The sequence below is a fragment of the Burkholderia stagnalis genome, assembly GCF_039848545.1.
Lineage (GTDB): Bacteria > Pseudomonadota > Gammaproteobacteria > Burkholderiales > Burkholderiaceae > Burkholderia > Burkholderia stagnalis.
Genome location: NZ_CP156686.1, coordinates 2,734,447 through 2,790,105, shown reverse-complemented (window position 1 = coordinate 2,790,105; position 55,659 = coordinate 2,734,447). Strand labels below are relative to the sequence as shown.

Sequence of the window (55,659 nt, the reverse complement as noted above, 5' to 3'; positions counted from 1 at the left end):
CGGCGTCGTCGACGGGCAGAATGCCGGCGACGCGAACTACCGTCCGATGGCGCCCGACTTCGATTCGTCATACGCATTCAAGGCCGCGTGCGCGCTCGCGCTGCAAGGCACCGCGCAGCCGAGCGGCTACACGGAGCCGCTGCTGCACCAGTTCCGGCTCGCGTACAAGCAGCACCAACGCGCCGGCTGACCCCGTCGCACGCGGGCACTGCCCGCGTGCTTCGACCCCGAACGGGCGGCTGCGGCCGCCCGTTTTTTTGCGGCGGCGCGCCAATCCTTCGTGCCGCGCGCCGCGCCGCAAATTGATGTGCATCAACCGTGCTCGACAATGCTGGCGCATGCGGATGCGCACGCTATACTGCGTGCGATGCGCGCCGGATACGGAGAACGAAACGATTCCGGTTCGGAGCGCATCGGACGATCGCGGCGGCCGCCACATTCATCCGTGACGCACGCCGATCACCCGTCAATCGCTTGTGCATGACCGGGAGACACGCATCCGGATGGGCCCGCCCCTCATCCGACCTGAAAGGCCGTACCGGATCGCCGCGAATATCGTCATACGAACAAACGCATCGGCCTGTCGCACGCGGCGCCGATGCCTATCGATCTTCGGACCCATGGCAGACACCGACTACGCAGCGCCCAGCGAGCCCGGCCGCACGAGCCGGATTGCCGCGCACCTGCGCCGGTTGCTGATTCCGCACCTGATCTTCTACTCAGGGCTGCTGATCGCGTTGCTCCTGCTGCTGCTGTGCGGCATCGTGCTCTACCAGGCCCGCGTCGACGCGCGCGACCGTGCGCGCACCACGCTGCAGAACCTGGCACTGATGGCCTCCTGGGACATCGAACGCAACATCGAGATCTATTCACTGTCGCTGCAGGCGGTGGTCGACGGGCAGAACCAGGCCGACATCGTCCGCCTGCCGATGCCGCTGCGCCGCCAGATGCTGTTCGACCGCGCGACCGCGGCCCGCTATCTCGGCGGCATCTATGCGATGGACGCGCAGGGCAACATCGTGGTGGACGGCGCGAGCGACGTGCCGCGCCCCGACAATTTCGGCAACGAGCCCTACTTCACCGTGCATCGCGACCACCCGAACGTCGGCCTGTACATCAGCGACCCGTATCGGTCGCGGCTGCGCAACGGCTCGCCGAGCATCGCGCTCAGCCGCCGCATCTCGCGGCCCGACGGCTCGTTCGGCGGCATCGCGGTGATGTCGATCCGGCTCGAGTATTTCCAGGACCTGTTCTCGCGCCTCGCGCTCGGCGAGCGCGGCTCGATGTCGCTGATCGGCACGAACGGCCTGATGCTGATGCGCAAGCCGTTCGATCCGAAGATCATCGGCCGCGACATCAGCAAGGCCAGCACGTTCAAGCATTTCATGACCGCGCGCGAAGGCAGCTTCGCCGACACCGCGTCGATCGACGGCGTGCGCCGCCTGTACGTGTTCCGGCACCTGAACAACCTGCCGCTCATCATCATGGTCGCCGAGGCCGAATCGGACATCTACGCCGCGTGGTACGACCGTGCGATTCCGGTCGGCTCCGCGATGGCGCTGCTCGCGCTCGGCTTCGTCGGCCTGTCGCTGCTGCTCGACGTGCAGTTGCGCAAGCGCCATCGCGCGGAAACCGAGCTGCAGGCGCTTGCGCGCACCGACGGCCTCACCGGCCTCGACAACCGCCGCATGCTCGACGTCACGCTCGCGCGCGAATGGCGCCGCGCCGCGCGCTCGCAGCATGCGCTGTCGCTGCTGTTCGTCGACATCGACCATTTCAAGCGCTACAACGACACGCAGGGCCACCAGGCGGGCGATGACGCGCTCGCCGCGGTCGGGCGCTGCCTCGCCGGCTGCCTGCGCCGCCCGGGCGACTACGCGGCGCGCTACGGCGGCGAGGAATTCGTCGTGATCCTGCCGGACGTCGATTCGAGCGGCGCGGCGGCGATCGCCGAAACGATCCGCGCGAGCATCCACGACCTCGGCATCCGGCACGACGCGAGCGAATTCGGCCGCCTGACCGCGAGCATCGGCGTGACCACCTGCTTCCCGCAATGGGACGCCGGCGTCCAGGCCGCGCTGAAGCTCGCCGACGACGCGCTGTACCGGGCGAAGGAAAGCGGGCGCAACCAGGTGGTCGTGCAGGAAACGGTGGTGCGCTTCGAGCGGCAGCGGGCGTAGCCGGCGCGCGCGCGCAAAATCGCCGACAATACCGGCTCGCCGCGCCGGCGCGGGCCCGCGCGGCCGGCCCACACCATCATGAGACTCAAGGCAAAGATCTTCCTCCTGGCCATCGTGCCGTTCCTCGTCGCGATCGCCGGCATCGGCTTCGGGGTGCGTCAGCAGGCGACGTCGCTCGCGCGCACGCAGCACGCGACGATCCAGGCCGCCTACCTGTCGAGCAAGGAAGTCGAACTCAAGCATTACGTCGACCTCGCGACGAGCGCGATCATGCCGCTCTACGACGCGAGCGGCCGCAATGCGCGCGACGACGCGCTGCTGCGCACGCAAGCGCTCGCGATGCTGCAGAAAATGGACTTCGGCCGCGACGGCTATTTCTTCGTCTACGACCTGCATGGCAATTCGCTGATGCATCCGCGCGAGCCCGAGCGGGTCGGCCACAACTTCTGGTCGATGCGCGACGCGCAAGGCGGCATGACGATCCAGCAGCTGATCAACGCCGCGTCGCACGGCGGCGGCTACGTGCGCTACACCTGGCAGCGTCCGTCGACCGGGCTGCCCGCGCCGAAGCTCGGCTACGTCGTCGCGCTCGAGCGCTGGGGCTGGATGGTCGGCACCGGCATCTATCTCGACGACGTCGACAACGCGCTGCAGCGGATCGACGCGCGCGCGTCCGCGAACATCGAGCGCACGATGAGCTGGCTCACCGCGATCGCGCTGGCGGGCGCGGCGGCGATCGCCGTCTGCGCGCTGGTGCTGAACGTGAGCGAGTCACGCAGCGCGGACGCGAAGCTCAAGCAGCTCGCGCAGCGCGTCGTCGAATCGCAGGAACAGGAGCGCGCGCGGCTGTCGCGCGAGCTGCACGACGGCATCAGCCAGATGATGGTGTCGGCGAAGCTGATGCTCGAATCGGCGCTCGCGCGCTTCGAGCGCGGCGCGGCGCGCATGCCCGAGGCCGAGCAGGCGCTCGCGTCCGGCGTCGTGCGGCTCGGCGACACGCTGCGCGAAGTGCGGCGCATCTCGCACGCGCTGCGCCCGGCGATGCTCGACGATCTCGGCCTCGCGGCCGCGCTCGAGCAGCTGATCCGCGAGCACGGCGCGGAAAGCGGCATCGACATCGGCTACACGCAGGTCGCGCACAGCGGCGCGCGGCCGCTGCCCGCGGCCGTCAACACCGCGCTGTTCCGGATCGCGCAGGAAGCGCTCAGCAACATCGTGCATCATGCGCATGCGTCGCGCGCGGCCGTCACGCTCGACGTCGGCGCGCAATCCGTCACGCTGACCATCGCCGACAACGGCTGCGGCTTCGACGCTGAACGCTCGCAGGCCGACGCGCGCCGCGGCATCGGCCTGCGCAACATGCGCGAGCGCCTCGACGCGCTCGGCGGCATGCTGACGATCTCGTCGCAGGTCGGCCACACGATCGTGGCCGCGCGCGTGCCGCTGCGCAGCGCCGCCTGACCGCGCGCCCCATCACCGGAGACCTTTCGCCTTGACTGCCCCCGACACCGCCCGGCCCGCCGCCCGACTGCTGCTCGTCGACGATCATCCGCTCGTGCGCGACGGCTTGCGGATGCGGCTCGAAGCGGCCGAACTGTCCGTGGTCGGCGAAGCCGGCAACGCCGACGAGGCGCTCGCGCTCGCCGCATCGCTCGAACCCGATCTCGCGCTGATGGACGTCGGCATGACCGGGATGAACGGCATCGCGCTCGCCGGCGTGTTCCACGAGCGCTTTCCGGGCATCCGCGTGCTGATGCTGTCGATGCACGACAACGTCGAATACGTGACCCAGGCCGTGCGCGCGGGCGCGAGCGGCTATCTGCTGAAGGACTCGCCGGCCAGCGAGATCGTCCGCGCGATCGGCGCGGTGCTGGCCGGCCAGACGTTCTTCAGCGAAGGGCTCGCCGCCCGGATGATCCACGCCAGCGCGACCGCGTCGCCGCTCGATCGGCTGACGCCGCGCGAACGCGACATCCTCGATGCGCTGGCCGAGGGGCTGTCGAGCAAGCAGATCGCGCAGCAGACGGGGCTGTCGGTGCGCACCGTCGAGACCCACCGGCTCAACCTGAAGCGCAAGCTCGACATCGAAGGGCAGGCCGAGCTGATCAAGTTCGCGGTCGAGCATCGGCGGCACTGACGGCGGCGCACCAACGAAAAAGGGCGCCGAGGCGCCCTTCGTGCATCGCGAACCGCCGTTGCGGTCAGTTCGTGCGTGCGTTGTGCTTCTGCAGATAGGCGATCAGCCCGTCGATCCCGCCCGATGCGAGCTGGGTCTTGAACTGCCCCTGGTAAACCTGGATCAGCCACGCGCCCGACATGTCGATGTCGTAGATCTTCCAGTCGTTGCCGACCTTGCCGAGCCGGTAGCCGACCGACTGGCTGTCGCCCGGCGTCGTCACCGTCGACTGCACGAGCGCGTCGGCGCCCGACGCGCCGCCCGCCTTGAACGAGAACTTCGCGTCCTGGCTGCCGAGCTGCGCGAGCGACGCGGCATACGTGCGCGTCATCAGCAGCTTGAACTGCTTGTACAGCTCCTGCTGCTGTTGCGGGCTCGCCTGCTTCCACGCGTCGCCGACCGCGATGCGGGTCGTGCGCTCGAAGTTCGTCGCCGGCAGGAAGCGCGCCTCGACGACCTGCGTGACCTTCGCCATGTCGCCGCCGCGCGCGGCCGGGTCGGCCTTCATCGCGTTGACGGTGCCCTCGACCGCATTGCGGACGATGTCGACCGGCGCGCTCTGCGCGAAAGCGGAAATCGACACGGTGGCTGCGGCGAGAAAAGCAAACAGATGACGTTTCATACGGATATCGCACTCGGTAAGGAAAGACGGACGGCGCGGCGCGCCGCCCGGTCGACGCAAGTATAGCGGGCCTCGTGCCCGCCTGCCGCCCGGTGACCGACTGTTACCTTTGACGCCGATTGTCACAGGCCCGCCCGGCGCGGGCCGCCGATTCCGCCGCTGCGGGCAAATCTCCTTTCGGCCCCAAAACGCCCGGCGTCACGACCGACGCCGCGCCGCGCCGGTATACTTGGCTACTTTGCCTTTTCGAGCCCCACCCCACCGCCTCATGGTGACTTCTCTCATCGTCCGACTCGTCGCTTTGTCGGTGCGACGCCCGGTCTGGGTCGTCGTGCTGTCGCTCGTCATCGCCGCCGTCAGCGGCGTCTACGTGGCGCACCACTTCAAGATCAACACTGACATCAGCAAGCTCGTCGACGCCGATCCCAAATGGGCCGCGCTCGGCAAGGCCGTCGACCACGCATTCCCGCAACGCAACGGCACGATCCTCGCGGTCGTCGAAGCGCCCGCGCCCGAATTCGCGACTGCCGCCGCGCATGCGCTGACGGCGGCGCTGCAGAAGCAGGCCGAGGCCGGCCGCATCGGCCAGGTCGCCGAGCCGGGCGGCGGCCCGTTCTTCGAGCACAACGGGCTGCTGTTCCTGTCGCCGCAGGACGTGGCGAGCACCGCGTCGCAGCTCGCGAGCGCGCGGCCGCTCGTCAACGAGCTGGCGAAGAACCCGAGCCTGACCGGGCTCGCCACCACGCTGTCGACGACGCTCGGCCAGCCGCTGCTGACGGGCCAGGTGAAGCTGCCGGCGATGGCCAAGCTGCTGTCGCGCAGCGCCGCGACGATCGACGACGTGCTGGCCGGCAAGCCCGCCGCGTTCTCGTGGCGCGCGCTCGTCGACAACGACGCCGCGCGGCAGCCCGCGCGCGCGTTCGTCACGGTGCAGCCGGTGGTCGACTACGGCGCGCTGAAGGCCGGCGCGGAAGCGAGCCAGACGATCCGCGACACCGCGCGCGCGCTCGATCTCGACAAGCGTTACGGCGCAGTCGTGCGGCTGACCGGCGAACAGCCGCTCGCCGACGACGAATTCGCGTCGGTGCAGGACGGCGCGGCGCTCAACGGCGCCCTCACGCTGCTCGCCGTGCTCGTCATCCTGTGGCTCGCGCTGCGCTCGAAGCGAATGATCGGCTCGGTGATCGTCACGCTGTTCGTCGGCCTCGCCGTCACCGCCGCGCTCGGCCTGATGATGGTCGGCTCGCTGAACATGATCTCGGTCGCGTTCATGGTGCTGTTCGTCGGCCTCGGCGTCGATTTCTCGATCCAGTACGGCGTGAAGTATCGCGAGGAGCGCTTCCGCGACCCGCGCATCGACCACGCGCTGATCGGCGCCGCGCACTCGATGGGCATGCCGCTCGCGCTCGCGACCACGGCGGTCGCGGCGAGTTTCTTCTCGTTCATCCCCACCGCGTATCGCGGCGTGTCCGAGCTCGGCCTGATCGCGGGCGTCGGCATGTTCGTCGCGCTGCTGACCACCGTCACGACGCTGCCCGCGCTGCTGCGCCTGTTCGCGCCGCCGGGCGAATCGAAGGCGCCGGGCTTTCCGCTCCTCGCGCCGGTCGACGATTTCCTCGACCGGCACCGCAAGCCGATCCTGATCGGCACGCTCGCGGTCGTGATCGGCGCGCTGCCGCTGCTCAAGTTCCTGCATTTCGACTTCAACCCGCTGCACCTGAAGGATCCGCACAGCGAATCGATGGCGACGCTGCTCGCGCTGAAGGATTCGCCGGAGGCGTCGGTCAACGACGTCACGCTGCTCGCGCCGTCGCTCGCGCAGGCCGACGCCGCCGCGAAGCGCCTCGACGCGCTGCCCGAAGTCGGCCGCACGGTGACGCTGTCGACCTTCATCCCGGCCGATCAGCCTGCCAAGCGCGCGTCGATCGCCGCCGCTGCGAGCGAGCTGATGCCGGCGCTGACCCAGCCGGCCGCGCCGGATGCGACCGACGCGCAGCGCGTCGCCGCGCTCAAGCGCGTGTCGGCCCTGCTGGGCTATGCGGCCGAGGATCACCCGGGCCCGGGCGCGGCCGCCGCGCAGCACCTGTCGGCGTCGCTCGCGAAGCTCGCGGCTGCCGATGCCGCGGCGCGCGAGCGCGCCGAGCGCGCGTTCGGCGGCACGCTGCGCGTCGCGCTCGGCCAGCTCGCGGCGCTGCTCCAGCCGCAGGAGATCACGCGCGACACGCTGCCGCCGCCGCTCGTGCGCGACTGGGTCGCGCCGGACGGCCATGCGCTCGTGCAGATCTCGCCGAAGGTGCCGAAGGGCGTCGATCCGGGCGACGACACGATGCTGCGCCGCTTCGTGACGGCCGTGAAGGCCGCCGAGCCGAACGCGACCGGCGGGCCGATCTCGATTTTGCATTCGGCCGATACGATCATCAACGCGTTCCTGCATGCGGCGCTGTGGTCGATCGTGTCGATCACGATCCTGCTGTGGGTCACGCTGCGGCGCTTCGGCGACGTGCTGCGTACGCTGGTGCCGCTGCTCGTCTCCGGCGTCGTGACGCTCGAGCTGTGCGTCGTGCTCGGCATGCCGCTCAACTTCGCGAACATCATCGCGCTGCCGCTGATGCTCGGCGTCGGCGTCGCGTTCAAGGTGTACTTCGTGATGGCATGGCGCGCCGGGCAAACCGGCCTGCTGCACTCGAGCCTCACGCACGCGGTGCTGTTCAGCGCCGCGACGACGGCCACCGCGTTCGGCAGCCTGTGGCTGTCGCATCACCCGGGCACGTCGAGCATGGGCAAGCTGCTCGCGCTCGCGCTGACGTGCACGCTGATCGGTGCCGTGGTGTTCCAGCCGGTACTCATGGGCAAACCGCGCGCCAAGCGCGCGACGAACCAATCGCAAGGAATCAATGAATAAGGTGCGAATCATGGCGGCGACCGTCGCCGCCGGCGCAATGCTGAGCGGCTGCGCAACCGGCCCCAACCGCAATCCGTCCGACCCGCTCGAGCCGATGAACCGCGCGGTGTACAAGTTCAACGACACCGTCGACCAGAACATCGCGGTGCCGATCGCGAAGGGCTACCAGAAGATCACGCCGACGCCGGTGCGCACGGCCGTCAGCAACTTCTTCTCGAACCTCGGCGACCTCGGCAACTTCGCGAACAACCTGCTGCAGCTGCGCATCACCGATGCGACGCAGGACCTGATGCGGGTCGCGATGAACTCGCTGTTCGGCGTGGCCGGCCTGATCGACATCGCGACGCCCGCCGGGCTGCCGAAGCATCACCAGGATTTCGGCCTGACGATGGCGCGCTGGGGCATGCCGTCGGGCCCGTATCTCGTGCTGCCGGTGTTCGGGCCGAGCACGTTCCGCGACGGCGTCGGCCGCGCGGTCGACGTGCGCTTCAACCTGCTCAACTACATCGAGCCGGCCGCGCGCAACCCGATGTACGTGATGCAGTTCGTCAGCGCGCGTTCGGACCTGCTCGGCGCGACCGACCTGCTGAAGCAGGCGGCGCTCGACCCGTACTCGTTCGTGCGGGATGCCTACCTGCAGCAGCGCAAGTCGCTGACCTACAAGAGCGAAGCCGCGCCGAGCGCGCTGCCGAACTACGGCGATCCGGGCGAGTCGGGAGATTCGGGCGGTAGTGCCGCGCCGGGGCTGCCGAATTACGAGGATCCGGGCCAGTCGGGCGGGGCGCCCGCCAATGCGCCGGCGGCGCCGGGGCTGCCGCGGTATGACGATCCGGGCGCGGATGGCGCCGCGACGGGATCAGCCGCGTCAGCGAAACCGGCGAGCGCGCCGTCGGCCGCCCCGGATGCATCCGCACCGGCCGCCACCGGCACGCCGGCCAGCAGCCCGGCGGCGAACTGATCCCTCCGCCGCGCACGCGGCACGCGTCGAACAACCCGATCGGCCCGCGCCGGCCGGGTTTTTTCTTGGACAATCGGCATGCGGTTCGAACAGGTGGCCTAACGCCCCATGTCGGCATGACGCTCCGGATACCCCGTCGCGTGCCGCCCCGATAACAAGCAGGTGCGATCGATCGCACGCCAGGCCACATAAGAACCAGAAAGCATGATTCGAAACAAGCGAACCACGTTCATCGCCGCGACGACGCTCGCGTCCGTGCTTGCACTCTCCAGTTGCGCCCATCGCCCCAAGCCGCCGCGCGATCCGGCGAGCCACGCCGCGCGCCGCCCGGCAGTCGACGCGGCTGCGGCCAACCCCGACCGCGCCAGGCTGGTGTTCACGACGAGCGGCATGCCGATGGTCGTGTCGTACTCCATCAGCTCGGCGATACCGGCATGCGAGGGCTTCGAGCGTGTCGGCAACGTGTTCGACAGCGGACGTGCCGTGTTGCTGCCGTGGATCGCACGCATGACCGAAAAGACCCACAAGGCACTCATGCGCGCCGAAATTTCGCGCGAGCGATATGTGGAGCCCGGCGTGACGCTGCAAGTGCAGGGCGGCTCAGGCGTAACGGACGAACCCAACCCGCGCGACTGGTCCTGCGGCCCGATCGTGACGGCGTTCACCCCGGAAAAAGGGCGAACGTATTCGGTCAACTTCGACTTCCAGGGCACTGCGAGCTGCTCGCAACGGGTGACCGACATCACGGATCCCGCCCATCCCGTGCGGGTCGGACGGGGGCTTCAATGCAAGATCCCGCCATCGCGCATCGCGCTTGCCGGCGAGCAAAGGAATTTCCTGAAAACCGATCACGAACAGCGGCTCGCCGACGCGCTGCGGAATGCCGCTGCCGCCACATCGGCGGAAGACAAGGCGAACGCATTGCAACAGCAGGCGGCGGCGCTCGATTCGCTCGGCAGGTCCAACGAGGCGTTGACGGCGATCGATCAGGCCCTGCAGCTCGCCGGCCCTTCGGCGGACACGTCGATGACCGTGACCCGCGCGAAGATCCTGTTTTCGCTGAACAACCCGCAGGCCGCGCTCGATGCGCTCGCGCCGGGCATCGAGAATGCCCGCCGTTTCGCGAGCGGCAAGCCGGAACTCGAGCGACCGGTCGCGTTGAGCATCTTCTCGGAAGGATTCGTCACGGCCACGTTCGCGCATGCGCAGCTCGGACACTGGAAAGACGCCATCGGCACGCTGGCGGATGCCCATTCCCCGCTGGAAGGGCCGAGTTTCTATGCATATCGAAGCCTGGTCTACCGCTACCTGATGGCGCGCGCGCACGATCCGTTGCTGGCAAACGCGAGGCTCGAACGGGACGCGACGTACTATGCGACGCACGACAAGAGCCACTACGGTGCGCTGCTTCGCATGTGGCAAGGCGATGACACGATCCACGAGCTTTCCGCCGATATCGTCCGGATGGTCGGTACGGAAGCGCAGGAAGCCGACAGCGAAGTGCTCTTCTACCGGGGCGCGTACATGAAGTTCGTGAAGGGCGACGCCGCGATGGGGCGCGCAATGCTGCAGCAACTGGACAGTCTCGCGCCATATGGCAGCATCGAGTGGATCTCCGGCAAGCGCGTGCTGAACTGATGCGCGGATGATCGCGCCGGGCCCGCTCCCGCCTTGGCAAGGGCGGGGGCCGGGGCCCACCCGTATGATCGCCGCCCGATCGCTCAACCGATCCGCAGCGCCCCCGCGCGCCCGAACGCATGCCGCGCCTGGATCAGCGTCGTGCGCGCCGCGCGCGCATCGCCCGCGACCTGCAGCAGCGGGCCGAGCTGGGAAGGTTGCTTGAGGAGTTCGCGCAGGATCGGCAGGATCGCGGTGCTGCCGTCGTCGCGCAGCCCGGCCGTCGCCGCGCGCGGCAGCGTGCGCCACGCCGGATCGACGATCGCGCGGCACACCGCGAACGGCACGCCGCGCGCCGCTGCGAAGGCCGCCGCGATGTGCGACTCCATGTCGACGGCCAGCGCGCCCTTCGTGCGATACAGCGACGCCTTGTCCGCTTCGCTGACGACCGGCGCGCCGACGGCCGCCATCGTGCCGCGCGTCACGCGCGACCACACCGGCGTGTCGTGCAGCGCGGCGACGAGCCGCGTGCTCCAGCCCGCATCCGTCTGCACGCGGCCGAACGGCCCGTCGATCGCGTCGGCGATCACCAGTGCGCCGGGCGCGAGATCGGGCGCGAGCCCGCCCGCGGTGCCGAAGCTGACGATCCCCGCGCAGCCGCGCGCGGTCGCTTCGGTCAGCGCGCGCTCGAGACGATCGGCGCGCGCGGCGAACACCGCCTCGACGCCGTCGCCGCGCGCGATGCGCGCCTCGAACGCCATCCCCGTCACCGCGATGACGGGCAGCGTGCCGTTGTGCTTCGATGCCGTCACGCGTTACATCCCGACCGTCACGCGCGTCGCGTTGTCGCGCTTCAGGTTGCGGTAGCGCGCGAGCGCCCACAGCGGGAAGAACTTGCGATAGCCGTGGTAGCGCAGGTAGAACACGCGCGGGAAGCCGGTCGCCGTGAAGCGCGCCTCGTCCCACAGGCCATGTTCCTGCTGCTCGGCGATCAGGTAGTCGATGCCGCGCGCGACCGCCGGGTTGTTCACCTCGCCGGCCGCCATCAGGCCGAGCAGCGCCCAGGCCGTCTGCGACGCGGTGCTCGGCGCCTGCTCGTAGCCGCGATAGTCGAGCTTGTAGCTGTCGCCGTCCTCGCCCCAGCCGCCGTCCTTGTTCTGCACCGACAGCAGCCATTGCGCGCCGCGCTTCATGCGCGGATCCTCCGGCCCGAGGCCCGCCGCGTTCAGCGAGCACAGCGCCGTCCACGTGCCGTACACGAAGTTCATCCCCCAGCGGCCATACCAGCTGCCGTCCGGCTCCTGCTCCTTCAGCATGTAGTCGAGCGAGCGGCGCGCGGCTTCGCTGTTCGCGGCCGTCTCGCCGAGCTGCGACAGCATCGACAGGCAGCGGCCCGACACGTCCGCCGTCGGCGGATCGAGCAGCGCGCCGTGATCGGAGAACGGAATGTTGTTCAGGTAGTACTGCGTGTTTTCCGGTTCGAACGCGCCCCAGCCGCCGTCGCTGCTCTGCATGCCGACGACCCATTCGCGCGCGCGCGCGATCGAATCGCGATACATGTCCGAATGCCGCAGCTTCTCGACGCGATCCATCGCCATCACGACCACGGCCGTATCGTCGACGTCGGGGTAGTGGGGGTTCGCGTACTGGAATGCCCAGCCGCCCGGCCGCACGTTCGGGCGGCGCGAGATCCAGTCGCCGCGCACGTCGAGGATCTGCAGCGGACGCAGCCATTCGAGGCCGCGCACCACGGCGTCCTCCGCGCGCGGGTCGCCCGTCTCGAGCAGCGCATGCGACGCGAGCGACGTATCCCACACCGGCGACAGGCACGGCTGGCAGTACGCTTCGTCGTCATGCACGACGAGCAGCTTCTCGACCGACTCGCGCGCGATCGCGCGGTTCGGGTGATCTTCCGCGTAGCCGAGCGCGTCGTACATCATCACCGCGTTGGCCATTGCCGGATAGATCGCGCCGAGGCCGTCCTCGCCGTTCAGGCGCTCGTCGACGAATGCGACCGCCTGCCGGATCGCGCGTTCGCGCGTATAGCTCGGGAACAGCCCGTCGACCGCGCGCAGCGCGTGATCGACGACGCGGAAGAACGCGAACCAGCCCGCGCTCTGGTGCCCCTGGCGCGGCAGCAGGCCGGCGTTCACCGGCGGGTCGATGAACAGCTCGTCGATGCGCACGCCGCGCGGGTTCTTCGCGATCGGCCGCTTCGCGTTCAGCACGAGCAGCGGCACGATCACCGTGCGCGCCCAGTACGACACCTTCGACAGGTGGAACGGAAACCACTGCGGCAGCAGCATGATCTCGACCGGCATCATCGGCACCGCGCGCCACGGAATCGCGCCGTACAGCGCGAGCTGGATGCGCGTGAACACGTTCGACATCTCGGCGCCGCCCATCGCGTGGATCGCGCGGCGCGCACGCTGCATGTGCTCGGCGTTCTCGTCGTCGCCGATCACCTTCAGCGCGAAGTACGCCTTCACGCTCGCGCTGATGTTCGGCGCGCCGTCGGTGAACAGCGGCCAGCCGCCGTCCGGCTGCTGGATGCGGCGCAGGTAGCGGCCGATCTTCTGTTCGAGCTCGAGGTTCGGCGTCTCGCCGAGGTAATGGACGAGCAGGATGTACTCGGCCGGAATCGTCGAATCCGCTTCGAGTTCGTAGACCCAGTGCCCGTCGGGCTGCTGCGCGGCGAGCAACGCGTCGGTCGCGCGCTGCACGGCGGTATCGAGTTCGGCCGGCACCGTGCCGGCGGACAGGGTTGGCATATCGGTGAGATCGTTCATCGGTCCCTCTCTTATTGTGTCTGGAGCACGTCCGCGGCCTTCTGGCCGGAGCGGATCGCGCCCTCGATCGTGGCGGGCAGGCCGGTGGCAATCCAGTCGCCCGCCAGCACGAGATTGGTCCAGCGCGTACGCGCGGCCGGACGTTTCATTTCCTGCGGCGGCACCGCCGCAAAGCCCGCGCGCGGCTCGACGACGAGCTGCCACGCAGGCATGGCTTCCGCGTGCGCGCTGGTCACGCGCGCGACGTCCTGCCAGATGGTTCGCGCGAGCGTCTCGCGCGGCATGTCGAGCCAGCGATGCGCATCGTGGATCGTCGCCGCGAGCTGGCCTTCGGCGGCTCGCACCGCATCGACGGCGCCGTTGACGACTGTCGTATACGCGGGGCCGCCCGCCGGCGCGTCGGCCGCGAAATAGGCGGTGACGGTCGCGCTGTATGCATCCGGCGCGCTCAGGTCGGGCACGAGCGGCTGCGCGACGTCGGGCGGCACCGCCAGCACGAGCGCGTCGCCCGGCGCGAGATCGACCCGCTCGCCGTCGATCACCAGCGCGTCGACCGCATGGCCGTTCGCGCCGAACTCGAGCGCGTCGAGCCGCGAGCGCAGGCGGATCGTCGCGCCGCCGTGCTGCAGCATCCGCAGCGCCGGCTCGACGAACGCGCTGCCGAGCCCGTGGCGCGCGCCGAGCGGGCGGCATGCGGGCCCGCCCGCGGCGAACGTGTCGCACATAAGCGCACGCGCGAGCTCAGCGGTGGCATGACGCGGCTCGACGTTCAGCGCGCCGAGCAGATACGGCCGCAGCCAACGATCCCACAGCACGCCGTCGCAGCGCATCGTCTGTGCGAGCGAGCGGCCCGTGCGCGCACCCATTAGCGGCGCGAGCGACAGATAGTCCAGCGGCGTCGTGCCCGGCGCCCGCGACGCGGCGTCGAACAGCCACGACGGCCAGCGGCCGCTGCCGAAGCGCAGCGTCCAGCGCTGCTGCGACGCGAGGTCGACCACGGGGAATTCCGGCAGCGCCGGCCCCGCGAGCTGGTCGGTCGCGCCGATCGCCCGCAGATAGCGCTGCGTCGCCGCCTGTCCCGCGAACACCCGATGCAGCCCGCTGTCGACCGTCGCGTTCAGCGTACCGTCGAACCACGAGCGGCAGCGCCCGCCCGCCTGCGCGTGCGCATCGTGCAGCACGATGCGGCGCCCGCGACGTTGCAGCTCGACGGCGGCCGACAGCCCCGCGAGTCCTGCCCCGATCACGTGGACGGTTCTGGGCATCGGGCTCAGAACAGCGCGTAGCGCGCGGCGATCATCAGCATGCGCGCCTTCGGCTTGCGGATCGGCGCGCGCGGCGCGGCGAAGCCGCGTGCGACCGCCGCCTCGAGAATGCAGCGATAGGCGCCGGACATGATGCGCGGCGCCTTCACCTGCGCACGCGGGCACGTGTCCATCACCGCGTCCGCCTGGCGGAAATGCTCGAGCGCGCGCTCGACGAGCGTCGCGCACACGCGCGGCAGCGCCGCTTCGCGCGCGATCGTCGCCGGGTCGGTGATCGCGATGCCCTCGCGCGCGAGCAGTTCGCGCGGCAGGTAGCAGCGGTGGATCGCCGCGTCGTCGTCGATGTCGCGCAGGATGTTGGTCAGCTGCAGCGCGCGGCCGAGATGGTGCGACAGCGCGATCCCCTCGGCTTCCGGCATCCCGAAAATCCTCACCGACAGGCGGCCGGCCGCGCTCGCGACGCGGTCGCAGTACAGGTCGAGCGTCGGCTCGTCGGGCGCGCAGATGTCTTCGGCGGCATCCATCGCCATGCCGTCGATCATCGCGTGGAAATCGGCGCGCTGCAGGTTGAACGCGTGGATCTCGCGCGTGAGCGCGACGAGATGGCGCGGCGGCTTGCCGGCAAAGCACGCGTCGATGTCCGCGCGCCAGCGCGCGAGGCCCGCGGCGCGCTCGGCGCGCGGCAGGTCGCTGTCGGCGATGTCGTCGACCGCGCGGCAGAACGCGTACACCTGGAACATCGCGTCGCGTTGCGTCGCCGGCAGGATGCGCATCGCAAGATAAAAGGAACTGCCCGATGTGACGGCAGCGGCGTCGGTTTCTTGTTCGTCCACGACGGGATTGGAAACGGCCAAGACGAGCTCCACGGAGACGCCCACGCGGGGCGATTGAAGAAGCCATGCCCGGCTGGGATGGTAAGGGCGTCAAATGCGTGCGAGATGTGCGAACGTTCGACGCAGACAGGCACAAATTACCGGCCGGAAGCCGGAATTGGGCGAAAGTATAGCAATCTTTGAAGGTCGATGGCTGCGCATGGCCGCATCGCGTGGCCCCGCGCCCATGCGCGCGCCGGTGGGCCGCGAAGGCCCGCCGCGCATGGGCCGCGCGCCGCTAGCCGTAGACGATGTCGCGCTGCAGATCGAGCGCGATGAGCCCCATTTCGCGCGTCAGCTGGAGCATCGCGCGTCGCTCCAGGCGCGAGCCCATGAAGCTCGTCACGCGGCCGTCCGGCTCCGCGGTGAACTGGAACACCGCGCCGCCCGAGCCGAACCACGCGCCCGGCACGTCGTCGGATTCGTGCCAGTCGATCTGCGCGAACACGCGCGCGATGCCGGCGCGCACCGCGTCGCCCGCGCCGATCGGCGGCGCGACGTCGCCCAGGTCGTCGAGGGAATAGGGGCCGGGCTTGTCCGGTTTCCGGTAGAAGAGATAGTCGACGTTCATGGGGCGCGATCGGATCAAAGTGCAAAGTTAGCGCGATCTGCTGCGAATTTAAATCAGATCGGGACGAATTGTGGCCTGCGCGACACATCGGGGGACACATGGCTCCCGGCTGCGTCAGCTTGCGGCCGGCCACCGCCGCTTGGGCCCGCGCCCGTTCGTCTAAGATGACGCTTTATCCCAATAACGCATACCGACCTCATGGAGACGACCGTGACCGCCGCGTCCCCCGCATCCCCGCAGTCCGCCCACCCCGTATTCGTGCTCGTGCACGGCGCATGGCACGGCGCGTGGTGCTTCGAGCACGTGATGACCGCGCTGGCCGAGCGCGGCCACCTCGCGATCGCGCGCGACCTGCCCGCGCACGGGATCCACGCCCGCTTTCCCGCGTCGTACTTCAAGCGTCCGCTCGACCGGGAGGCGTTCGGCACCGAGCCGTCGCCGGTCGCGAACACGACGCTCGACGACTATGCGTCGCAGGTGATGCAGGCGATCGACGACGCGTATGCGCTCGGCCACGGCAAGGTCGTGCTGGTCGGGCACAGCATGGGCGGCATCGCGATCACGGCGGCCGCCGAGCGGATGCCCGAGAAGATCGCGAAGGTCGTCTACCTGGCGGCGTTCATGCCCGCGTCGGGCGTGCCGGGCCTCGACTACGTGCGCGCGCCGGAAAACCAGGGCGAGATGCTCGGCAAGCTGATGCTCGCGAGCCCGCGCGCCGCGGGCGCGCTGCGCATCGATCCGCGCAGCGACGACGACGCGTATCGCGAGACGGCAAGGCGCGCGCTGTGCGACGACGTCCCGCAGGCGGAATACGAGGCGATCGCGAACCTGATGAGCTGCGACGTGCCGGCCGCGCCGTTCGCGACGGCCGTGCCGACGACCCCCGCAGGCTGGGGCGCGATCGACCGCCACTACATCAAATGCCTGCAGGACCACGTGATCCTGCCCGCGCTGCAGCAGCGCTTCATCGACGAAGCCGACGCGTTCACGCCGGACAACCCGACGCACGTGCATCAGCTCGACAGCAGCCACTCGCCGTTCGTGTCGCAGCCGGCGGTGCTGGCCGGCGTGCTGGCGGACATCGCGAAGAGCTGAGGCCCGCGCTACGCGTACGCGACCGACCGGTCGCGGCCGAGCCGCTTCGCGCGATACAGCGCGGCGTCGGCCTCGTTGACGAGCACCTCGCAGGTCTGCGCGCCCGCATGCGCGCTCGCGCCGCCGACACTCGCCGTGACCGGCACGCGCACGCCCTCCGCGTCGACCGGCGCGCCGCCGATCGCGCAGCGCACCTTCTCCGCGACGAGCATCGCTTCGGCGAGATCGGTGCACGGCAGCAGCAGCGCGAACTCCTCGCCGCCGAAACGGCAGAACGTGTCCTGCGCGCGCACGATGCCCGCGACGCGCTGCGCCATCTCGCGCAGCACCGCGTCGCCCACCGCGTGGCCGAACCGGTCGTTGATCGTCTTGAAGTGGTCGAGATCGAACAGCAGCACCGACAGGTCGCCGCCGTAGCGCTGCCAGCGCGCGAATTCGTCGCGCAGCCGCGACTCGAAGAAGCGCCGGTTCGCGATGCCGGTGAGGCCATCGCAGTTCGCGTGCTCGCGCAGCTTCGCGACGGCTTCCTCGCGTTCGCGCTGCATCACGCTCACGTGCGTGACGTCCGAGATCGTCACGCACACGGCCTCGACCTCGCGCCCGCGCGTGAGCGGCATGAACGTGCAGTCCTGCTGCATGAAGTCGACGCCGCCGGTGATCGGCCGGTCGTGCTCGAAGCGGAACAGGTAGGGCCGCTGCTCCCATGAGCTGAACGCGAAGCTGCCGAGCTGAAACACGCTCTCGAGCTTGCGCGCGAGCCACGCGCGCGGCAGGTCCGGAAAGCAGTCGAACAGGTTGCGGCCGATCACGTCGTCGGCGGGGACGCCGCTGTGGTCCTGCATGAAGCGGTTCCACATCAGCACGTTCATCGCGCGGTCGAGCACGAACAGGCCGAAGCCGACCCGTTCGATCACGAGGTCGCTCAGCGAAGCGGGGCGGGCAGTCATAGTGCGGACAGCAACGCGTCGAGCGCGTCGCCCATCAAACGAATCGAGTCTTCGGCCATCAGCATCACGAAATGGGCGCGGAAGCCGTCGTCCTCGAGGCCGAAATTCACTTCCAGCAGCAGCGCGACGCTCCACGCGAGCACCGTGGGCTGGAACACGTCGTCGAACGACACGTTCGCCCCCAGCAGCCCCGGCGGAAAGAACACCGGCGTGCGGCCGAGCTCGTCGAGGATCGATGCGACGCATGCGCCCATCAGCACGTTCGCGACGTCGAACACGAGTTCGTCCTGGCTCGACGTGTCGCCGCGCGCGCCGGCAGTATCGTCGTCATCGTGTGCGCGGGCGCCCGGCGCACCGTCGCCGAAGGTGTGATCGACGAGCGACGCGAGCCGGGTGACGCTCGACGTGCGGCAAAGCACGAGCGCCTCGCCCTTGATGTCGGAACGGAAACCCTGGCGCACGGCCGTCACGTTCTCGTGAATGCCCGTCATGTCGCGCAGCGCGTTGCCGGCATCGGCCGCCTGCACGACGCGCACGCGCGGCACCGACAGCTCGATGAAGCGGCCGAGCAGCGACGCGAGCCGTGCAGCGGCACGGCCCATCGCGAGGTTGGCGATTTCCTGCAACGCGTCGCGTTGCTCCGCCGTGAACACCGAGTCAGGCATACAACCCATACTCCTTGAGAATGGGCAGCAACGCCTCCGACGTCACGGGCTTCGCGACGAACGCGATCGCACCCAGCTCGCGCACGCGCTCGCGCGCCTGCGGCTGGATATCAGCGGATACCACGATCACGAACGTGTTCAGATCTTCGTGGCGCAGTGTTTCGAGAACCTGGTAGCCGTTCATGTCCGGCATCGTCAGGTCGAGAAACATCACGGAAGCCTTGCCGTCACGATAGAGCGCAAGTGCCTCGCGGCCGTTCGCCGCATACGCGATGTCGACGTCCCAGTCCCCCGGTAAGGCCTTTGTCAGCAGCTTGCGAGCGAGCAGCGAATCGTCGGCAATCACAATCGGCAAAGGCATGGCGGCGGAGCGGAATACGGAATGGTCTCTCTCGCGTTAACGACCGTGCGCCGCGTTTCTTTAGGCGCCGAGTGAACGGACGCAAGCTTGCGCCGCCGGGCGGCCACGCAGCGCACGCCGCGGCAAACTTGCACGCGACGGGCTGCGCGCCGGCATCGGCGCGCGCGTATCTGTCATGGAAAGCAAGGCGCGATTCTGTGAGTAAAACCGGGGCGGTGCAACTCGTCATTTTTGCTTTTTCAAACAAAATCGATCCGATCGCGCCCCATTCGGAAAACAGCCGCGACCATTTTTGCGATAAGCACGCAAATTTTTTCCTTGTGTACGTTTGCGCTGCCGGATTCGTCGCGTTTTCAATCTGACAACTTCCTTGGTCGGATTCGTCTGGATTATGCGGGTGCGCGGCGCGGAACGCGGATGCAACTCGTTTATGATGGCAGGCACCTCCAGCCTGCGCTTCGCCCTTTCCCATCCATGACGTCCGACCGGCCTGCCGATTCCCGCGACCCCGCATCCGCCGACGACTGGCAGGACGACGGGACCTACGCGTCCGGCGCGCCCGAGCACGATTTCGCCGTGCGGCGCGTGACGCTGATCGTGCTGCTGATCGCCGCGATCGTGCTGCCGTGCATCTACGTGTCGGTCATGGCGTACAACGACCTGAATGCACGCGAAGCCGCCGCGAGCGACGTGACGATGCGCACCGTGCGCGTGGCGGAGGAACACGCGCTCAAGGTGTTCGACCTCAGCGAGACGCTCGACGCGCGCATCGTCGATCTCGTGCAGGACATGGACGACGCGTCGGTGCGCAAGGACGAATCCGACATCCACGACGCGCTCAACACGATCGGCGGCGGCTACCCGCAGGTCGCGGCCGTGTCGATCTTCGGCGCGAGCGGGATGCTGCTCGCGAACAGCCTCTACTTTCCCGCGCCGTATGCGTCGATCGCGAACCGCGACGACTTCGTCGGCATTCGCGACGGCAAGGTGATCGAACACATCTCGCGCCTGATGATGGGGCCGCTGAAACTCGAGAACATCCCCGTGTTCAACACGGGGGTCGCGCGTCGCCACAGCGACGGCTCGTTCGCCGGGATGGTGTCGATCGCGCTGAAGTCGTCGTATTTCAATGCGTTCTACCGCGACCTGCTCGGCGGCGCGAAGACGCCGATGACGATGTCGCTCACGCGCACCGACGGCGCCGTGCTCGCGTCGTACCCGCCGCTGCCGGCCGCCGCGCAGGGCGATCACCCGCTTCCGCTGACCGGCGAGCGCAGCGGGCGCACGGGCCTCGCGCGCGTGGGCCACGGCGCGGGCAGCGAGATCGTCGCGTACCGGCAGGTGGGCAGCTATCCGGTCTACGTATCGTGCGCCTACCGCACGTCGGCGATCTGGCGTGAATGGTACGAACACCTGAGCGTGCTGTTCGCGTCGATGTTCGTGCCGTCGTTCGCGCTGTGGTGCGTGATCTGGCTGTCGCTCAAGCGGCTGAAGGCGGAAGAGCAGGCATGGGACCGCTGGCAGGCGGAAGCGTCGATGCGGCGCTCGATCGAATCGGCCTACCGCCAGTCGCGCAAGATGCAGGCGCTCGGCAACCTCGTCGGCAGCGTCGCGCACGACTTCAACAACCTGCTGATGATCATCTCGAGCAACGTGCAGATCGCGCGGCACCGCGGCGTGCAGCACCTCGACACCGAACTCGGCGCGATCGAGCGGGCGCTGAAGAACGGGCAGTCGCTGACGCGCCAGCTGCTCGGCGTCGCGCGCAAGCAGCCGCTGCACAGCGAGACGATCGACGTCGGGCAATGGCTCGGCACCTGCCGCGAACTGATGAAGACGTCGCTCGGCTCGAAGTCGTCGCTGATCGCGGCGGTCGAGCCCGGCGTGTGGCCGATTCGCGTGGACACCGCGGAGCTCGAACTCGCGGTCATCAACCTCGCGGTCAACGCGCGCGACGCGATGCCGACCGGCGGCCGCTTCACGGTCGGCGTGCGCAACGTGACGCTGCGCCGCGAGGACGGCTTTCCGCTGATCGGCGATTTCGTGCAGATCTCGCTCGACGACACCGGCTCGGGGATGGCGCCCGAGGTGCTCGCGCGCGCGTTCGAGCCGCTGTTCACGACGAAGGCGCAGGGGATGGGCACGGGGCTCGGGCTGCCGCAGGTGTTCGCGTTCTGCGAGCGCTCGGGCGGCCTCGCGACGATCGACAGCGCCGTGGGCGCCGGCACGTCGGTGCGGCTCTATCTGCCGCGGGCGAGCGCGCAGGACCTGGTCGTCGCGCGTGCGCCGGCCCCGGTCGCGCCGGCGCACGGCGCCCGGCCGCTGGCTGGCCTGCACGTGTTGCTCGTCGAGGACAACAGCGAAGTCGCCGCGGGCACGGAAGCGCTGATCACGCTGCTGGGGCACCGCGTGACCTACGCGGCGACCGCCGACGACGCGCTGCGGCTCATCGAAGGCGCGCCGGCGGGAGACGGCTTCGATCTCGTGATTTCGGACATTCACATGCCCGGCCAGATGAACGGCATCGATCTCGCCGAGACGCTCGGGCGGCGGCCGGACAAACTGCCCGTCATCCTGGTGACGGGTTATGCGGAGGAGCTCGACCGCACGCGCGGGGTCAACGTGCGCGTGCTGTCGAAGCCGTTCGATATCGCGCTGCTCGACGAGATCCTGCTGGGCATTCGCGACGCGCGGGATGCACGCGATGTGCGGCACGCGCCGTGAGCGAATGCCGCTGCGGCCGGCGATATCGTCGGGTTCAGGCCGCCTTGTTCAGGCGCACCCACGCGGCGTAACGATCGACGAACCCTTGCAGGAACTTGCGCGTGTCTTCGTTGACGATCTTGCCGTCGTCGTCGATGCGGGTCGGGTCGTGCTTGATGAACATTTCCGGCTGGCCGAGCGTCGCGACGTCGAGATACGCGAGCACGTTGCGCAGATGCTGCTGCGACAGCGCCGTGCCGGTCGCGCCCGGCGACGTGCCGAGCACCGCGCCCGGCTTGCCCGCCCACGAATTGGCGCCCCACGGGCGCGAGCCCCAGTCGAGCGCGTTTTTCAGCACGCCCGGAATCGACCGGTTGTATTCCGGCGTGACGAACAGCAGCGCGTCGGCCGCTTCGATCGACTGCTTGAAACGCTTGGCGACTTCCGGGAAATCCGCGTCGTAATCCTGGGAGTAGAGCGGCAGTTCGCCGATCTCGACGAACTCGAACGAGAGATCGGCCGGCGCAAGCGAAATCACTGCGTGCGCGAGCGCACGGTTCCAGGATCCGCGGCGCAGGCTGCCGACGACGACCGCAACACGATATGCCATGACTGTCTCCTTCCGATGGGTGGGGAATCGATACGATTGCTTCGGGACAGGCAGCAAAGGTCTGTTTATAGGCAGGCCAGCCCGTGAACCGTCCCACGGGGCCATCCGGCCGACTTTCCACAAGGTTTTCCACAGAAATTGTGGATAACTTTGCCGGAATGCCCCGCCGTTACACATGCCCGGTCGCGCGATGGCGGGTGCGCGACGCGAGCCTGTCGGCAAGCATAGCGCAGCGCATGGCCGCGTTCGTGAAAATCGTGGCAGAACGTGCGTTGCGGGCCGGCGCCCCGCCCAGTAAGCTGCTGGCACCGTGGCTCGCGCGACCGGCAGCGAGTGCGGCGCCTACCGGAGAGATGCCTGACGATGCCGCCTGTGTATGACGATCCCGCGTATCTTGCGCAGTTGCGGCACGACCTGCTGCGTTTCGCGCGCCTGCAGCTGCGCGACGCCGATGCGGCCGAGGACGCGGTGCAGGAAGCGCTGACGGCCGCCTGGACGCACGCGTCGGAGTTCGCCGGTTTGTCCGCGCACAAGACCTGGGTGTTCGGCATCCTGCGCAACAAGCTGATCGACGTGCTGCGCGCGCGGCAGCGGATGGTGAGCCTGTCCGCGCTCGACGCCGAACTCGACGGCGAATCCGTGCTCGACCGTGAACTCTTCAAGGAAAACGGCCACTGGGCCGCGCACGCGAAACCGCGGCCATGGCCGCGGCCGGAAACGCTGCTGCAGCAGCAGCAATTCTGGATGCTGTTCGAAACCTGCCTGGACCATCTGCCGGAGCAGATCGGGCGCGTGTTCATGATGCGCGAGTTTCTCGATGTCGAGATCGACGACATCTGCACCGAATTGACGTTGACGACGAACCATTGCAGCGTGCTGCTGTACCGCGCGCGTACGCGCCTGCGCACCTGCCTGAGCGAAAAGGGGCTGACGACCGAAGATGCTACCGGGGAAATGTAAGGATGTGACGCGCCTGCTGTCGGATGCGCTCGACCGGCATCTGACGGTGCACGAGCGTGTGCAGGTGCGCGTGCATCTGCCGACCTGCAGCGGCTGCAGGCAGTACCGCGAACAGATTGCGTTGCTGCGGGCGGCGGCAAAGGCCGCGGGCGGGCGGGGGGATGGCGGGTGATGACAGGCCGAAGTGCGGGTGCGGCCGATCGGGTCGCACCTCCGCCGCACATCGATCATCCGGCGCAATAATAAAAATACGCGGAATTCGGCTTATTCGAACAACCCACGCACCGCTTCCGGCGGGCGGCCGATCGCGGCCTTGTTCTTGTATACGACGATGGGGCGCTGCAGCAGGATCGGATGAGCGGCAATCGCCTCGTAGGCTTGCGCGTCGGTCAAATCCTCGCGGGCCAGGCCGAGGGTCTTGTACGGCTCTTCGTTGTCGCGAAGCATGTCACGCACCGGGCGCGCGAGCTGGCGATGCAGCGCCTCCAGTTCCCGAACCGTCGGCGGCGTCTTCAGGTATTCGACGATATTCACGGGCGCGCCGCTCGGATTCAGCGACTCGATAAGCGTCAGCGTCTCGCGAGACTTCGAGCATCGGGGGTTGTGGTAGATCGTGATCATCGTTCCGGCCTGCGTAGTTGGGTCTCGTATTGTAGCCAGTCCGGGCGGGGGATTGAGCCGGCATGAGGGCAGGGTCGAGGTTGTTGCGATTGCTCGTGAAGGCAGCGTGTGGTTGGGCTGGCTTCGTCGCCGGATAGGCTCTGCAATGAAGCTCGTCGGCTACTCGTGACGCTCGCTGCGCAGTTCGGTTTATGCGCATAAATTCGCATCAGAGTCGAGAGCGTCTGAGTCAATGAATCGATCATCCGGGGCGAGTGCCTCCGGCGGAAGGGCGCTCGTCGACGTCACCTCACGGTGCTGCGCAGTAGCCTGAAGGACTGGCACGCTGCAATTGACGTACCGACAACAAGCAGGTTTATGCGCATAAATCGCGTGAGCGTTGGCGTACTCAATGGGGTGCATTGGGTGCTCAGGTTTCAGTAGCGGCAGGCGCTTCGCGTCGGCCCTTGGTGGCTGCGCCCGCGGCTCGAACGGTTGACGCCACGCGACCGAAGCGTCGCGCCCCACGTTCATTCACGCGCCTTTGTGTCGGCAGATTGGCGGCGTGACAGGCGCCCGTGCCCGGTAGTGGAGTGTGCTTCGGGCATCGGCACCTCTTGCGGCATCGTCGCCGACGCCACGCTCCACGCTCCACGCTCCACGCTCCACGCTCCACGCTCCACGCTCCACGCTCCACGCTCCACGCTCCACGCTCCACGCTCCACGCTTCGCGCTTCGCGCTTCGCGCTGAACCGCTGGCAGTTTATGCGCATAAGGCCTGTCCTCATGAGTGCCGTATCGGCCGACCGAACGTAATCGCATCTGGCTGGGTACGCGCATCGGCTACTGATGTGGGCCCCGAATCGTGAGGTGAATGATCATCTCGCGCGACCGCAGCATCGAACATCCGGTGGTTTATGCGCATAAGCCCCATCGCGCCGCGCATGCCATTACCTCTGCACGCGGACCATGCGCCGGCAAGCCTGCCGCTCTGCAGGACCTCCTGCGAATTGCCGCCACGTCTCCGGCGCGCGATCGCCAATGCATCGACCGGTTTATGCGCATAAACACCTCGAGGCTGGGCACTTCATCGCACCGTAGATCTTTCGCCACCGCCAACGAAGCGCATCGCCTGATCACGAGCAAGCCGACTCCTTGCACCGGCCATGCGGACACGTACCGAACTCTTGCAAGCATCGTCGTGCGCGTGCTCGGCCCGTCATGCGCCATCGACCGTTGCGAGCCGATTCCTTGTACCGGTCATGCGCATACGGATCACACCGAACTCTTGCAATCGTTGCCGCGTGCTCGCTCGGCTCGCGCACCATCGACCGTCACCACACTCCCGTTTATGCGCATAAACCGCCCGTCCAAACGGCCAACGCGTAGTTGACGAACAACAATTTCATTGAAATATAAATATCGTCCGGTAGAATTCCAACGACCAAAAACAGGAGTGAAAATTGGCCGCGGAAATCATTGCAGTCACTCAACAAAAAGGCGGCGTCGGCAAGAGCACGATCGCCATGCACCTTGGCGCTGCATTTCACGAAAAAGGGAAGCGCGTCCTCGTCGTCGACGCCGACGGTCAAAACACACTGATCCACTGGTCCAGCGCCTCGGGCGACAGCGAAACCGGCATCCCCTTCCCGGTCGTGAACCTCGCCGAAGCGGGTGGCCAGATCCACCGCGAGATCAAGAAGTTCATCAACGACTACGACGTGATCGTCGTGGACTGCCCGCCGTCGATCACCGAGAAAGTGTCCGGCGTCGTCCTGCTGGCCGCATCGATCGCGGTCATTCCAACGTCGTCGTCGCCCGCCGATTACTGGTCGAGCGTCGGGCTGGTCAAGCTGATCCAGCAAGCGCAGGTCATGAACGAAGATCTTCGCGCCGTATTCCTGCTGAACAAGACCGAAGAAAAGCGCATGCTGACCCGCGAGCTGAAGCGGGCCCTCGAAGAGCTCGGCTTCCCGCTGCTCAAGACGCAAATTCCGACGCGGGAAGCGTACAAGCAGGCGATGGCGCTCGGTCAAACCGTCCTGCAGATGAACGATCGCGGCGCGAAGCTCGCCGCCGCGGAAATACGCGCATGCGCCGACGAGATCGTCGCGATGCTGCCCTGACTTTATGCGCACAAAGGACTCGCATGAAACCTTCCCAATTCGCCAAAGGATTCCAAGCGCGACCGGATATGACGACGAGTGAAAAGCGCACGGCCCTCGATCGGCTGAACGCGATCGACGGCCTCGTCAAATCGGAAACGCCTGCACCCGCCACCGCCAAACCCGCGAAGAAAGACACCGTCGCCTCGCCGGCGCCGGACTTCACGCTCGACCCGTCGACCGACGAGTCGCCGCACTATCGTGCGTGGCGCCTCGAGAATCGCTATGCGCCCGGCCAGGTGATCGAGCTGTCGCTGAAGACCATCAAGCACAGCCCGTTCAACCCGCGGCACTTCTATCTGAAGTCGTCGATTGCCGAACTCGCGGTCAACCTTGCGAAGCAAGGCCAGCAGCAGGCGATTCACGTGATCCCCGACTATGACAATCCGGGCACGTATTTCGTCAGCGACGGCGGCCGCCGCGTGCGCGCACTGAAGGAGGCGAACAAGGAGACGGTGAAGGCGATCGTGATCGATCTGCCGATCGGCATCCAGAGCTACAAGCTCGGCTACGACCTCAACGTCCAGCGCGATTCACAGACCGTGTTCGACAACGCCGTCGTGTGGCGACGCTTCCTCGACGACAAGCACTTCCAGAGTCAAAAGGAACTGGCCGAACATCTCGGCCTCGACGAATCGACGATCGCGGTCGCACTGTCGATCGGCAAGCTGCCGGAATCGATCATGCAGGAAATGGTCGCGCGCCCCGATCGCTTCGGTTCGAACATGGCCTATCAGGTCGGGCGCTATCACAGCGCACGCGGCACGGATGCGACGCTGCGGCTGATCAACAAGATCGTCTCGGACGACCTGAGCACGCGCCAGGTGTCCGACATCGTGAAAGGCCGGGCCGCGGCCCAGGAATCCCCGAAGCCCGCCAGCCGCCAGCGCTATGCGCAACGGCTCGAGATCAAGCTCGGCGGCACGTCGGTCGGCGATCTGAAGTCCTATGGGGACGACCGCATCGAGCTGCGTTTGCGCGGGCTGCCGAAGGAAAAGCGTGACGCGATCCTCGAGCAACTCGAGCGGATGCTGCTGTCGGATCAAGCGTGATGAGCAGTGGGCGCTCGGCGATGCCGGCGCCCCCGCAGCAGGACAGGCGGCTCAGGCCGCCCGGGATTGATTCAGCGTAAAGGCGAGCAAGTCGCCGTCGGTCGGCTCGCCCCAGGTCTTCTGGGCCAGCCAGTCGAAGAAGGCCGTCTCGGCCAGCTTGGAATCGAGGCCGCGTTTGCGCCAATCGTCGCGCATGTGCGAGCCCATCGTCGGCAGTGCCTCCGATTCGAACGATTCGCGCGCCACTTCGCGCTCCGCGTCGCCCTGCTCGTCGTACAGCGCCTTCGCTTCCTTGCGCCGATACGCCGCGTATTCGCTCAGCAGACGCGCCTTCAGATCGTCCGGCTGGGCCGCTGGCGCCTTGCCCGACGTCGCACTGCCAGGCAGCGCCTCGACGGCTTCCACCGGCGGCGCATAGCCCTTCTTCAGCGCATCCTTGAACAATGCCGCGGCGCTTCGCACCGGCGGCAGCGTCGTGCTGCGCATCCGCTGCTCCGTCATCTGCAGCGCAGCGCGAATGCGGTTCTCTTCGCTGTCCGCGTACAGCGTCTGCGCTTCCTTCAACGGAATGCCGATCTTCACCATCCGGTCGACCAGCGTGCTGTCGAACACGTTCGGGTGCTCGTCGAGCGCCAGCATCGGCTGCTTGCGCTCGGTCACGCGGAACTGGATCTCCGCGACCCGCCGCCCCTCGCGATGCTCGATCAGCTCAACGAAGATATTGGTGACCGCGTTGACTTCCGCGATCGCGGGGCGCAGGTAGTCGCGTTTGAAGTACTTGTATTCGCGTTTCGCCTCGTCGCCGGCTTCGGTGTCCGGCGTGCCCGACAGGATGGGCCGCCACCATTCCCACGGCTCACGCATCGTCAGGTGGCTCGGGTTCGTCAGGTAACGCACGCAGATCTCGTACAGCGCGAGGCCCGCGCTGCTGCGCAGCTGGCTCTGGAACTGCAGGCTGAGGCGAGCGTACTGGACCGGGTCCAGCAGCTTCTTCTTGATCTTCGGCGCGAACGAGAATTCGACCCACACGCGGCGCGTGGCCGGATCTTCGAGAATTTCCGCGTCCGCGATCAACGTCGAGATCCCCCACTTGCGGCCGGGCTTCTGGCTCGACGTGCCCGTGCTCCATTCGACCTGCACCGACACCATGCGGCGCAGGTGTTCCTTCACGAGCGCGGTGTCGTTCGAATCGAATGCGGAGTTGGCGACGATGTCCGACAACAGCGCGCGATAGGTATCGCCCGAGTCGTCGGCCTGCTGCGCGACGGCCAGCAGGACGTTGAACAGCTTGCGGGTCAGGAGGGTGATCTTGCCGCTTTTCGGCTGAATGGCGATCGCCTCGACGGCCTTTCGCAATTCGGCTGAACTGGCACTCACCACATCCACATCGGTTTTCTTGGCGCGCTTCGTGGCCATGCGTCGGGTCGGAGGAGAAGTTTTCCGGAAGGATAGCGCCTGCGGTGAAGTGCGTCCAGAACGACATGCTCACCATAGCCGGTGAAGCGGGCTCACGAAATGGCGCTCACCCCAACCCGCTCCCGCAAAGGCTCACCGGTCCAGAATCGCCGTGCAGCGGACTCACCTTTACGCGCCGCGGGAGACGCGGATTCACAGTTTTTTGCCTGTGCATACTCCGGGCGCCAAGCCTTCCCGTATCGGCTCACCTGTGATCCTGTCGCAAATTTACGACTGGGATTCTGTGACCGCTGCACAGTGCCTCGATCCCATGCGCAACCGGCCTGTATGCATGTACAGGCGCGGGCGGCCGAGGAATTTGCATCAGGCTCGGCATCCGGAAAGACGCGGTAACCCAAGGCTCGCACAGCCCGTTTCCGCGCCACCGGCACGTGTTTCAGCAGCGTCGGGGGCACGTGTCGACAGCCGGGGCGCGCATTGTACAGTGCGCCATTGACGTACGCTCCCGAAAAATCTCACCTTCGCGCTGTGCGATTCCAACGATCGGACATCGACGGATCCCCGACGCGCGCGGGATCCGCCCGTTTGCACCTCCTGTAAACCCTCACCTTATCGACAGAAGCGCCGCGAAAACAAACGGAGAAGGCGCTCCCGAAAAGCCTCACCGTAACCTCCGCGGTTTCAAAAATCCCAATGTCCTCCGATACTTAAGCGCGAAATGCGAATGCACCGGCCTGTGGCGCACTCCCCGAAAAACCTCACCTTTCGCGTGCAGGCATTCGTACGACAATCGCGTGTCAGGTCCTGAAAAACCTCACCTGTGCCGAAAAAAGGCTTGCACAGACAGTCTCACCATCCAGTATTGGCGGGCTTTTCAGCCGAAGTGGATACCCACTCCCCCCCGTAAAACCTCACCTGTGACCATTTTGCGGGCAAATTATGTTCCCGAAAACGCTCACCTGTGGCGGCACAGCCCGCTTGTCCGGCAGGTCCCGAAAAGCCTCACCTGAAGCTGTTCGAGCCAGGATTGCCGCCATTTCGCTCCCGAAAAGCCTCACCTTTTGGGGTCCACAGGGCTGGAAACGCCCTTTTGTGGTGCAAAATCCCTTCTGTGTCCCGGAAATCCTCACATCAAATCGGCCTGGAGTCCCGTGGAATCTCACCTTTCACCAAAACTGCCTAAAAGAAGGGCAGAATCGACGGCAAATAGCGGTCCCGAAAAGCTTCACCTATGTCTGCACAGGCAGAAAACTGTGCATTCAGGCACAGCGGGCGTTCCGCGGCTGTGAGGCCCCGAAAACCCTCACCTTTGGAAAATCGACCTATTCACTGTGATCCCGAATCCGCTCACGACCTTTCCCGCAAGGGCTCACGCAGCTCCCCGAACCCCATCACGTCGGCTCCCGCAGAAGGTCACCTTGGTTCCTGTAAAGCTTCACCTTGTCGGCCGGAAACCCTTGGTACATAAGGCTGTGCCGTGGCGTTAACGTTTTTAACTAAGGGTTCAAGGGTGTTTACTTCTATTACTCTCAATACGTCCCGGGCGGAGTTTTCCACAGACACCCCTACCCCAACACCGATCTTCTCCTCGACACAGATCGGACACCGATCGCCATGTGAAACAACCCCTGTTTTTTGTGACCTGCTTGAAAACATCGCTGGAACAATCACTTAGCTCGGTTTCTTAGCTTTGTTTCACGGAATCGGTGACCTGCTTCAGCTATGAAGGACCACAGCACGACTTTCTGTGACTGTCGACGCGAATTCGCAACGTCCCCCAAAAATTGGTATCGAATAGTACGTATTTCGTTATGATTGCGACATTCGAACGCCTGAGAAAAACACCATGACCCTCGACGAAATGCGTCAAGTCATCCGGGATGAACTGGAATCGTTGCGAGCCGGCGGCGCCCGCCGGCAGGAATTGTCGCTGCATGCCTGCAAGCGGTTGTTTTTCGATCTGGGCATCCGTCCATCCGCGGCGAATGTCCGCGATCTCACCCAGACCGGCAGCGCGAGCGACATTCCGAAGGACATCGACCACTTCTGGGAACGGATCCGCTCCGCATCGAAAGTTCGTCTGGAAGGCGCCGCGATTCCGAAAGCCGTCGAGGAAAAAGCCGGTGCGCTGCTGGGCGCCCTCTATGAAGAAGCGCTGAAAGTTGCCCGCGACAGTCTCGACATCGACCGCGAGCAGGTGCGCACCGATGTCGCACAAGCCGAGCAGGCATTGCGCGACGCACACATTCGTCAGGAAACGCTCGAAACGGCCCTCGCGCGCAGCGAAGCCCGCAACGAACAACTTCAGGCGCGGGTGACCGAACTCGAAGTGCAGCTGGCCTCGCAGGCGACACACGGTTCGGCAAACGAAGCGACGCTGCTCACCTCAGTCAGCCGTCTGGAAAAGGAATTGGTCGCGGCGACCGGCCGGGTAGACGTAGAACAGACACAGAACGCCGCGTTGCGCGACCGCATCGATACGCTGCAAGCCGAGTTGCAGCAACGCACCGAGCATTACGCGCAACAAATCAAGGATGCGGTGGCCGAAGCCGAACGGCGCGTCAAGCCGATGCTGGTCGAGCTGGACTCGTTGCGCAGCATGGCGTCGACCTATCAGTCCGGGTTGCGCGACGTGCAACGCAAGGAATTCGACTTCCTGCAACAACTGAGTGCCGCCAAGGCTCGCGCGGACCGCCTCGAAGAGCAGCTTCGCAGTCAGAGCGACGAACTGGACGCCACGACGCGTGAAAGGAACACATTGCGCGCGAATCGCGGGGTGAATCCGGAAATCGCCGGCTTGATCCGGCGCCTGGCCGATAGCGGCAAGCTTGATGCCGATGCGTTTTCCGTGATCGGCACTGCGCTGGACCAGGATATTCCGGTTCCGAGCCAATGTCCGCACTGCGACGGCGAACCCGAGCTGTCGCATACCGGTGAAGGTTTCGAAGTGTCGTGCCCGGAGTGCGAACACGCGTCGGGATCCTGGCCGTCCCGCTTCGAGGCAGTCGCCCGTTTCGCGCAAAACTGACCGGAATCGTTGCCTATCCGGCCACAGGTGAGGAGATTCGGGAAGCCAAAGGTGAGATTTTGCGGGGGCGTCGAAAGGGTGAGCCCCCGCCGCGCAAGGCACTCACGTATTGCAGGACGCGCGCCGCGCGATCACGAACCGTGAGATTCCGGGGCTGCGTCGACTTCACCCTCGACCAGGGCGTCGCGCCAGTTCTTCCAGGCGCGATGCAGACGATTCGACGAAATCGGCTGCATGAAGCCGAGCCACCGGCCGACCCGCTCGAGCGGCACATCGTTTTCGAACAATTCCGCGGCGTAGGTATTGCGCAGTGTCTGCGGGCTGGCCCGGGCGGTGCGCGATGTCGCGAGGTCCGCCGCTTCGACGATGGCATCGACGGCACGCAACATCGTCGCCTTGTGCATCGGGCGCCCGGTGTGCGATGCGGGAAAGACGAGGTCGCCCGGAATATCCTGGCGCTTGCGTTCCACGAGCCACGCATCGAACAGCGCAATGGCGAACGACGCCAGATGTGTTTCCCGTGCGAAGTCGGGATGCGTCGACGGAATCTGCAGCGACGTGCCGCCCGCATTAATGCAACTAATCGTGAGTACCCGGGCTTCGCCGGTTTTCACGCCGGCGCCGAGAAATGCGGCGACGAGCGCGCGATCGCGTTGCTCTTTCCATTGCGCGGCGCCCGATACACCGATCGGCGAAAACAGATACGCCAGCAACCTGGCGCGTTCGGACGGCGTGAGAAAGCCGGTGGGTTCGTTGTCGCGCGCCTTGCGCCAGATCGCTTCGCCATCCTGAGCGATGAAGCGAGCCGGGTTGGTCGACGCGAATTCGCTGCGGCGGATGTGGTCGAGCACGCGCTCGATCAGCCGCAAATAGCGCATCCGCTGCGTTTTCTTGATCGGCAGCTCGCCGACGAAATGCGCGATCGACGCCGTATCGACCGTTGCGAGATTCTTTTGATGCACGCGAAGCCAGGTCAGAAAGGCGCCCCATTGCGCACGATAGACGTCAGCGGACGACCGGCGATAGTCCTGCATGGCAAGCCATGCGTCGAACGCGGCTTCGGGAGAGGCGATCCAGTCTGACGCACCGCGGTCGAACAGATCCTTTTCTTCCGCTGGCTGGGGCATGGGCGTGGACGAAGGAAGGGACATGTCATTTATTCCGTTAGTTGCATATATGGTAGCCCTTTCCGCGGAATCCTTGGGGGCTCCCCGCCTATCCGGCCTCATTCGCCGGCACGGCGATCAGTCGCCCCAGGCCTGGCTTAGACGGGCGACGTGCACGGATGGTTGTGCGCCGCGTTTGTTTGCCGCGGCCTCGTACGCGATGACCGCGAACGAGAACACAGCCGGCAGCGCGTTGGACTGCCCGAAGTCGATCGGGTCGTCCGTTTCGGGAAAAGTCATGTCCGACGGCCGTTCGAACAGCTGCCGCATGCCGGCGTCGTGCCGGCTGGCGAAGCCGAGATCCGCGAGCGCTTCGGCTTCGATGGCATGCAGCAGGCGCCACGTAAGCGGCACCTGCTGGCGGATATAGCGTTCGGCAATATGCCGAACGATCTTCTCGAGGTCGTGCGCAGCAGCCTTGAAGCTGAGCGCGGCCAGATCTTGTTCTTCGGTCATCGCAGGCTCCTGTCGACCACGGGCAGCGCGTCGGCGCGCGCCCTGGGCCCTTGCAAAGCGGAATGTCCGTATACTGTACAAACATACAGTATTTTTCGCAACTGGCCATTCGGATGACTGGACGGCCCCTCAGCGATGAATCACGATCAGCAACGCTCTTGCTTCGCCCTTGCCGGGGTTGCGGATCGCGTGCGGCGTATCGGCCGGGTAGCGTGCGGTGTCGCCGTTCTTCAGGCGGCGCACGCTGCCCGCGGCTTCGATTTCCATCGCGCCCTGCAATACCGTCAGGTGTTCGCGCGTGCCTGGCTCGTGCGCGTTCGACACGAGCGCGCCGCCGCCCGGCAGCGTCAGCTCGTACCACTCGAACCTGCCGGCGAGGTCGATCGGGCCCCACACGCGCAGCTGGTACTGGCCGTCGTGCCCGGCGAGCGTCGGGATGTCGTGCGGGCCGTCGACGCGGATCGTTTCCGGCGCCTTCGGTTGCGAGAACAGTTCGTCGAGCGTGATGCCGAGCGCGTTCGTCAGCCGCCACGCAACCGCGATCGTCGGGTTGGCCTTGTCGCGCTCGATCTCGGAGAGCATCGATTTCGATACGCCGGCCGCGCGCGACAGGTCGTCGAGCGTGAGCTTGCGTTCGTTGCGCAGGCGCTGGATCTGTTCGCCGACGCGCGGCGGTGTCGCGGCGGCGGGTGCGGCTGCCGCGCTTGCGGACGCGCGCCGGGACCCGGAGGAACTTGCCATTTGAATTCCGTTCGCTTAGAGTTGTTCGGTATTTCGAATTTTAGTTCGGAATAACGGAAAAGAGCGGTCAACCGAACGACCGACTATAACAGTAGCAGGCCGCTGTGCCGCCGCCACGAGCGGGTGCCGGCGGGTTGCGATTCCTGTCAGGAGCTTTGCGATGCGTGATGCCTTTCTCGCCCAGGTGCGCGGGACCCTCGACCAGATCCGCGCGGACGGTTTCTACAAGACCGAGCGCGAGATCGCAAGCCCGCAGGCGGCGGCCGTGCGGCTCGCCGGTGGCGCCGGCGTACTGAATTTCTGCGCGAACAACTACCTGGGTCTCGCGAACGATCCGCGCCTCGTGGCCGCGGCGAAGGCCGGCCTCGACCAGGACGGGTTCGGGATGGCATCGGTGCGCTTCATCTGCGGCACGCAAACCGTGCACAAGCAGCTCGAAAGCGCGATCGCCGCTTTCCTCGGCACCGACGACAGCATTCTCTATTCGAGCTGCTTCGACGCGAACGGCGGCCTGTTCGAGACGCTGCTCGACGAAAGCGACGCGGTGATCAGCGACGAGCTGAACCACGCGAGCATCATCGACGGCATTCGTCTGTGCAAGGCGAAGCGCTACCGCTACCGGAACAACGACCTGGCCGATCTCGAGGCGAAGCTCAAGGAAGCCGATGCGGCCGGCGCGCGCCACAAGCTGATCGCGACCGACGGCGTATTCTCGATGGACGGCATCATCGCCGACCTGAAGGGCATCTGCGATCTCGCCGACCGCTACGGCGCACTCGTGATGGTCGACGATTCGCATGCGGTCGGCTTCATCGGCGAGCACGGGCGCGGCACGCCCGAATACTGCGGCGTCGAGGGGCGCGTCGACATCATCACCGGCACGCTCGGCAAGGCGCTGGGCGGCGCGTCCGGCGGCTATGTCGCGGCGCGGCGCGAGGTCGTCGAGCTGTTGCGCCAGCGCTCGCGCCCGTACCTGTTCTCGAACACGCTCACGCCGAGCATTGCCGCGGCCTCGCTCGAAGTGCTCGAGCTGCTCGGCAGCGACGAGGGCGCGAAACTGCGCGAACGCGTGCGCGAGAACGGCGCGCGCTTCCGCCAGCAGATGACCGAAGCCGGCTTCACGCTCGTGCCGGGCGAGCACCCGATCATCCCGGTGATGCTCGGCGATGCGCAGCTCGCGACGAACATGGCCGATGCGCTGCTCGGCGAAGGCGTCTATGTGATCGGCTTCTCGTTCCCGGTCGTGCCGCGCGGGCGCGCGCGCATCCGCACGCAGATGAGCGCCGCGCATACGCCCGAACAGATCGATCAGGCCGTCGCGGCGTTCGTGCGCGTCGGCAAGTCGCTCGGCATCGTCTGACGGAGGCCGCCCATGAAAGCACTCGCAAAGCTCGAACGCGGCCCCGGCCTGTCGCTCACGCGCGTGAAGCGCCCCGAAGTCGGACACAACGACGTGCTGATCAAGATCCGCCGCACGGCGATCTGCGGCACCGACATCCATATCTGGAAGTGGGACGACTGGGCGCAGAAGACGATTCCGGTGCCGATGCACGTCGGTCACGAATACGTCGGCGAGATCGTCGAGATGGGGCAGGAAGTGCGCGGCTTCGCGATCGGCGACCGCGTGTCCGGCGAAGGGCACATCACGTGCGGATTCTGCCGGAACTGTCGCGCGGGGCGCCGGCACCTGTGCCGCAACACGATCGGCGTCGGCGTCAATCGCGAGGGCGCGTTCGCCGAATATCTGGCGATTCCCGCGTTCAACGCGTTCAAGATTCCGCCGGAGATCTCCGACGATCTCGCATCGATCTTCGACCCGTTCGGCAACGCGACGCACACGGCACTGTCGTTCAACCTCGTCGGCGAGGACGTGCTGATCACGGGCGCCGGCCCGATCGGGATCATGGCGGTCGCGATCGCGAAGCACGTCGGCGCGCGCAACGTCGTCATCACCGACATCAACGACTATCGGCTCGAGCTCGCGCGCAAGATGGGCGCGACGCGTGCGGTCAACGTCGCGCGCGAATCGCTGCGCGACGTGATGACCGATCTGCACATGACCGAAGGCTTCGACGTCGGGCTCGAGATGTCGGGCGTGCCGAGCGCGTTCACGAGCATGCTCGAGGCGATGAATCACGGCGGCAAGGTGGCGCTGCTCGGCATTCCGCCCGCGCAGACGGCGATCGACTGGAACCAGGTGATCTTCAAGGGCCTCGAGATCAAGGGCATCTACGGCCGCGAGATGTTCGAGACCTGGTACAAGATGGTCGCGATGCTGCAAAGCGGCCTCGACCTGTCGCCGATCATCACGCACCGCTTCGGTGTCGACGATTACGAGAAGGGCTTTGCGGCGATGCTGTCCGGCGAAAGCGGCAAGGTGATTCTCGACTGGACGGTCTGACCACGAGCCGGCCGCCGCGGTGCGTCGTCGCGGCCGGCGGACGCGTTCCGGGAAGCGTCAGCGGCCGGGTCAATTGCCGGCCATCATCGCAAGGTGCTCGGCGATCGGGCCGAGCGCGAGCGCCGGCAGGAACGTCACCAGCGTGACCAGCCCCACGGTCGAGACCAGCACGCAGAAGAACAGCGGCCCGTGCGTCGGCAACGTGCCGGCGCCGGGCGCACGCCGCTTCTTTCGCGCGAGCGATCCCGCGATCGCTAGCACCGGCACGATGATCGTGAAGCGCCCGAACCACATCGCCATGGCCAGCGACGTGTTGTAGAAGAGCGTGTTCGCCGACAGGCCCGCGAATGCGCTGCCGTTGTTGTTCGCGGCCGACGAGAATGCGTAGAGGATCTCGCTGAAGCCGTGCGCGCCCGGATTGCCGAGCCCGGCGACGCCCGCCGGCGTCACCGCCGCGATCGCGGTGCCGGCCAGCACGATCAGCGGCGTCGCGAGAATCGCGATCGACACCATCTTCATTTCGTACACGTCGATCTTCTTGCCGGCATATTCGGGTGCGCGCCCGATCATCAGCCCGGCGACGAACACCGCGAGCAACACCACCATCAGCATGCCGTACAGGCCCGAGCCGGGGCCGCCGAAGACGACTTCACCCGACTGCATCAGCGCCATCGTCACGAGGCCGCCGAGCGGCGTGAACGAATCGTGCATCGCGTTGACGGCGCCGTCGCCGCTGCTCGTCGAGACGGTCGCATACAGCGCCGACGAAACGATGCCGAAGCGCGTCTCCTTGCCTTCCATGTTGCCGCCCGGCTGGCTTGCCGATGCAACGGCGTCGATGCCCGGCGCGGTCAACGCCGGGCCGGCCGTCTGCTCGGCCCGGATCATTGCGGCGGCGGCCGCGACGAACAGCATCAGCATCGCGGCGTAGATCGTCCAGCCCTGCCGAGGGTCCTGAATCATCGTGCCGAACGTATGGCACAGCGCGGCCGGAATCAGCAGGATCGCGATCATCTGCAGGAAGTTCGCGAACGGCGTCGGGTTCTCGTACGGATGCGCGGAGTTGGCGTTGAAGAAGCCGCCGCCATCACCGCTCAGCAGCTTGATCGATTCCTGCGATGCGACGGGCCCCATCGGTAGCGTCTGCTGGTTCGCGGCCGGCGCCGACCGGTGCGGCTGCACGAGCGCGACGTCGCGATCGGGCGCAAAACCCTGCACCACGCCTTGCCCGATGAATGCCGCCGCGAACAACGCGGACAGCGGAACCAGCACGTAGAGCGTCACGCGCGTCAGGTCGGTCCAGACATTGCCGATCGTGTCGCTGCCGCGGCGCGTAAGGCCGCGAATCAGCGCAAGCAAGACGACGATCCCGCTCGCGGCCGACAGGAAACCCTGCACGCCGATGCCGAGCATCTGCGTCAGGTTGCTGAGCGTCGTCTCGCCCGCATACGCCTGCCAGCTCGTATTCGTCGCGAAGCTCACCGCCGTGTTGAACGCGAGCCCCGGCTCCACGTTCGGCAGGTGCTGCGGATTGAGCGGCAGCCACGCCTGGATGCGTTGCAGCAGGTAGAGCGCGGCTGCGCCGAGCGCATTGAATGCGACCAGCGCGATCGCATAGCGCGTCCAGTGCATGTCGTCGTCGGGTGCGACGCCCGCGAGACGATAGATCGCATGCTCGATCGCGGCAAGGTGCCGCAACGGGCCCGGCAGTTCGCCGCGGGCGATGTGGGCGACGTACTGCCCGAGCGGTTTGGCCAGAAAGGTGAGAACAAACAGGAGCACGCCGACCTGTGTCCAGGCATTGCCGATCACACCACCTCCCAGACCGGCGTTGCCGGCCAGCATCGAATGGATAGGTTCATTTCATTGGATGCCGGGCCGATTCGCCGGCAAGCGATCAAGCGCGGCGCGTGCCGTCAGCGCAGCGGCTTGTTCTCGATCCAGTGCGGATCGAGCTGCAGGTTGAGGCACACGAGCCAGTGCTTCGGACAGCGCGGCGCGATGCGCACCGGCGCGTCGTCGGGGCCGCCGAACGCGATGAAGCCGTGCTCGAGCGCATGACGGTACGCACGCAGCGCGTCGGCCTGCAGCCAGTAGCTGACGAGCGCGCACGACGCGAAGCGGAACAGCAGCAGCGTGGCGGCCTCGGGCGCAAACCCCGCCGAGACGAGCACGAAGTCGAACGCAAGCGTCAGCAGGTGCGCACCGGCGATCGTGACGAGCGCCAGCTTTGCGAGGCCGCGCAGCCGCAGCGCGGCGCGAAGGCGCGCGTTGCGCAGCGCGCGCCGCGCGGCTTCGTCCGGCTCGACGCGTGCGTCGCGGCTCGGGAGCGGGTCGCGTTTCATGATGTAGCCGCTTGCCGGCGGACGGGCTGGATCGCGATTGCGCCGCTTATCGGGGTGGCGCCAAGCGTCGCGCCGACCGGCTTGCACAGCACGGCGCTGTCATAGCCGCGGCCCGCGAAGCGCATCACGTCGATCGGACGAAATCCTTCACCGACGCAGAATTCAACGAGCCGCGCCGCCTCCTGCGGCACGTCGAGTGCGAGATGGCTGGCGCCGCGCGACGCGGCCCACCGCTCGGCGAACGCGAGCAGCGAGCGGCCGATGCCGCGCGCCTGCCAGACCGGATCGACGGCAAGCTCGCGGATCGTCGCGACGCGGCGGCTGCGATACGGGTCGCACGGGGCGTCGGGATCGGACATGCGCATCGTGATCGTCGCGACCAGATGGCCCTTGCTGAGCGCGACGAAGCATTCGCCTGCAAGCGTGGATGCGCGCGTCCCGGCGGCGGAACGGTCGACGGCCGGGTACGGGAAGCCCAGCGCGCCAAGGGGCGCGAACGCGCGCTGGAGCACGCCGGTCAGCGACTCGTACGAGTCGGTGCGCGGGTCGAAGCGCCTCAGCACGACGCGATCGTCGAGCTGTTTCGCGTAAGCGGCATAGGTGCGGGTGCGACGTGCGGGTGCGGAATGCGGCATGACATCCTCTGGCCCAACGGGGTGCACGCAGTGTAGTGAGTCGCGAATGTCGTCATCAAGAAAAAATGTCGTAAAGATCGCGGCCCGGCCACGATCCGCCGACCATTCAAGGTAGAACGAACGTTCTTCATCCTGCTTGACATGGGAGAATGATCGTTCTACTGTAAACCCATCCGATCCAGTTCCAGCCAACCGACCATGACCACACACGCACCTCAGCCCGGAGAACCGGGCGCGCGCGACCGCCTGCTCGACGCGGCCGAAGCGCTGATCTATTCCGGCGGGATCCATGCAACCGGCGTCGACGCGATCGTGAAGCGCTCCGGCGCCGCGCGGAAGAGCTTTTATTCGCATTTCGAATCGAAGGAAGCGCTGGTCGTCGCGGCGCTCGAGCGGCGCGACGAGCGCTGGATGCGCTGGTTCGTCGACGCGACGCTTGCGCGCGGCAAGACGCCGCGTACGCAATTGCTCGGCATGTTCGACGTGCTGCGCGACTGGTTCCAGCAGCCCGATTTCCACGGCTGCGCGTTCCTGAATGCGTCGGGCGAGATCGCGGACGCCGACGATCCGGTGCGGATCGTCGCGCGGGCGCACAAGGCGCGCCTGCTGGCGTTCGTGCGCGAACGGCTCGACGCGCTGGCCGACGACACCGGTGTCGAGCGCCGCATGCTCGCGCGCGTCGCACGCCAGTGGCTCGTGCTGATCGACGGCGCGATCGGCGTTGCGCTCGTGAGCGGCGACGCGACGGCCGCGCGCGATGCGCGCGCCACGGCAGAACTATTGCTCGACGCCGTGTCGCGGCCGTCGAAGTAGCAAGCTGGCCGCGGCTTCGCGCGGCCCAATCCTGACTGGAGAAAAAACGATGTCTGAATCAGCCGAAGTTCGTCCGCCCGTTCCGCCCTTTTCGCTCGAAACGGCGGTGCAGAAAGTCCGCGCCGCGGAGGATGGGTGGAACACGCGCGATCCGCACCGTGTGTCGCTCGCTTATACGCCGCAAAGCCGCTGGCGCAACCGCGCGGAGTTCGCGAACGGCCGCGACGAAATCGTCGCATTGTTGCAGCGGAAATGGACGCGCGAGCTCGACTACCGGCTGATCAAGGAGCTGTGGGCGTTCGGCGGCAACCGCATCGCGGTGCGGTTCGCGTACGAATGGCACGACGACGCCGGCAACTGGTTCCGCTCGTACGGCAACGAGAACTGGGAGTTCGACGACAACGGCCTGATGGCGCGTCGTTTCGCGTGCATCAACGACATGCCGATCCGCGAAGCCGATCGCCTGTTCCACTGGCCGCTCGGCCGCCGTCCGGACGATCATCCGGGCCTGTCCGATCTCGGACTGTAATCGTCGCGTGTCGGTTGAAGGTGAGGAAATGCGGGAGCCGATGCGTCGACGGTGAGAATCTTCGGGAGCCGGCGAACATGCACTCGGAAAGACCGCGTCGGCAGACCATCGAAACGTCGTGATGTACGAACGCCCGCACGATTGCATCGTGCGGGCGTTCGAATTCATGGCGCGATCGCATCACGTTGCCGGGGGGCGGTCTGCATTGCATCGGTGATCGACGGTCAGCAGCGTCGCTCACTGATTGACGCATGCCTCATGCGTTGGTGCACTGTCGCACGTCGTGCGCCTCACCAATCGAATGCATAACGAAACAAGCGCGACGACTGTGCCGAAATGCGGTGCGGTGCGTAGTGACCAGAGCGAATACTCACCCGTTCGGCTTGATCGGCGCGCAATCAAGTGCGTATCCGCACATCACGTTTCTCACCGATCGATTCCGATGAACCATCAACGACGTGCCGATCGCGCGGCATCCACAAGTGCGCATCGACACGCCGTTCAACTCACCCGTCATCCCGCGATCCGGGCCGCGATCGCCTCGCCCACTGCCTGCGTGCCGGCGCTGCCGCTGAGATCGCGCGTATGCGGCCCAGCGCGCAGCACATCCTCGATCGCGGTGACGATCGCGTCGTGCGCGTCGCGTTCGCGGCCCGCGCCGTTGCCGAGGAAATCGAGCATCATCGCGGCCGACCAGATCATCGCGATCGGGTTCGCGATGTACTGGCCCGCGATGTCGGGCGCCGAGCCGTGCACGGGCTCGAACAGCGATGGAAACGTGCGATCGGGGTTGAGGTTTCCCGACGGTGCGATGCCGATCGTGCCGGTGCATGCGGGGCCGAGGTCCGACAGGATGTCGCCGAACAGGTTCGATGCGACGACGACGTCGAAGCGGTCGGGCTGCAGCACGAAGCGCGCGCACAGGATGTCGATGTGCTGCTTGTCCCAGGCGACTTCCGGATAGCGTTCGGCCATCTCGGCCGCGCGCGCGTCCCACCACGGCATGCTGATCGCGATGCCGTTGCTCTTCGTTGCGACGGTCAGGCGCTTCGCGCGCCGCTGCGCGAGTTCGAACGCGAACTTCAGCACGCGCTCGGTGCCGTGCCGCGTGAAGATCGACTGCTGCATGACCACTTCGCGCTCGGTGCCTTCGAACATCGTGCCGCCGACCGACGAGTATTCGCCTTCGGTGTTCTCGCGCACGATCATGAAATCGATGTCGCCGGCGCGGCGGCCCGCGAGCGGCGACGGCACGCCGTCGAACAGGCGCGCGGGCCGCAGGTTGATGTACTGGTCGAACTCGCGGCGGAACTTCAGCAGCGACCCCCACAGCGAGATGTGATCCGGCACCGTCGCCGGCCAGCCGACCGCGCCGAACAGGATCGCGTCCATGCCGGCGAGCTGCGCCTTCCAGTCGTCCGGCATCATCTTGCCGTGCTGCGCGTAGTAGTCGCAGCTCGCCCAGTCGATGTGCGTGAAGTCGAAACGGATGCCGAAACTGGCCGTTACGGCGCCGAGCGCGCGCAGGCCCTCGGGCATCACTTCGCGGCCGATGCCGTCACCGGGGATGATGGCGATTTTGTATGTCCTGTCGCTCATGCGAGTGCTCCTCCAAGTCTGATCGGGCCGTCGCACACGATGTGCGCGGCAGCGGACGAGCTCATTCTATTTATTTCCACGGAGATTAAAATCGCCGGGAAGTGAATCGACTTTCCACGAATCGTGAATAAATTACCGAACCTGGATGACCTGCGCGTGTTCAGCGCCGTCGTCCGCCTGACGAGTTTCAGCGCGGCGGCCGAGCAGCTCGGCGTGTCGCCCGCGTATGTCAGCAAGCGCGTCGCGCTGCTGGAAGCGCAGCTCGGCACGCGGCTGCTGCATCGCTCGACGCGCCGCGTCGCGGTGACTGAAGCCGGCGAGCGTGTGCTCGCCCGCGCCGAGAAGATCCTCGACGACGTCGATCATCTCGTCGAGGACGTGTCGGCCACGCGTTCGGTGCCGCGCGGCACGCTGCGCATCTCGAGCAGTTTCGGCTTCGGCCGGCACATCGTCGCGCCCGCGCTGCTCGAGTTCACCGAGCGTTATCCGCAACTGAACGTGCGGCTCGATCTGTTCGACCGGCTCGTCGACGTCGCCGGCGAAGGGTTCGACATCGACGTGCGGATCGGCGACGAGATCGCCGATCACCTGATCGCGCGCCGGCTGGCCGCGAACCATCGCGTGCTGTGCGCGTCGCCCGACTATCTCGCCCGGCGCGGCACGCCGCGTTCGCTCGCGGAGCTTTCGTCGCACGAGTGCCTTGCGATCAAGGAACGCGACCATCCGCTCGGCGTGTGGCGGCTGAACGTGCGCGGCGAGACGGCGACGGTGAAGGTCGGCGGCGCGCTGTCGACGAATCACGGCGAGGTTGCCGTGCAATGGGCGCTCGCGGGGCGCGGGATCGTGCTGCGTTCGATCTGGGAAGCGGCACCGCTGATCGCGAGCGGCGCGTTGCGCCGCGTGCTGCCGGAGGCGATGCAGCCGGCGAACATCTGGGCCGTCTATCCGGAGCGTGTCGCGACATCGGCGAAGGTGCGCGTGTGCGTCGATTTCCTGGCGGAGGCGTTTGCCGGCCTGAGCGACGCGGCGAATGACAGCACGGGTTGATCCGGGCTATCGGTGAGCTTTTACGGGATCATGATCCGATCGCGACATCGGTGCGTCCGCACAGCATCGGCGTCCGCATCACAGCCGGTTGTCCTTTGCCAGCCTCAGCACCCGCGCCCAACGCTGCGCGTCGCGTTTGTCCATCATCGGCAGCGTCCATTCGCCGCGCGCGGCGTCGCGCACCTGCACGACGAGATGCCAGCGGCCGCCGATCGGCGCGGCCGCGCAGCCGTCGAGCTGCGACAGCGTATAGCGGCCGTCGGCGCCGTCGTGCGACAGCCACAGCAGCCCCTGCGTCGCGGACACGCGCAGCTCGCCCCACGCGCGATGCACGACGTGGGTCCAGCCTTGTTCCTTCGTATTGGGGGCGATGTCGCGGCGGCGCCTGAGCCACCACGCGGCCAGCGCGACCACGAGCGCGGCGGCGAGTACGGCCGCCGACACGGCGACCGGCTGGCCGAACTGCGCGGCAATGACGTGATAGGTGTGAACCGCGCCCCAGACGAGAGCGATGAGCGCGAACAGTGCAATGAAAATCGGCATGTCGAATCGAGAAATGGAACGGGCCGGTGCAGGCACCGCGCCGGCCCGTCGTGCGCGACGTTACCGCTTGCGGTGAATGTCGTGCGTCACGAAGCCCGCGTCGTTCATGGGCAACGCGAGGCCGTCCTTGACGGCGAGCGTCTTGCGGATGTCGTCGAGACCGGCGGACCAGTGGTCGCGCATCGTCGACAGACCGAACTGATAGTCCTTGTAGTGATGCTCGTACGCCTTCTGCTGGTAGATCAGGTGCTGGATGTTGTACTTCTTCCCGCACGACAGCGCCTCCGCCTCGATGCACCACGGATCGCTCTTGCGCTGTTCTTCCGGCACCTGGTCGAGCACCTGGCGCAGCAAGTTGCGATACCGCTGCTCGCGTTGCAGCGTATCGGTGACGAAACGCGTGCGGCTCGAGTACTGGACGTCCTTCGTGCGCTCGGCGACGTCGGCCATCGAGCGCGGCAGCGGCCCGCGCGCGCTCCACAGGTCGACCTGGAACGCGAGCGTGTCGCGGCGCGGCCGCGCATGCAGCACTTCCATCAGCGGCGTGTTCGACACGACGCCGCCGTCCCAGTAGTACTCGCCTTCGATCTCGACCGGCGGGAACGCGGGCGGCAGCGCGCCGGACGCCATGAAGTGCTCCGGCTCGAGGCGCGTGCGCGTGTTGTCGAAGTAGACGAAGTTGCCGGTGCCGACGTTGACCGCGCCGACCGACACGCGTGTCTCGCCGGCGTTGATCCGGTCGAAATCGCACAGCTTCACCAGCGTCGAGCGCAGCGCGGACGTGTCGTACCAGCTGATCTTGTCCGGATGGTCGGACACGCCCGGAAGCGGCGGCGGGAAGCGCGGCACGAAGAAGCCCTGCTGGCCCTGCATCATCGCGCTCGCGGCCTGCGATGCGGTGAAGAACGTGCGAACCTGGTCGATGCTGTTGAACAGCGCGAGTTCGAACGCGGCAGGCATCGCCGGAAAGAACGCGGGCTGGCAGATCGTTTCCCAGAACTGACGCAGCCGCTCGACGCGATGCTCGGGCGCATTGCCCGCGATCAGCGCGGTGTTGAGCGCACCGATCGAGATGCCCGCGATCCAGTCGAGCGGAATGCCCGCCTCGTGCAAGCCTTCGAACACGCCGGCCTGATAGGCGCCGAGCGCGCCGCCGCCCTGCAGGACAAGGGCGATCGTCTCGTAGGGGAGCGCGCGCGCGGGGGCCGGCGCGCCGGCCTCATGATGCAGGTCCGCCGCATCGACGGCCTGCCTTTCTGTGCGGGCATGTGGCTTCATCTTGCTTTTTTGCTCCGAGAATCCCCGCCATTTCCCCCTGGGGACTCCCTTCGGGGCACATGGCGGGGAGGAAGGGCGTGCTCTTGACAGGCAGCTTCTTCCACGGGTTAGGCTGGCCGGCAGGTATCGCGGGACCGCGAGTAAGAGAGCGGACATGCAGTGGCTGTGGTGTCGAGCATGATCGCGATACCAACGCTGCGTTGAACATTCTCCGATGCGGACGTGCATCGCCGGCTGTGGGAATCCTCCGCCTTCAGGCGGAGGCGGACATCACTGCATGAACCAGCCGTGGCTGACGACGAACGACTGGCCGGTCAGCGCGGCGCTCGGGAACGCGGACAGGAACAGCACCGTCTGCGCGACGTCCTCGACGGTCGTGAACACGCCGTCGACGGTGTTGCCGAGCATTACCTTCTTCACCACGTCCTCTTCGCTGATGCCGAGCTCCTTCGCCTGCTCCGGAATCTGCTTGTCCACCAGCGGCGTGCGCACGAAGCCCGGACACACGACGTGCGAGCGCACGTTGTGCTTCGCGCCTTCCTTCGCCAGCACGCGCGCGAGGCCCAGCAGCCCGTGCTTCGCCGTCACGTACGCGGACTTCAGCGGCGACGCTTCGTGCGAGTGCACCGAGCCCATGTAGATCACGACGCCGCCGCGATCGTCCTTGTACATGTGCTTGAGCGCGGCCTTCGTCGTCAGGAACGCGCCGTCGACGTGGATCGCCTGCATCTTCTTCCAGTCGGAGAACGCATAGTTCTCGATCGGGTTCACGATCTGGATGCCGGCGTTCGACACGAGGATGTCGACCGAGCCGAACGTTTCGGCCACCTTGTCGATGCCGCTGTTGACGGCTTCCTCGCTGGTCACGTCCATCGCGACGCCGATCGCCTTGCCGCCTGCCTGCTTGATCTCTTCCGCGACGGCGTTCGCGCCCTCCTGGTTCAGGTCGGCGATCGCGACCGCCGCGCCCGCCTTTGCCAGTACCAGCGCGATTTCCTTGCCGATGCCGCTTGCGGCGCCGGTGACGACTGCGGTCTTGCCATTCAGAGTGCTCATGTTCGAATTTCCGAAGTGAAAGGTGGTGGAAAGTGACAGCGGGCGTTACTGAGCCAGGTAATCGTAGACGACTTCGCCGAGCCCAAGTGTCAAATCTGCGACGATGTGCCGGGCCTCGACGATCTCGAGCACCGGCAGGTCGGCGACCGGCGCGAGCGCATGCGGCGACAGCTCGAGCGATGCCGGGCCGGTCCAGGCGCCCTTCATCACGATGTCCTGCATGTAGTAGCGCACCAGCTCGCAGACGCGCGCCGTGCCGTCGACGTGCGGGATGATCTTCAGCAGGAAATTGGGGCCGGCGAGGCGCTTCGTCTGCTCGGCGATGTCGAGCTCCTTGTGCTTGTAGCCCATCGTGCCGGTCGCGACGCGCACCTTGCCGTAGTCGAGCGTGCCGAGGAGGTGGTCGGTGTTCACGTGCAGCGTCGGCGAGGCGAGCTTCTTCGGGAAGCCCCACAGCTCGCGGCCGCCGGCGATCGGCGGGTGGTCGTCGAGGTACATCGCGAGCGTGTAGCCGCCCGGCTGGCCGTTGTATTCGACGGGGATCACCTGGCCGCTCTCGGTGTAGTCGCCGAAGCCGGTGGAGTCGGCCATGCGAATGAATTCGTAATGAACGAGCGGTTCCGTGATCTGCAGGGGTTCGGGCACGATTTCACGCAGGCGGACCGGATCGGTGCGATACGTGATGATCAGAAACTCGCGATCGACGAAACGGTAAGGGCCCATCGGGAAGGCGGGGCTCGTCAACGGCATTGCAAACGCTTTCGATCGGACATCGCTGGTTTTCATGCGGACTCCTTGTTGTTGATCGCTTCGTGAATGAGTGCCCGTTATCGTATGCCTGCATGCCGTCGTTGTGCGATGCCGCAACTGGAATAAATTGTTGCAGGATTCGCTAGGTTGACCCGGCAAATATTGATTCGAACAACGCAAATAGCCCGGTGGACGCGCAGTGTATTGATCGTCGCAGGCCTCGATGATGATCAAAGGTGAGCTTTTACGGGGGATTGGGTGAGGTTTTACGGGAAACGCTCCACCCGAAATATTTCAATTGTGTGAACTTGTGTTGCAATGCACGTTCTAAGCGCGTCCCGGCGGCCGATCGAACGGGTATTTGCCCGCGGTGTCGCGACCCGCCGGACACCATAAGCATCGCTTAAGCGAGCCGCCCCTAGCATCGTGCATGACCGGATGGCCGGTCTTGCCCCCTCCGCTCCACGTACCCCGATTCATGCAGAACCTCAATCTCACCCTGTTTTCCGCCATCAACGCCGGCACGGCGCCGCAAGCGGGCGTCGCGAAGCTCGCGATCTTCGCCGCCAACTGGCTCGTCTATGCGATTCCCGCGACGCTGCTGCTGACCTGGCTGTTCGGCGCGCGCCCGACGCGCCGCCAGGCCATCGAAGCCGGTCTCGGCGCATGCATCGCGCTCGCGCTCGCGCAGGTGCTGTCGCACTTCTGGTTCTCGCCGCGGCCGTTCATGGCCGGCGTCGGCACGCAACTGATTCCGCATGCGCCGGACGGTTCGTTTCCGAGCGATCACATGACGTTCGCGTGGAGCATCGCGGTCGGCATGCTGCTGGGCGGCGCGACGCGCATGACCGGTTTCGTGATGGCGGCGATGGCCGCCGCGATCGCGTGGGGGCGGATCTACGCCGGCGTGCATTGGCCGTTCGACATGGCGGGCGGCGTGCTGGTCGGCACCGCCGGCGCGCTGGCCGCGCACCTGTATGCGCGGCCCGTCACGGCGATGCTCGAGCGCATCGGCGAGGCGGTGCACGCAGTCGTGATGGGGCGCTTGCACGCGCCGTAAGGAAGGATCGAGCCGGGCGCGCTCAGCCCGGCGCCCTGGCCGCTTCGGCGGCCGCGGCAGGGGCGGCGCCGCCGTGCAGCTCGGCCGAGTCTGCCGGCGGCTGTGTCGCGTCCCGCTCGAGCGCGCTCTCCTTGAGGATCGCGCACATCGCGATGAACAGCGCGAGTGCGACGGCCGCGAGGCCGCAATAGCCGGCGATTTTCAGGTGGCGAAGGAAAGGCGAAGCGTGGCTTTCTTTTGTCATGACCGGGCGCTCCTGATGCGGGCGGCGTGGATTGCCTGACAGTGGTATCGCAGACGTAGGTATATACCAGCCGTCCCGCCGATGCCAAGGAGTCCTCGCGTTGCCCGCGCCGGAATGCCGGGCGCCGTGCGCGTCAGTCGTCGAGCGATTCGTGCACGGCGCTCGCGCCGCGCTTCCAGTAGGCCGCCGCGCGAATCCGCGCCTTGTCGATGCCCCGTTCGCTGGTCAGATGCTGCCGCACCGCGCGCATCGCGAGCGCCTCGCCGGCCGCCCATACATAGCCTTCACCGGCCGGCAGCGGCAGGTCGCGCACGGCATCCAGCAGCGCGTCGCCGTCGGCGGCGGCCTCATCGCGGAAGCGCCAGATTTCATGCACTTCCGCACGCGTATCGAACGCGATCCGCGCGCTGCGATCCGCGACTTCCAGTACGACCGCCGCGCGCGCGCCGGCGGGCAATTCCTCCAGGCGCCGGGCCACGGCCGGCAGCGCCGTGTCGTCGCCGATCAACAGGTGCCAGTCGAAACCGGTCGGGACGACGAACGAACCGCGCGGGCCGCCGATGCCGAGCCACTGGCCGACGCGCGCCTGCGCGGCCCACTGCGATGCCGGCCCCGGGTGATTCAGCACGAATTCCAGATCCAGTTCGCACGCCGGCCGATCGAAGCGGCGCGGCGTGAAATCGCGCGCGACCGGCTTCGGTTCGCCTTCCGGGAACACCGGGCCGTTCGGCCCCATGGACGGCAGCGCGGGCCGCTCGACGCCGGGCGGCGGCAGGAACACTTTCACGTGATCGTCGAACGACGCCGATTCGAAATCCGCGAGATCGGGGCCGCCCAGCGTGACGCGCAGCAGGTGCGGCGTGACGGCGTGCACGCGCACGACTTGCAGCAGGCGGAACTTGAGGGTGTGGCGCACACGGGTGACGGTGCGTTCTAGCGTGTTCTGCATCGATGGGTTCTCCAGTATCGACCCGTGCCGGCGCATCGGCGCGAGCTCGGGTTCCATGCAAAGCCGGGGCCGGCGCGGGTTACTCGCCGGTGCGGCCCTCGATTTCGGCGGTGGCGCGCCGCAGGATCGCCGCGATGCGCCGCTGCTCGTCGGCGGTCGCGCCGCTCTTGTGCAGCAGCGCGTGCTTCAGCGTGACGCGTGCTTCGACGAACTCCGGCAGCCAGCCGCCTTGCGGTTCGTCCGATGCGTCGCCGGCCGATTCGCCCGCGAACGCGCGACGCATGAATTCCATCCTTCGCGCGAGGTGCGTGAGCCGCGCGAACAGCGTGTCGACGCGTTCGCGTTGCGCGTCGAGGTGCGCGCGTCCGGCGTCGGTGAGCGCATAGCGCTTGCGGTTGCCTTCCGCCTGCGACGCGACGAAGCCGACTTCCTCGAGATAGGTGAGCGCCGGGTAGACCATCCCCGGGCTCGGGCTGTAGAAGCCGTTCGAGCGCGTGTCGAGCGCCTTGATCAGCTCGTAGCCGTGGCTCGGCTGGTCGGCGACGAGCGCCAGCAGCAGCAGTTGCAGATCGTCGGAACTGAACTGGCGGCCGCGCGGCATCGCGTCGTCGCCGCCGAATCCCCCGAAGCCGCCGGGGCCGCCGGGGCCGCCGCCGAACGGGTCACGGCCGCGGCGGTGGCGGCCGATCGCGTGCCAGAAACCGGTGAACCATGAGGGGGCGGAATGCGCACCGTACCCGTCGCATCGGGCGTGGCCGCGGAAATGGTTGTGCCGCATGATCGAGTCCTATATATCGGAAAACATATCTAAAGATATATATCGAAAGATAGGAAGTCAATGGGGTTTATTTGGGGCGGGATGGTGGATGTGGGGTGTAGTACATTGACCTTTTATGCCTGTCTTCTCACGTCCCCAGACTTTCGTATCTGATTTAAAACGTTGGCGCCCGAATGGTGCTAGCGCGGAGGCAGGCCAATCATCGTGAGGGAAGCTGGGTGAGCATTAAAGGTATTCTGTTCGATGCATACGGCACGCTTTGCGACATTCGCGACAAGCGGCGGCCATTTGCGAAGCTGGTCCAAGCGAGCCCGGATCGCCAACGTGCGCGCGATCTCGTCATGACGCGACCGTTCGATCTGCGTGAAGCCGCACGCGAATTTGACGTGGATGGTGTGGATCTGGATGTGCTGGAAGACGATCTGGCTGCCGAACTCGCCAGTATCGAACTCTTCGAGGAAGTATCCGAAGTGCTCAAGCATCTGCGTGCCGGCGGCCTTCGGCTCGGCGTGGTTTCCAATCTGGCCCAGCCCTATGCCGAGCCGCTGCTGCGACTATTGCCGTTCGACCTCGACGCCTATGCATGGTCGTTTTCGGTGGGCTCCCTGAAGCCGGATTCGGCCATATTCACCGCGGCATTGGACATGCTCGATTTGTCGCCCGACGAGATCTTGATGGTTGGCGATACTTTCGACGCAGACTACGAAGGCGCCCGGAAATCCGGCATGCATGCATTGCATTTGGATCGCGAGGGTGTGTCCGAGCGGCCAGTGCCGACGATCATGACGTTGCGCAAGCTGACCGACTATGCGCCGGGATAGCCTGGGTTAGCGTCAGTGCTCGCACGCACCCCGGATCACTCCATCAACCCCCGCCAGCGAACCATGCTGTGGTTCGTCGCTGCGCAACCGGCTACGTCGGCATAACGGCCGACGACGTCAAAGCGGTACCGGCCGCACGCTTACACGTTCGGCGCAACGCAACGGGCACGGCCCGCATGCGTATCTGAAGGATCTCCTCCCCACACGACTGCCGGCTCACCGGCTTACCGGGCCAACGGCATTGCTGCCTCCGCGCCGGCAGCAGGCCGGCCCCGTCATGTCGCCCGAAGCATCGGGACGGATTCGCTGCGCGTCTTTCTTACAAATAGCCTTAAGTTTGATACTATGGCGCGACTATTCGTATGCTGAATGTATTTATTCTGTATGGGTCGAATTGAGGGAGCGACGCGGGGATGATGGTGCTGGCGCCTGGCGCGAACACGGCTTTGGGAGCGCCTCGATGCTCCTGGACGCTGGAATGCGCGAACACCTCGGCCTTCGGGGACTATGCTGCAGTCGCTCTACTCCCGGTCGACGACAAGCGTCAGCCCAAGGGAGATCCCGCCCTGTTCCAGGTCGAACAAGCCTGGATGGCATGGAGCGGCAGCCAGGAGAAAATCGGCTGCCGACTGGACCTTTCCGCCCTTCCGGCCGGCGCCGACCGTGTGTGCGTCGTCGTGTACACCTTCTCGGCCCTCGGCCCGGTGAGCGAACTCCGCTCCATTCGCCTGCAGGTCGACAACCAGGTCGAATTCAGCCTGAACCTCGCCGAAAATGGCGAATCGGCGATCATCATCGGCGAGTTCTACTGCCGCAACCAGCAATGGAAGTTCCGCGCGCTGGCCGAAGGCTCCGCCTACGGGCTCTCGGCCCTCGGCCGCAGGATCGGGCTGGCCATCGACGACGCCCATCCTGAGCGGCGCTCACGTTCCTCCGATGCATGCCGCGCCGCCAGCGGCACCGGCTTCGCCATCAGCGCGACGCACGTCCTCACCTGTGCGCATGTGATCGAGGACATGCAGGAAATCCACATCGCTTCCCTCGAGGGCCGACACCGCGCGGAGCCCGTGGTGGTGGACCGCCGGAACGACCTGGCGCTGCTGCGCGTGCAGGGGGCGCCGGCCTTCAAGCAGGTCTCCTTCCGGGACGGCACGGGCTGCGACCTCGGCGAGCAGGTGGTCGCCATGGGTTTCCCGCTGGCCGGCCTGACCGGCGGGGGCGTGCAGGTCACGCAGGGCGGCGTGTCCGCGCTGTTCGGCCTGCACAACGACGCGAGCCTGCTGCAGTTCACGGCCCCGATCCAGCCCGGGTCGAGCGGCAGTCCGCTGTTCGATACGTCCGGCGCGGTGGTGGGGATGGTCACCTCGACGGTCCCGGATGCCCAGAACATGAATTTCGCGGTGAAGGCCGGCCTCGCGCTTGCGTTCCTGGATGCGTGCGGCGTGGTCGCCTCCCGAACCCCGTCGGGCCAGACCTTCACCACCGCCCAGATATCCCGTGAGGCCCAGCCGAGTCTATGGCGCGTCGAGGCGCGCAACCCATAGAAGCACGTCGACTTGAATCCCGAGGAAGCGGCGTCGGGGTTGCCCCCTCGCGCCACGCTAGGAAGCAGTTATGGAAAGCCATGTCGTACCCGTGTCCCTCCGCGCACAGCTCATGCGGGGCCTGCTCGAAGTCAACGTCGACGACGCCGTCCTGCCGCCGTCCGACCTGTTCGGCTTCGCGGAGCGCCGTAACCCGAAGCGGGCCTTCCTGTTCGTGTCGAAGGTGCTGGGCCGGCACATACCGGTGTGCCCGTCCGTCATGTCCGCCAGCTTCGAGGGCCTGGCGGCGGAGATCCCGGCGGACCTGCCCGGCCCGGTGCTCGTGATCGGCATGGCGGAAACCGCCGTCGGGCTCGGCGCCGGCGTGCACCGCGCGCTCGGCGCAACCCGGCCCGATACCGTCTACCTGGTCAGCACCCGTCATCCGCTCGGCACCGAACTCTTCGCGCGATTCGAGGAGGAGCATAGCCACGCCAGCGCCCATCTGATCCACCTGCCGGTCGACTCCGAGGTTCGGGAGATGATGCTGCAGGCCAGGTCGCTGGTGCTGGTGGACGATGAAGCGTCCACCGGCAAGACCTTCGTCAACCTGCATCGCGCGCTGGTGGATGCCGGGCTGACGAAAATCGAGCGGGTCGTCACCTGCGTGCTGACCGACTGGTCCGCGGGGGCCGTTGGAAAAGCCATCGGCGAATCGGCCACGTCGGTCTCGCTGATGCAGGGTTCCTACCGGTTCCATGAAGACCCGGGCGCGCCGCTGCCGGACATGCCGGACGTGGGCGCGGTGTCCGTCGGCGAATGGCGGCTCTCGCCCCTGAACGACTGGGGGCGCCTGGGCGTGCGCAACGTGGAAGACACCCTCGCGCCGGATCTTCAGGTCGCGCCGGGCGAGAAGATCATCGTGATCGGCACCGGCGAATTCGTGTGGCGGCCGTTCCTGCTGGCGGAGCGCCTGAAGCGCGCGGGCGCGGACGTCCACTTCAGCGCCACCACCCGTTCCCCCATCGCGCTCGGCCATGCCATCGAGCATGTGCTGTCCTTCCCGGACAACTACGGCCTAGGCATCCCGAACTTCCTCTACAACGTGAAGCCCGGCCAGTTCGACCGGGTACTGGTCTGCACCGAAACGCCCGCGCAGGCGCTGCCCGCAGCGCTGGTCGAGGCCCTCGGCGCGGAGGTCATCGTCGATGGGCAGTAAGCGTCCGCTGGTGCTCGTCGATCTCGACGACACCCTGTTCCAGACCGCGCGCAAGATGCCGGACGGCACGCCGCGCATTCCGGCGACCGTGGATGTCCACGGCGAGCCCAACGGCTACATGACTCCGGTGCAGCAGGCCTTCATCGGCTGGCTGCTGGCGTCGGCCGACGTCGTTCCCGTCACCGCGCGCAGCGTCGAGGCCTACCGCCGCGTGAAGCTGCCGTTCACGCACGGCGCGGTCTGCTCGCACGGGGGCGTGATCCTGCACGCGGACGGCACGCTCGACCAGGGCTGGCACGGCCGGATGGCGGAAGCCCTCGAGGCTTTCCAGGATCGCCTGCCGGCGCTGTGCGACGCCACGCTGCAGATCGGCGCGGCGCTGGGCTTCTCGCTTCGCGGCTGGGTTGCGGCGGAGCATGGGCTGCGCCACTACGTGGTGACCAAGCACAACGAATCCGACGACGCCGCGCTCGCCGCCGTGCTTGCCGAAGTCCAGGCCCGCGGGCTGCTGGAAGGCATGCACATCCACGCGAACGGCAACAACCTCGCCTTCCTGCCCGACGGGCTGGCCAAGCGCGTGGCCGCACAGGAATGGCTGCGCCGCGACCGCGAGCTCAACGGCGAACGGCCGGTGCTGGGCCTGGGCGACAGCATCACCGACCTCGGTTTCATGGATCTCTGCCACATGTGGGCCACGCCGGCCCGGAGCCAGCTGGCGAAGGCCGCGGAGGGGCTGATCCATGCGTGATCCGTTCGCATCCCTCATCACCGCCGGCAGTGGCAGCTATGCCGCGGGCGATGTGCATGTCCTCCTGCAACCGATGCACATGCAAGCGACGGACGTGCAGGAGAAGGAGCGCCTGATCCAGACGAACCGCAAGCACTACTCGGAGATGATCAGCACGGAGCACGCGCCCACCGGGCTGCACAAGCACCTCTACGCGCATGCGCTGGCGCAGAACGGCGCGCGCATGGCCGCCGACGTGCAATCGCTGGCGCTGGCGTTGAATGCGGCCTGCACGGGCCCGGGCATCGCGCTCGTTTCCTTCGTTCGCGCCGGGCTGCCGCTGGGCGTCCTGCTGCGCCGCGCACTGGCCGCGATGGGGCGCGACGTCCGCCACTACGGCGTCAGCATCATCCGCGACCGCGGCATCGACACGGTCGCCCTCGAAGCGATCATCCGTCTGCACGGCGCCGCGAACATCGTGTTCGTGGATGGCTGGACCGGCAAAGGCGCGATTGCCGGCGAGCTCGAGCGGACGCTCGGCGCCGACGAACGCTTCCCGGGTTCGCCACGCCTCGTCGTGCTGGCCGACCCGTGCGGCCGCGCCTGGCTGGCCGCCTCGGCCGAGGACTGGGTGATTCCGTCCGGCGTTCTCGGCGCCACCGTATCGGGCCTGATATCGCGTTCGATCTGGCCGGCACAAGGCGGCCTGCACGGCTGCGTGATCTACGACCACCTGCACGCGCACGACGTCACCCGCGCATTCATCGAGCAGATCGAGACCGAGCGCGGCGCGTTGGGCGAGGTGCCGCAGGCCGCGCCGTGGAGCGCCGATCAGCGCCGCACGCTTCAGGCCGAAGCGGACAGCGTGGTGCATGCGCTGGCGGCGCGCTTCGAGATCGCCAACCTGAACCGAGTGAAGCCCGGCATCGCCGAGGCAACGCGCGCCGTCCTTCGCCGCGTGCCGGACCACGTGCTGGTTCGCGATCGCGGCGACGGCGACGTGCAGCTGCTGATGCATCTCGCCGAGCGCGCCGGCGTGAGCGTCGAAGAGACTGGATCGGACCTGGGCCCGTATCGCGCAGTGACCATCATCCGGGGCGTGAACCGATGAAAGTCATTTCGCCGTTCGCGCTCGGCGCGACCCTGTACATGCCGGCCACCCGCGGCGACATGCTGGACATGGTCTTCGGCAGCAAGCTCCCCGAGCTGCGCTCGCTCGTGGTGTGCCTGGAGGACGCCGTGGCGGAGATCGACGTCGAGCACGCACTGGTGAACCTGCAGGCGCTTCTCACGCGGATCGACGCGCGCGGCGGGCGCCCCGTGGACGGCCCGCTGCTGTTCGTCCGGCCCCGCGACGCGGAGATGGGCGCGGTGCTGAACGACTGGCCGCTGATGAAGCACGTGGACGGTTTCGTGGTGCCGAAG

The 55,659-nt window shown here is 66.8% G+C and carries 54 protein-coding genes and 1 pseudogene (2 of these 55 cut by a window edge); 28 read left to right on the top strand and 27 right to left on the bottom strand.

The window, feature by feature from the left end; all coding sequences use genetic code 11:
* From ABFO07_RS29190 to ABFO07_RS29175, 4 genes are all read left to right on the top strand, one after another.
* A protein-coding gene (locus ABFO07_RS29190) for a malate synthase G (RefSeq protein ID WP_347469140.1) crosses the window boundary here: on the top strand, positions 1 to 190 show its 3' portion. The gene continues 1,985 nt to the left of window position 1, outside the view; 190 of the gene's 2,175 nt are visible here — the last part of the coding sequence; its start codon lies beyond the left edge, outside the window; its stop codon occupies positions 188 to 190.
* A gap of 430 nt (positions 191 to 620) precedes the next feature.
* Positions 621 to 2,180: a sensor domain-containing diguanylate cyclase gene (locus ABFO07_RS29185; RefSeq protein WP_059565014.1), complete on the top strand. Its 1,560-nt coding sequence runs from the start codon at positions 621 to 623 to the stop codon at positions 2,178 to 2,180.
* 78 nt (positions 2,181 to 2,258) lie between these two features.
* Positions 2,259 to 3,641, top strand: coding sequence for a cache domain-containing protein (locus ABFO07_RS29180; protein WP_059565013.1), 1,383 nt, complete (start codon positions 2,259 to 2,261; stop codon positions 3,639 to 3,641).
* Positions 3,642 to 3,672: 31 nt separating this feature from the next.
* A complete protein-coding gene (locus ABFO07_RS29175) occupies positions 3,673 to 4,317 on the top strand; it encodes a response regulator (protein ID WP_059565012.1) in 645 nt (214 codons plus the stop codon).
* Positions 4,318 to 4,381: 64 nt separating this feature from the next.
* Here ABFO07_RS29175 and ABFO07_RS29170 read toward each other — a convergent pair whose 3' ends face one another.
* Positions 4,382 to 4,978: an MlaC/ttg2D family ABC transporter substrate-binding protein gene (locus tag ABFO07_RS29170; protein WP_059565011.1), complete on the bottom strand. Its 597-nt coding sequence runs from the start codon at positions 4,976 to 4,978 to the stop codon at positions 4,382 to 4,384.
* 268 nt (positions 4,979 to 5,246) lie between these two features.
* On the opposite strand from ABFO07_RS29170, the gene ABFO07_RS29165 reads away from it, so the two are divergent.
* Together ABFO07_RS29165 and ABFO07_RS29160 are read left to right on the top strand one after the other, a co-directional pair.
* Positions 5,247 to 7,880 carry an MMPL family transporter gene (locus tag ABFO07_RS29165; protein WP_347469136.1) on the top strand — a complete coding sequence of 878 codons (2,634 nt, stop codon included), beginning with the start codon at positions 5,247 to 5,249 and terminating at the stop codon, positions 7,878 to 7,880.
* On the top strand, positions 7,873 to 8,838 hold the full coding sequence (locus ABFO07_RS29160) for an MlaA family lipoprotein (RefSeq protein WP_059565009.1): 966 nt from the start codon (positions 7,873 to 7,875) through the stop codon (positions 8,836 to 8,838). Before ABFO07_RS29165 ends, ABFO07_RS29160 begins: the two co-directional genes overlap by 8 nt.
* Positions 8,839 to 8,936: 98 nt before the next feature.
* On the opposite strand, the gene ABFO07_RS29155 is transcribed toward ABFO07_RS29160, so the two are convergent.
* Positions 8,937 to 9,230, bottom strand: a complete 294-nt coding sequence (locus tag ABFO07_RS29155) for a hypothetical protein (protein WP_124518490.1) — start codon at positions 9,228 to 9,230, stop codon at positions 8,937 to 8,939.
* Between ABFO07_RS29155 and ABFO07_RS29150 the strand changes: the two genes are divergently transcribed.
* Positions 9,229 to 10,476 (top strand): hypothetical protein, encoded by a 1,248-nt coding sequence (locus tag ABFO07_RS29150; RefSeq protein WP_155713750.1) that lies wholly within the window; start codon positions 9,229 to 9,231, stop codon positions 10,474 to 10,476. The genes ABFO07_RS29155 and ABFO07_RS29150 overlap by 2 nt on opposite strands.
* 83 nt (positions 10,477 to 10,559) lie before the next feature.
* Here ABFO07_RS29150 and ABFO07_RS29145 read toward each other — a convergent pair whose 3' ends face one another.
* From ABFO07_RS29145 to ABFO07_RS29125, 5 genes are all read right to left on the bottom strand, one after another.
* Positions 10,560 to 11,216, bottom strand: coding sequence for a phosphorylase (locus tag ABFO07_RS29145; protein WP_059810811.1), 657 nt, complete (start codon positions 11,214 to 11,216; stop codon positions 10,560 to 10,562).
* A gap of 54 nt (positions 11,217 to 11,270) precedes the next feature.
* Entirely contained in the window at positions 11,271 to 13,244 is a 1,974-nt protein-coding gene (gene shc / locus ABFO07_RS29140; protein WP_059879105.1) for a squalene--hopene cyclase, read from the bottom strand.
* A gap of 11 nt (positions 13,245 to 13,255) precedes the next feature.
* A complete protein-coding gene (hpnE, locus tag ABFO07_RS29135; protein WP_060018346.1) occupies positions 13,256 to 14,509 on the bottom strand; it encodes a hydroxysqualene dehydroxylase HpnE in 1,254 nt (417 codons plus the stop codon).
* Between the two features lie 5 nt (positions 14,510 to 14,514).
* Positions 14,515 to 15,363: a presqualene diphosphate synthase HpnD gene (hpnD, locus tag ABFO07_RS29130; protein ID WP_059889391.1), complete on the bottom strand. Its 849-nt coding sequence runs from the start codon at positions 15,361 to 15,363 to the stop codon at positions 14,515 to 14,517.
* Between the two features lie 256 nt (positions 15,364 to 15,619).
* A complete protein-coding gene (locus ABFO07_RS29125; protein WP_059565004.1) occupies positions 15,620 to 15,952 on the bottom strand; it encodes a hypothetical protein in 333 nt (110 codons plus the stop codon).
* A gap of 198 nt (positions 15,953 to 16,150) precedes the next feature.
* Here ABFO07_RS29125 and ABFO07_RS29120 point away from each other — a divergent pair, with 198 nt between their 5' ends.
* Complete coding sequence (locus ABFO07_RS29120; RefSeq protein ID WP_059565150.1) at positions 16,151 to 17,047, top strand: alpha/beta fold hydrolase; 897 nt, start codon at positions 16,151 to 16,153, stop codon at positions 17,045 to 17,047.
* Positions 17,048 to 17,055: 8 nt separating this feature from the next.
* On the opposite strand, the gene ABFO07_RS29115 is transcribed toward ABFO07_RS29120, so the two are convergent.
* The 3 genes from ABFO07_RS29115 to ABFO07_RS29105 are packed head-to-tail and all read right to left on the bottom strand — an operon-like array spanning position 17,056 to position 19,020.
* A complete protein-coding gene (locus tag ABFO07_RS29115) occupies positions 17,056 to 17,994 on the bottom strand; it encodes a sensor domain-containing diguanylate cyclase (RefSeq protein WP_059565003.1) in 939 nt (312 codons plus the stop codon).
* A complete protein-coding gene (locus tag ABFO07_RS29110) occupies positions 17,991 to 18,659 on the bottom strand; it encodes a chemotaxis protein CheC (protein ID WP_059810784.1) in 669 nt (222 codons plus the stop codon). The genes ABFO07_RS29115 and ABFO07_RS29110 overlap by 4 nt, the downstream gene beginning before the upstream one ends.
* Complete coding sequence (locus ABFO07_RS29105) at positions 18,652 to 19,020, bottom strand: response regulator (protein WP_026044369.1); 369 nt, start codon at positions 19,018 to 19,020, stop codon at positions 18,652 to 18,654. Before ABFO07_RS29105 ends, ABFO07_RS29110 begins: the two co-directional genes overlap by 8 nt.
* Before the next feature lie 71 nt (positions 19,021 to 19,091).
* Here ABFO07_RS29105 and ABFO07_RS29100 point away from each other — a divergent pair, with 71 nt between their 5' ends.
* A complete protein-coding gene (locus ABFO07_RS29100) occupies positions 19,092 to 19,382 on the top strand; it encodes a hypothetical protein (protein ID WP_347469133.1) in 291 nt (96 codons plus the stop codon).
* Between the two features lie 112 nt (positions 19,383 to 19,494).
* Positions 19,495 to 21,744, top strand: coding sequence for a hybrid sensor histidine kinase/response regulator (locus tag ABFO07_RS29095; protein WP_347469132.1), 2,250 nt, complete (start codon positions 19,495 to 19,497; stop codon positions 21,742 to 21,744).
* 34 nt (positions 21,745 to 21,778) lie between these two features.
* Here ABFO07_RS29095 and ABFO07_RS29090 read toward each other — a convergent pair whose 3' ends face one another.
* Positions 21,779 to 22,333, bottom strand: a complete 555-nt coding sequence (locus tag ABFO07_RS29090) for an NADPH-dependent FMN reductase (protein WP_059810782.1) — start codon at positions 22,331 to 22,333, stop codon at positions 21,779 to 21,781.
* A 363-nt stretch (positions 22,334 to 22,696) separates the two neighbouring features.
* On the opposite strand from ABFO07_RS29090, the gene ABFO07_RS29085 reads away from it, so the two are divergent.
* Positions 22,697 to 23,293 (top strand): RNA polymerase factor sigma-70, encoded by a 597-nt coding sequence (locus ABFO07_RS29085; protein ID WP_059564999.1) that lies wholly within the window; start codon positions 22,697 to 22,699, stop codon positions 23,291 to 23,293.
* Positions 23,274 to 23,465: a zf-HC2 domain-containing protein gene (locus tag ABFO07_RS29080; RefSeq protein ID WP_059907649.1), complete on the top strand. Its 192-nt coding sequence runs from the start codon at positions 23,274 to 23,276 to the stop codon at positions 23,463 to 23,465. The genes ABFO07_RS29085 and ABFO07_RS29080 overlap by 20 nt, the downstream gene beginning before the upstream one ends.
* A gap of 92 nt (positions 23,466 to 23,557) precedes the next feature.
* Here ABFO07_RS29080 and arsC read toward each other — a convergent pair whose 3' ends face one another.
* Positions 23,558 to 23,914 (bottom strand): arsenate reductase (glutaredoxin), encoded by a 357-nt coding sequence (gene arsC / locus ABFO07_RS29075; protein ID WP_322235331.1) that lies wholly within the window; start codon positions 23,912 to 23,914, stop codon positions 23,558 to 23,560.
* A 1,442-nt stretch (positions 23,915 to 25,356) separates the two neighbouring features.
* Here arsC and parA point away from each other — a divergent pair.
* Together parA and ABFO07_RS29065 are read left to right on the top strand one after the other, a co-directional pair.
* A complete protein-coding gene (gene parA / locus ABFO07_RS29070) occupies positions 25,357 to 26,019 on the top strand; it encodes a ParA family partition ATPase (protein WP_059564996.1) in 663 nt (220 codons plus the stop codon).
* 23 nt (positions 26,020 to 26,042) lie between these two features.
* Complete coding sequence (locus tag ABFO07_RS29065) at positions 26,043 to 27,110, top strand: ParB/RepB/Spo0J family partition protein (RefSeq protein ID WP_059810779.1); 1,068 nt, start codon at positions 26,043 to 26,045, stop codon at positions 27,108 to 27,110.
* A gap of 51 nt (positions 27,111 to 27,161) precedes the next feature.
* Here ABFO07_RS29065 and ABFO07_RS29060 read toward each other — a convergent pair whose 3' ends face one another.
* Entirely contained in the window at positions 27,162 to 28,526 is a 1,365-nt protein-coding gene (locus ABFO07_RS29060; RefSeq protein ID WP_059564994.1) for a replication initiation protein, read from the bottom strand.
* Positions 28,527 to 30,372: 1,846 nt separating this feature from the next.
* Between ABFO07_RS29060 and ABFO07_RS29055 the strand changes: the two genes are divergently transcribed.
* Positions 30,373 to 31,554, top strand: a complete 1,182-nt coding sequence (locus tag ABFO07_RS29055) for a DNA-binding protein (RefSeq protein WP_347469130.1) — start codon at positions 30,373 to 30,375, stop codon at positions 31,552 to 31,554.
* 131 nt (positions 31,555 to 31,685) lie between these two features.
* Here the strand turns inward: ABFO07_RS29055 and ABFO07_RS29050 are convergent, their stop codons facing one another.
* The 3 genes from ABFO07_RS29050 to ABFO07_RS29040 form a co-directional block, all read right to left on the bottom strand.
* Complete coding sequence (locus ABFO07_RS29050) at positions 31,686 to 32,705, bottom strand: tyrosine-type recombinase/integrase (RefSeq protein WP_347469128.1); 1,020 nt, start codon at positions 32,703 to 32,705, stop codon at positions 31,686 to 31,688.
* 93 nt (positions 32,706 to 32,798) lie between these two features.
* Positions 32,799 to 33,176, bottom strand: coding sequence for a DUF2471 family protein (locus ABFO07_RS29045; RefSeq protein WP_059879082.1), 378 nt, complete (start codon positions 33,174 to 33,176; stop codon positions 32,799 to 32,801).
* A gap of 129 nt (positions 33,177 to 33,305) precedes the next feature.
* Entirely contained in the window at positions 33,306 to 33,917 is a 612-nt protein-coding gene (locus ABFO07_RS29040; protein WP_059879078.1) for a helix-turn-helix domain-containing protein, read from the bottom strand.
* A 160-nt stretch (positions 33,918 to 34,077) separates the two neighbouring features.
* Here ABFO07_RS29040 and ABFO07_RS29035 point away from each other — a divergent pair, with 160 nt between their 5' ends.
* A complete protein-coding gene (locus ABFO07_RS29035) occupies positions 34,078 to 35,277 on the top strand; it encodes a glycine C-acetyltransferase (RefSeq protein ID WP_059564989.1) in 1,200 nt (399 codons plus the stop codon).
* 12 nt (positions 35,278 to 35,289) lie between these two features.
* Positions 35,290 to 36,318 carry an L-threonine 3-dehydrogenase gene (gene tdh, locus ABFO07_RS29030; protein ID WP_059564988.1) on the top strand — a complete coding sequence of 343 codons (1,029 nt, stop codon included), beginning with the start codon at positions 35,290 to 35,292 and terminating at the stop codon, positions 36,316 to 36,318.
* 69 nt (positions 36,319 to 36,387) lie between these two features.
* On the opposite strand, the gene kdpA is transcribed toward tdh, so the two are convergent.
* The 3 genes from kdpA to ABFO07_RS29015 form a co-directional block, all read right to left on the bottom strand.
* Positions 36,388 to 38,130 (bottom strand): potassium-transporting ATPase subunit KdpA, encoded by a 1,743-nt coding sequence (gene kdpA / locus ABFO07_RS29025; protein ID WP_347469126.1) that lies wholly within the window; start codon positions 38,128 to 38,130, stop codon positions 36,388 to 36,390.
* A gap of 104 nt (positions 38,131 to 38,234) precedes the next feature.
* On the bottom strand, positions 38,235 to 38,663 hold the full coding sequence (locus tag ABFO07_RS29020) for a hypothetical protein (RefSeq protein ID WP_059564986.1): 429 nt from the start codon (positions 38,661 to 38,663) through the stop codon (positions 38,235 to 38,237).
* Complete coding sequence (locus ABFO07_RS29015) at positions 38,660 to 39,490, bottom strand: GNAT family N-acetyltransferase (protein WP_414146211.1); 831 nt, start codon at positions 39,488 to 39,490, stop codon at positions 38,660 to 38,662. Before ABFO07_RS29015 ends, ABFO07_RS29020 begins: the two co-directional genes overlap by 4 nt.
* Before the next feature lie 6 nt (positions 39,491 to 39,496).
* On the opposite strand from ABFO07_RS29015, the gene ABFO07_RS29010 reads away from it, so the two are divergent.
* Both ABFO07_RS29010 and ABFO07_RS29005 read left to right on the top strand, forming a co-directional pair.
* Positions 39,497 to 40,111 (top strand): TetR/AcrR family transcriptional regulator, encoded by a 615-nt coding sequence (locus tag ABFO07_RS29010; protein ID WP_059879069.1) that lies wholly within the window; start codon positions 39,497 to 39,499, stop codon positions 40,109 to 40,111.
* A gap of 49 nt (positions 40,112 to 40,160) precedes the next feature.
* Positions 40,161 to 40,640 carry a DUF1348 family protein gene (locus tag ABFO07_RS29005; RefSeq protein ID WP_059564983.1) on the top strand — a complete coding sequence of 160 codons (480 nt, stop codon included), beginning with the start codon at positions 40,161 to 40,163 and terminating at the stop codon, positions 40,638 to 40,640.
* 513 nt (positions 40,641 to 41,153) lie between these two features.
* On the opposite strand, the gene ABFO07_RS29000 is transcribed toward ABFO07_RS29005, so the two are convergent.
* Positions 41,154 to 42,239 (bottom strand): tartrate dehydrogenase, encoded by a 1,086-nt coding sequence (locus tag ABFO07_RS29000; RefSeq protein ID WP_347469123.1) that lies wholly within the window; start codon positions 42,237 to 42,239, stop codon positions 41,154 to 41,156.
* Positions 42,240 to 42,362: 123 nt separating this feature from the next.
* Between ABFO07_RS29000 and ABFO07_RS28995 the strand changes: the two genes are divergently transcribed.
* Positions 42,363 to 43,286: a LysR substrate-binding domain-containing protein gene (locus ABFO07_RS28995; RefSeq protein WP_059564981.1), complete on the top strand. Its 924-nt coding sequence runs from the start codon at positions 42,363 to 42,365 to the stop codon at positions 43,284 to 43,286.
* A gap of 78 nt (positions 43,287 to 43,364) precedes the next feature.
* Here the strand turns inward: ABFO07_RS28995 and ABFO07_RS28990 are convergent, their stop codons facing one another.
* Together ABFO07_RS28990 and ABFO07_RS28985 are read right to left on the bottom strand one after the other, a co-directional pair.
* Positions 43,365 to 43,829, bottom strand: a complete 465-nt coding sequence (locus tag ABFO07_RS28990) for a hypothetical protein (protein ID WP_059879061.1) — start codon at positions 43,827 to 43,829, stop codon at positions 43,365 to 43,367.
* A gap of 60 nt (positions 43,830 to 43,889) precedes the next feature.
* On the bottom strand, positions 43,890 to 45,107 hold the full coding sequence (locus ABFO07_RS28985; protein ID WP_059810771.1) for a patatin-like phospholipase family protein: 1,218 nt from the start codon (positions 45,105 to 45,107) through the stop codon (positions 43,890 to 43,892).
* A 116-nt stretch (positions 45,108 to 45,223) separates the two neighbouring features.
* Between ABFO07_RS28985 and ABFO07_RS28980 the strand changes: the two are divergent.
* Positions 45,224 to 45,388: pseudogene (locus tag ABFO07_RS28980) on the top strand (zinc ribbon domain-containing protein); the annotation flags it as partial.
* Here ABFO07_RS28980 and ABFO07_RS28975 read toward each other — a convergent pair.
* Both ABFO07_RS28975 and ABFO07_RS28970 read right to left on the bottom strand, forming a co-directional pair.
* Positions 45,378 to 46,163, bottom strand: a complete 786-nt coding sequence (locus ABFO07_RS28975; protein WP_069236607.1) for a 3-hydroxybutyrate dehydrogenase — start codon at positions 46,161 to 46,163, stop codon at positions 45,378 to 45,380. The pseudogene ABFO07_RS28980 and the gene ABFO07_RS28975 overlap by 11 nt on opposite strands.
* Before the next feature lie 45 nt (positions 46,164 to 46,208).
* Positions 46,209 to 46,949 carry an acetoacetate decarboxylase gene (locus tag ABFO07_RS28970; protein WP_059564703.1) on the bottom strand — a complete coding sequence of 247 codons (741 nt, stop codon included), beginning with the start codon at positions 46,947 to 46,949 and terminating at the stop codon, positions 46,209 to 46,211.
* 442 nt (positions 46,950 to 47,391) lie between these two features.
* On the opposite strand from ABFO07_RS28970, the gene ABFO07_RS28965 reads away from it, so the two are divergent.
* The gene (locus ABFO07_RS28965) at positions 47,392 to 47,973 is read left to right on the top strand and encodes an undecaprenyl-diphosphatase (RefSeq protein ID WP_059882533.1); all 582 of its coding nucleotides are present in this window, start codon (positions 47,392 to 47,394) and stop codon (positions 47,971 to 47,973) included.
* Positions 47,974 to 47,995: 22 nt separating this feature from the next.
* Here ABFO07_RS28965 and ABFO07_RS28960 read toward each other — a convergent pair whose 3' ends face one another.
* The 3 genes from ABFO07_RS28960 to ABFO07_RS28950 form a co-directional block, all read right to left on the bottom strand.
* Positions 47,996 to 48,217 carry a hypothetical protein gene (locus ABFO07_RS28960; protein WP_059564701.1) on the bottom strand — a complete coding sequence of 74 codons (222 nt, stop codon included), beginning with the start codon at positions 48,215 to 48,217 and terminating at the stop codon, positions 47,996 to 47,998.
* A 133-nt stretch (positions 48,218 to 48,350) separates the two neighbouring features.
* On the bottom strand, positions 48,351 to 49,166 hold the full coding sequence (locus tag ABFO07_RS28955) for a siderophore-interacting protein (RefSeq protein ID WP_059564708.1): 816 nt from the start codon (positions 49,164 to 49,166) through the stop codon (positions 48,351 to 48,353).
* Positions 49,167 to 49,245: 79 nt separating this feature from the next.
* Entirely contained in the window at positions 49,246 to 49,944 is a 699-nt protein-coding gene (locus tag ABFO07_RS28950) for a PadR family transcriptional regulator (protein WP_060149564.1), read from the bottom strand.
* A gap of 218 nt (positions 49,945 to 50,162) precedes the next feature.
* On the opposite strand from ABFO07_RS28950, the gene ABFO07_RS28945 reads away from it, so the two are divergent.
* The 6 genes from ABFO07_RS28945 to ABFO07_RS28920 all read left to right on the top strand — a co-directional run.
* Positions 50,163 to 50,765, top strand: coding sequence for an HAD family hydrolase (locus tag ABFO07_RS28945; RefSeq protein WP_060149566.1), 603 nt, complete (start codon positions 50,163 to 50,165; stop codon positions 50,763 to 50,765).
* A 413-nt stretch (positions 50,766 to 51,178) separates the two neighbouring features.
* Positions 51,179 to 52,309 carry a trypsin-like peptidase domain-containing protein gene (locus ABFO07_RS28940; RefSeq protein ID WP_347469119.1) on the top strand — a complete coding sequence of 377 codons (1,131 nt, stop codon included), beginning with the start codon at positions 51,179 to 51,181 and terminating at the stop codon, positions 52,307 to 52,309.
* A gap of 70 nt (positions 52,310 to 52,379) precedes the next feature.
* Positions 52,380 to 53,507 carry a phosphoribosyltransferase domain-containing protein gene (locus tag ABFO07_RS28935; protein ID WP_322235358.1) on the top strand — a complete coding sequence of 376 codons (1,128 nt, stop codon included), beginning with the start codon at positions 52,380 to 52,382 and terminating at the stop codon, positions 53,505 to 53,507.
* Positions 53,497 to 54,255, top strand: a complete 759-nt coding sequence (locus ABFO07_RS28930; RefSeq protein WP_322235361.1) for a trehalose phosphatase — start codon at positions 53,497 to 53,499, stop codon at positions 54,253 to 54,255. The genes ABFO07_RS28935 and ABFO07_RS28930 overlap by 11 nt, the downstream gene beginning before the upstream one ends.
* The gene (locus ABFO07_RS28925; RefSeq protein WP_347469117.1) at positions 54,248 to 55,345 is read left to right on the top strand and encodes a cysteine protease StiP family protein; all 1,098 of its coding nucleotides are present in this window, start codon (positions 54,248 to 54,250) and stop codon (positions 55,343 to 55,345) included. Before ABFO07_RS28930 ends, ABFO07_RS28925 begins: the two co-directional genes overlap by 8 nt.
* Positions 55,342 to 55,659 carry the 5' portion of an HpcH/HpaI aldolase/citrate lyase family protein gene (locus tag ABFO07_RS28920; protein ID WP_059882521.1) on the top strand. The gene runs 630 nt beyond the window's last position, so 318 of the gene's 948 nt are visible here — the first part of the coding sequence; its start codon is at positions 55,342 to 55,344; the stop codon falls past the right edge of the window. Before ABFO07_RS28925 ends, ABFO07_RS28920 begins: the two co-directional genes overlap by 4 nt.

Coding starts and splice junctions, on each gene's coding strand:
- ABFO07_RS29185 (WP_059565014.1), top strand. CDS start 621: ATGGCAGACACCGACTACGCAGCGCCCAGCGAGCCCGGCCGCACGAGC.
- ABFO07_RS29180 (WP_059565013.1), top strand. CDS start 2,259: ATGAGACTCAAGGCAAAGATCTTCCTCCTGGCCATCGTGCCGTTCCTC.
- ABFO07_RS29170 (WP_059565011.1), bottom strand. CDS start 4,978: ATGAAACGTCATCTGTTTGCTTTTCTCGCCGCAGCCACCGTGTCGATT.
- ABFO07_RS29165 (WP_347469136.1), top strand. CDS start 5,247: ATGGTGACTTCTCTCATCGTCCGACTCGTCGCTTTGTCGGTGCGACGC.
- ABFO07_RS29160 (WP_059565009.1), top strand. CDS start 7,873: ATGAATAAGGTGCGAATCATGGCGGCGACCGTCGCCGCCGGCGCAATG.
- ABFO07_RS29150 (WP_155713750.1), top strand. CDS start 9,229: ATGCCGATGGTCGTGTCGTACTCCATCAGCTCGGCGATACCGGCATGC.
- ABFO07_RS29155 (WP_124518490.1), bottom strand. CDS start 9,230: ATGCCGCTCGTCGTGAACACCAGCCTGGCGCGGTCGGGGTTGGCCGCA.
- ABFO07_RS29145 (WP_059810811.1), bottom strand. CDS start 11,216: ATGGCGTTCGAGGCGCGCATCGCGCGCGGCGACGGCGTCGAGGCGGTG.
- shc (WP_059879105.1), bottom strand. CDS start 13,244: ATGAACGATCTCACCGATATGCCAACCCTGTCCGCCGGCACGGTGCCG.
- hpnE (WP_060018346.1), bottom strand. CDS start 14,509: ATGCCCAGAACCGTCCACGTGATCGGGGCAGGACTCGCGGGGCTGTCG.
- ABFO07_RS29125 (WP_059565004.1), bottom strand. CDS start 15,952: ATGAACGTCGACTATCTCTTCTACCGGAAACCGGACAAGCCCGGCCCC.
- ABFO07_RS29120 (WP_059565150.1), top strand. CDS start 16,151: ATGGAGACGACCGTGACCGCCGCGTCCCCCGCATCCCCGCAGTCCGCC.
- ABFO07_RS29115 (WP_059565003.1), bottom strand. CDS start 17,994: ATGACTGCCCGCCCCGCTTCGCTGAGCGACCTCGTGATCGAACGGGTC.
- ABFO07_RS29110 (WP_059810784.1), bottom strand. CDS start 18,659: ATGCCTGACTCGGTGTTCACGGCGGAGCAACGCGACGCGTTGCAGGAA.
- ABFO07_RS29105 (WP_026044369.1), bottom strand. CDS start 19,020: ATGCCTTTGCCGATTGTGATTGCCGACGATTCGCTGCTCGCTCGCAAG.
- ABFO07_RS29095 (WP_347469132.1), top strand. CDS start 19,495: ATGACGTCCGACCGGCCTGCCGATTCCCGCGACCCCGCATCCGCCGAC.
- ABFO07_RS29090 (WP_059810782.1), bottom strand. CDS start 22,333: ATGGCATATCGTGTTGCGGTCGTCGTCGGCAGCCTGCGCCGCGGATCC.
- ABFO07_RS29085 (WP_059564999.1), top strand. CDS start 22,697: ATGCCGCCTGTGTATGACGATCCCGCGTATCTTGCGCAGTTGCGGCAC.
- ABFO07_RS29080 (WP_059907649.1), top strand. CDS start 23,274: ATGCTACCGGGGAAATGTAAGGATGTGACGCGCCTGCTGTCGGATGCG.
- arsC (WP_322235331.1), bottom strand. CDS start 23,914: ATGATCACGATCTACCACAACCCCCGATGCTCGAAGTCTCGCGAGACG.
- ABFO07_RS29065 (WP_059810779.1), top strand. CDS start 26,043: ATGAAACCTTCCCAATTCGCCAAAGGATTCCAAGCGCGACCGGATATG.
- ABFO07_RS29060 (WP_059564994.1), bottom strand. CDS start 28,526: ATGGCCACGAAGCGCGCCAAGAAAACCGATGTGGATGTGGTGAGTGCC.
- ABFO07_RS29055 (WP_347469130.1), top strand. CDS start 30,373: ATGACCCTCGACGAAATGCGTCAAGTCATCCGGGATGAACTGGAATCG.
- ABFO07_RS29050 (WP_347469128.1), bottom strand. CDS start 32,705: ATGTCCCTTCCTTCGTCCACGCCCATGCCCCAGCCAGCGGAAGAAAAG.
- ABFO07_RS29045 (WP_059879082.1), bottom strand. CDS start 33,176: ATGACCGAAGAACAAGATCTGGCCGCGCTCAGCTTCAAGGCTGCTGCG.
- ABFO07_RS29040 (WP_059879078.1), bottom strand. CDS start 33,917: ATGGCAAGTTCCTCCGGGTCCCGGCGCGCGTCCGCAAGCGCGGCAGCC.
- ABFO07_RS29035 (WP_059564989.1), top strand. CDS start 34,078: ATGCGTGATGCCTTTCTCGCCCAGGTGCGCGGGACCCTCGACCAGATC.
- tdh (WP_059564988.1), top strand. CDS start 35,290: ATGAAAGCACTCGCAAAGCTCGAACGCGGCCCCGGCCTGTCGCTCACG.
- ABFO07_RS29020 (WP_059564986.1), bottom strand. CDS start 38,663: ATGAAACGCGACCCGCTCCCGAGCCGCGACGCACGCGTCGAGCCGGAC.
- ABFO07_RS29010 (WP_059879069.1), top strand. CDS start 39,497: ATGACCACACACGCACCTCAGCCCGGAGAACCGGGCGCGCGCGACCGC.
- ABFO07_RS29005 (WP_059564983.1), top strand. CDS start 40,161: ATGTCTGAATCAGCCGAAGTTCGTCCGCCCGTTCCGCCCTTTTCGCTC.
- ABFO07_RS29000 (WP_347469123.1), bottom strand. CDS start 42,239: ATGAGCGACAGGACATACAAAATCGCCATCATCCCCGGTGACGGCATC.
- ABFO07_RS28990 (WP_059879061.1), bottom strand. CDS start 43,829: ATGCCGATTTTCATTGCACTGTTCGCGCTCATCGCTCTCGTCTGGGGC.
- ABFO07_RS28985 (WP_059810771.1), bottom strand. CDS start 45,107: ATGAAGCCACATGCCCGCACAGAAAGGCAGGCCGTCGATGCGGCGGAC.
- ABFO07_RS28975 (WP_069236607.1), bottom strand. CDS start 46,163: ATGAGCACTCTGAATGGCAAGACCGCAGTCGTCACCGGCGCCGCAAGC.
- ABFO07_RS28970 (WP_059564703.1), bottom strand. CDS start 46,949: ATGAAAACCAGCGATGTCCGATCGAAAGCGTTTGCAATGCCGTTGACG.
- ABFO07_RS28965 (WP_059882533.1), top strand. CDS start 47,392: ATGCAGAACCTCAATCTCACCCTGTTTTCCGCCATCAACGCCGGCACG.
- ABFO07_RS28960 (WP_059564701.1), bottom strand. CDS start 48,217: ATGACAAAAGAAAGCCACGCTTCGCCTTTCCTTCGCCACCTGAAAATC.
- ABFO07_RS28955 (WP_059564708.1), bottom strand. CDS start 49,166: ATGCAGAACACGCTAGAACGCACCGTCACCCGTGTGCGCCACACCCTC.
- ABFO07_RS28950 (WP_060149564.1), bottom strand. CDS start 49,944: ATGCGGCACAACCATTTCCGCGGCCACGCCCGATGCGACGGGTACGGT.
- ABFO07_RS28940 (WP_347469119.1), top strand. CDS start 51,179: ATGATGGTGCTGGCGCCTGGCGCGAACACGGCTTTGGGAGCGCCTCGA.
- ABFO07_RS28935 (WP_322235358.1), top strand. CDS start 52,380: ATGGAAAGCCATGTCGTACCCGTGTCCCTCCGCGCACAGCTCATGCGG.
- ABFO07_RS28930 (WP_322235361.1), top strand. CDS start 53,497: ATGGGCAGTAAGCGTCCGCTGGTGCTCGTCGATCTCGACGACACCCTG.
- ABFO07_RS28925 (WP_347469117.1), top strand. CDS start 54,248: ATGCGTGATCCGTTCGCATCCCTCATCACCGCCGGCAGTGGCAGCTAT.